This is a genomic window from Ancylobacter amanitiformis, from assembly GCF_030814815.1.
Classification (GTDB): domain Bacteria; phylum Pseudomonadota; class Alphaproteobacteria; order Rhizobiales; family Xanthobacteraceae; genus Ancylobacter; species Ancylobacter amanitiformis.
The window spans coordinates 1-53,297 of sequence record NZ_JAUSVR010000022.1 but is presented as its reverse complement, the minus strand read 5'-3'; the positions used below and the strand labels follow the sequence as shown (position 1 = coordinate 53,297).

Here is a 53,297-nt window from a genome sequence, read left to right as displayed (position 1 = left end):
ACGCTCGCTCAGCAGGAACAAATCACCCATGCCAGCCTCCTCAAGGGAGACTGTGAATCACAACTCAAGGCAGATTAATAGGTCCTGAGCCTAGGCGAGCAAGGTCGCGACCTCTGACCCATGCGCTGAACCGGTCAGAGGAAAGGCCTCAGGCAGCGGAAGCCTTGCGGATGCGGATCGAGCGGATCGTGCTGACGCCCGGCAATGAACGAGGCGAGATTTTCGCGGCATTGCACGGCGAACTGCGCACCATCCTCGAAGGAACCGAGCGCCAGGCAATCGGAAAGACCCTTAAAACAACAAAACCCGCAGCCGAGGCTGCGGGTTTGTCTGTATCAGTGGTTGCGGGGGCAGGATTTGAACCTGCGGCCTTCAGGTTATGAGCCTGACGAGCTACCGGGCTGCTCCACCCCGCGTCAGAGCCGGAAGGCGTTGGGCGCCGCCGACGACGGGTATCTAGCAATCCGGATGGCCAAAGGAAAGGGGCATGGGATAGTTTTTGTCATGGGAACGTCGCGCCGGACCGGCAATTCGCCTGCAAGTCGTTAAAATAACAAAGGAAATTCAGATGTCGGAACTTGTGCATGGCGGCTCTGCGTCACCGTCGCCCGAGGGCGCGGCCGGGCTTGAGGCGGCGATGTCGGCGCTGGCGCGGGCGCTGGGAGATGCCGCGGCGCAGGCGCGCGGGGCGCTCGACATCGCGGAGCCGGTCCAGGCGGTGCATGACGTGCGCAAGGCGTTCAAGCGGTTGCGGGCGCTGCTGCGCCTTGTCCGCCATGCCGGCGGGCGCGAGGAGCGTGCCGCCGCCCGCGTGCTCGGCCGGGCGCTCGGCACCGGCGCCGGCCGGCTGTCGGTGACGCGGGATGCCGCCGCCCGGCGCGCGGCGCTCGACGATCTGGTCGAGCAGGAACTCATCGCCCCGGCGGTGCGGGGGGCCGCCGGCCGCGCGCTGGCGCCGCGTGCCGCGGACGGACAGGAGGCGGGCCTCGGCCGGCATCGCGAGGAACTGTCCGCGCTGATCGAGGCCTGCGCTGCCGGCGCCCGGGATCTGGCCGGCGCGCTCGGCCCGCGGCGCGTGCTGGATGCGATGACGGTGGAATATGCCCGCGCCCGGCGGCTGGGCGGCAAGGTCGATGCCGCCGACCCGGAGAGCCTGCACGCGTTGCGCAAGGCTGTCGTTGCCCATCGCTACCAGATGGAACTGGCCGGCGAGGCCTGGCCGGCGCTGGGCGCATTCTGGGTGAACGAATTGCAGAAGCTGCGCGACCGGCTCGGCACGCATCACGATCACGCGGTTCTGCTGCACGACCTGCTGGCGCTGCCCCCGCGCCGCGCCTCCCGCGCCGAGATCCGCGAGACCCAGCCGGCGACCCAGCCGGCCTGGCGCGCCGCGCTCGCCGCTTCCATCGAGACCCGTCAGGCGAAGCTGGTGCGCACCGCGATGCGCCAGCATGCCCGGCTGTTCGCCGAAACGCCGAAAGCCTTCCGCCGGCGCCTCGCGGCCTATTTTGATCCTGTACAGGATCGGGAATAGATACGGCCGCCCGCGCCACCCGGCGCGCGTCACAGGAGGGGCGGATGTTCGTCCGGCAGATGCATTATCTGGTCGCGCTGGCCCGCGAGAAGCATTTCGGCCGGGCGGCGGAGGCCTGTCATGTCTCGCAGCCGACCCTTTCCACCGGCATCCGCAAGCTGGAGGAGGAACTCGGCCTGCCCATCGTGGTGCGCGGCCACCGTTTCCTCGGCTTTACCGCCGAGGGGGAGCGGGTGCTTGCCTGGGCACGGCAGATCGCGGCGGATTACGCGAGCCTGCGGCAGGAGCGGGCGGACCCCTCCGGCCGGCTGAGCGGCACGCTCCGGGTGGGCGCCATTCCCGCGGCGACCGCCGCCGCGCCGGCTTTGCTCGCGCCGTTCCGCGACCGGCACCCGGATGTGACGGTGCAGATGCTCACCCTGAGTTCGGCGGCGATCCAGCGCGGGCTCGATGAGCGCGATCTCGATGCCGGCATCACCTATCTGGACAACGAGCCGCTGAACCGTGTGCGCCGCGTGCCGCTCTATACCGAGCGCTATGTGTTCGTGACGCGGGCCGGCGATCCGCTGGCGCGCCGGCGCACGCTGCGCTGGGCGGAGGCGGCGGCGCAGCCGCTGTGCCTGCTCACCCCCGACATGCAGAACCGGCGCATCATCGATCAGGTGATGGCCGAGGCGGGGCTTGCCTCGCAGCCGGCGATCGAGACCAATTCCTTCATGGGCGTGTGGAGCTTCGTGCGGCGCGGGCCCTGGACCAGCATCGTGCCCGAGGCGAGCTTCAAGGGGCTCGGCAATGCCAGCGACCTCATCGCCATCGAGCTGGTCGAGCCGGTGCGCACCCAGCCCATCGGCCTTGTCCTGTCCGAGCGTGATCCGCTGAGCCCGGTGGCCGCCGCGTTGCTGAAACTGGTGCGGGCACTGACGCGGGACGCGACGGAGGGGCAAGGTTTGATTGATAATATCTTTTAACTGAGTGATTTTTGATTGGCTTTATCTATCAATCCTTTGTCCCTTTCAATTTGAGCACGGCGCGCTAACTCCTCATTGTACTGATGTCGACGGCGAAGCGGCAGGGATCACGCCGCACGCCGGCCGATGTGGAGGACGCCCGTCGCTCTGTGCGCGGGGCATCAGGCGGTGCGCCCCCAAGGGCGGCCGTACTGAAGGATCCGGCTTTGCAAGCTGAGCCATCTGCCGCTATCCGCGGCGGAAGCGTCCCCGCTCACCCTGACGAGAGGAGATGTTCCATGGCCAAGGTTGTCTGCGTTCTCTACGACGATCCGGTTGACGGCTACCCCACGACCTATGCCCGCGACGACCTGCCGAAGATCGATCATTATCCCGGCGGGCAGACCCTGCCGACGCCGAAGGCGATCGACTTCGTGCCCGGCACGCTGCTGGGCTCGGTCTCGGGCGAACTGGGCCTGCGCACCTATCTCGAAGCCAATGGCCACACGCTGGTGGTGACATCCGACAAGGACGGCCCGGACTCGGTGTTCGAGAAGGAGCTGGTCGATGCCGATGTGGTCATTTCCCAGCCGTTCTGGCCGGCCTATCTGACGCCCGAGCGTATCGCCAAGGCGAAGAACCTCAAGCTCGCGCTCACCGCCGGCATCGGCTCGGACCATGTCGATCTTCAGTCGGCGATCGACCGCAACATCACGGTGGCGGAAGTCACCTACTGCAACTCGATCAGCGTCGCCGAGCACGTGGTGATGATGATCCTCGGGCTGGTGCGCAACTATCTCCCCTCGCATGAATGGGCGCGCAAGGGCGGCTGGAACATTGCCGATTGCGTCGCGCATTCCTACGATCTCGAAGGGATGACCGTCGGTTCGGTCGCGGCCGGCCGCATCGGCCTCGCCGTGCTGCGCCGCCTCGCGCCCTTCGACGTGAAGCTGCACTACACCGACCGCCACCGCCTGCCGGAAGCGGTGGAAAAGGAACTGAACCTCGTCTGGCACGACACGCGCGAGGACATGTATCCCCATTGCGACGTGGTCACGCTCAACGTGCCGCTGCATCCCGAAACCGAGCACATGATCAATGACGAGACGCTGAAGCTGTTCAAGCGCGGCGCCTATATCGTCAACACGGCACGCGGCAAGCTGGCCGACCGCGACGCGATCGTGCGTGCGCTGGAAAGCGGGCAGCTCGCCGGCTATGCGGGCGACGTGTGGTTCCCCCAGCCCGCGCCGGCCGATCACCCCTGGCGCACCATGAAGTGGAACGGCATGACGCCGCATATTTCCGGCACCTCGCTCACCGCGCAGGCGCGCTATGCCGCCGGCACGCGCGAGATCCTGGAAGCCTTCTTCGAGGGGCAGCCGATCCGCGACGAATACCTGATCGTGCAGGGCGGCGCGCTCGCCGGCACCGGCGCGCATTCCTATTCCAAGGGCAATGCGACCGGCGGCTCGGAAGAGGCGGCCAAGTTCAAGAAGGCGGGCTGAGTTCAGGACGGCGGGCTGAGTTCAAGAAGGCGGGCTGACCGGCATTCCAGCGGTGCGCGTCCTTCGGACGGCGCGCACCGTGCCTTCCCGACGCGCGCGGCTGCCCGTCTGGCTGGCGAGCGTCTGGCCAACTGCGCGCCGGTCCCGCGAAGACCGGCGCGTTTCTTTTTGAGGGGCGGTATCCGACTTATTCTCTGCTTCCCTCACCCCAACCCTCTCCCCATTGGGGAGAGGGTGCGGTCGCTCAGTCTCTTCACACCGCCCGCAGATGGCGGATCGGCCGGCCGGGCGCGACGGCCTGCGCGGCGCGGGCGATGCCCTCGGCGTCGATGCCGTAATGGCGATAGAGATCCTGCAGCGTTCCGGTCTGGCCGAAATGCTCGACGCCGAGCGCGCGGGTACGGTGGCCCCACACCGAGCCGAGCCAGCCGAGCGTGGCCGGATGGCCATCGATCACGGTGATCAGCGCGCAATCGTGCGGCACCTCGGCGAGCAGCGTCTCGATATGGCTGCGCGCCGGCGGGTCGCCCTCCTCGCGTGCCCGCTGCGCGCCGGTCCAGCCGCCATGAAGACGATCGGCCGAGGTGACGGCGAGCAGGCCGACATCGCGCCGGTCCTCGGCGATCAGCCCGACCGCCGCGATGGCCTCGGGCGCCAGCGCTCCCGTATAGGCGACCACGACCTGCGCGTTCGGGCCGGGGGGGCGCATCCAGTAGCCGCCCTTGACGATGTCGCCGGCGAGGCCGGCATCGAGGCTCCGCTTGGGCTGCTCGATGGAGCGGGTGGACAGGCGCAGGTAGGTGGAGCCGCCGTCATCCTGCTGCATGTGCGCGAAGCCGAAGCGCAGGATCACGGCGAGTTCGTCGACGAAGGCCGGCTCGAAGCTGGCGAGCCCGTCCTGCGCCATGCCGATCAGCGGCGTGGCGATGGACTGGTGCGCTCCGCCTTCCGGCGCCAGCGTCACCCCCGAGGGCGTGGCGGCGAGGATGAAGCGGGCGTCCTGGTAGCAGGCATAGTTCAGCGCATCGAGCCCGCGCTCGATGAAGGGATCGTACAGCGTGCCGACGGGCAGCAGCCGCTCGCCGAACAGGAAATGCGACAGGCCGAGCGCCGAGAGCATGATGAACAGGTTCATCTCGGCAATGCCGAGTTCCAGGTGCTGGCCCTTGGGCGAGAATTCCCAGTTGAAGGTGGAGGGGATGCGTTCGCGCTTGAACGTGTCGGCCAGTTCCTCGCGCGCGAACAGGCCGCGCCGGTTCACGAAGGCGCCGAGATTGGTCGAGACCGTGACATCGGGCGAGGTGGTGACGATGCGGCTGGCGAACGGGCTGTCCTGCTTGGCGATCTCGTGCAGCAGCAGGCCGAAGCCCTGCTGGGTCGACATCGCGGGCTGAAGCGGCACGTGCAGCGTGGCTGGCACCGCGATGGCGGGCGCCTGGTAGCGCCGCGCGCCGCGCGCGTTGAACGGGGCGGCCTTGAGGAAGGCGTCCAGCGTCTCGGGTGGCGTCGAGAGGCCCTCGAAGCGGTCCCATTCATGACCGCTGCGCACATGATGCTCGGTGCGCAGCTTTTCCACCTGCGCCGCGGTCATCAGCCCGGCATGATTGTCCTTGTGCCCGGCGAGCGGCAGGCCGAAGCCCTTGATCGTGTAGGCGATGAAGCAGACCGGCCGGTCATGCGCGCGCGCTTCCTCGAAGGCGGCGAGCAGCGAGGGCAGGTCGTGGCCGCCGAGATTGGCCATGAGCGCCGCGAGTTCCTCGTCCGAGCGGGCCTCGATCAGCGCCGTGACCGCGCCCTGGTCGCCGATATCGTCCATCAGGCGCTTGCGCCACGCCTTGCCGCCCTGGAAGGTCAGCACCGAGTAGAGCTGGTTGGGGCAGGTATCGATCCAGTGGCGCAGCGCGTCGCCGCCCGGCTCGGCGAAGGCGGCCTGCTGCAACTGTCCGTATTTCAGAATGACGACGTCCCAGCCGAAATTGTGGAAGATGCTCTCGAACCGCTCCCACAACCCCTCGCGCACCACGGCATCGAGGCTCTGGCGGTTATAGTCGACGATCCACCAGGCGTTGCGCAGGCCGTGCTTCCAGCCTTCCAGCAGCGCCTCGAAGATGTTGCCCTCGTCCATCTCGGCATCGCCGACCAGCGCGATCATCTTGCCCTCGGGCAGGGCGGTGCCGAGGTCTTTCGCCCGCAGATAGTCCTGCACCAGCGCGGCAAACAACGTCTGCGCGACCCCTAGCCCCACCGAGCCGGTGGAGAAGTCGACATCGTCGACGTCCTTGGTGCGGGAGGGATAGGACTGCGCGCCCTTGTAGCCGCGGAAATTCTCCAGCTTGGCGCGGGTCTGGTTGCCGAACAGGTACTGGATGGCGTGGAACACCGGGCTGGCATGCGGCTTCACCGCCACCCGGTCCTCGGGCCGCAGCGCGGCGAAATAGAGCGCGGTCATGATCGTGGCGAGCGAGGCGGAGGAGGCCTGATGGCCGCCCACCTTCAGCCCGTCGGTGTTGGATCGCACATGGTTGGCGTTATGGATCGTCCAGGTCGCCAGCCAGCGGACCTTGCGTTCCAGTTCCTCGAGAATTTCCACCCGTCCCGCGGACATTCATGTCTCTCCCGCTTGCAGTCGAGTGAAAATACCCTGGCGGCTCGGGTGAAAGCAGCTGATATAGGCTGCGAGTGAGGCCATGATTGGCTGAAACCACCAATACAGGCAGCCGGGATGGCTCGACATGGCCGAACACACGCTTGACGCGATCGACCGCGGAATTCTCGCCGCGCTGCAGGAAAACGCGCACGCGACCATGGAGGAGATCAGCGCGCGGGTTGGCCTGTCGCCCTCGCCCTGCGCGCGGCGGGTGCGGCAGATGGAGGCGTCGGGCGTCATCAAGGGCTATGTCGCGGTGGTCGACCAGCAGAAGGTCGGTCTGCCGATCAGCGTGTTCGCCTCCATCCGGCTGGAGCGCCAGCGCGAGGACGAGCTGGACCGGTTCTCGCGGGCGATCCTGCGCTGGCCGGAGATCGTGGAATGCTACCTCATGACCGGCCAGCGCGACTATCTCCTGCGCATCGTGGTGAAAGACCTGCCGGCCTATGAGGCCTTCCTCAAGCGCACGCTCACCCGGCTGGAGGGCGTCGCCTCCATCGAATCGAGCTTCGCGCTGAGCCAGGTGAAGCACGCGCAGGCGCTGCCGATCGACTAGAGCTTTTCCGGTGAATTCCGGTTCACCGGAAAAGCTCTAGGTTATTGTTCTGACGCATTTTCTTCACACGAACCGGAATCCGCTTCGCTCGAAAATGCTCTAGGACGGATCGGGTTGCCGGCGCACGGGGGCGCTCCTATCCTGCCGGCCCTCACACCGGCGAGCGAGGCCGTCATGGCACAGCACGGGCAGGCAAGTCACGGGCAGGCACAGCACGGGCAGATCCGCATCGGCGTCGGCGGCTGGACCTTCGAGCCGTGGCGGGGCGCGTTCTACCCCGAGGGTCTCGCGCAGAAGCGCGAGCTGGAACATGCCGCCGGCAAGCTTACCGCCATCGAGATCAACGGCACCTATTACGGCTCGCAGAAGCCCGAGAGCTTCGCCCGATGGTTCGCGGAGACGCCGGACGACTTCGTCTTCACGCTGAAGGGGCCGCGCTTCACCACCAATCGGCGTGTGCTGAGCGAGGCAGGCGAATCCATCGGGCGGTTCGTCACCAGCGGTATCACCGAGCTGAAGCACAAGCTGGGGCCGATCAACTGGCAGTTCATGGCCACCAAGAAATTCGATCCGGCCGATTTCGAGGGCTTCCTCAAGCTGCTGCCGAAAAATGTGGACGGCATCGCGCTGCGCCACGCGGTGGAGGTGCGCCATGACAGCTTCGCCTCTCCCGATTTCGTGGCGCTGGCGCGGGAATATGGCGTCGCCATCATTTTCGCCGGCGACAGCGAGCATCCGTGCATCGCCGATGTCACGGCGCCCTTCGTCTATGCCCGCATCATGGGCACGCGCGAGGAGGAGGCGCTCGGCTATGCGCCGGAAGCGCTGGATGGCTGGGCCGACGCGGCAAGGGCGTGGGCCGCGGGCGGCACGCCGGCCGCGTTCGCCGATCGGCTCCTCGCGCCGCCGGCAGCGGTGACACCGCGCGATGTTTTCCTGTTCGTCATCAGCGGGCACAAGGTCCGCAATCCTGCCGCCGCCATGGCGCTCATCGAGCGGGTGTGAGCGGGTCGGCGGGCGGCAGGGCGATGCGCACGCGCGCGCCGTGTGGGGCATTGCCCGTCATCTCGACGCTGCCGCCGTGCAGACGGGCGATGCGGCGGACGATTTCCAGCCCGATGCCGAGCCCGCCGGCCCGCTTGTAATGTCCCGGCGCCTTGCCGCCGGCGGCCGCCTCGGCGGGCGTGAAGCCGATGCCGTCATCGCTGACGGAAAGGCCCGGCCCGGCATCGGTGGACACGACGATGGCGATGCCGGCCCCGGCCTTGCTTGGCCCGCCGGCTCCTGCCGCACCATGGCGCACCGCGTTCTCGATCAGGTTGCGCACGGCGTCCTTCAGCAGGGCCGGCTGGCCGAGCACGGGCGGGGCCGGCACGGCTTCCAGCGCGATGCTGGCGCCGTGGGCATAGACGAAGGGCGCCAGCGTTGAGACGGTCTCCTCCGCCAGCGTAGCGAGGTCGATGGACACGAAGCCGGAGCGGTCGGAGGCTTCCAGCCGCGCCAGCGTCACGAGTTGCTCCACGAAATGGGTGAGGTCGTCGAGTTCGGCCGTGGCGCGGCGGGCGGCCGGGTGGTCCAGCTTTTCCAGCTCCAGCCGGATCACCGCGAGCGGGGTGCGGATCTCGTGGGCGATGGCGGAGGTGAACAGCTTCTGCGCCGCCATCAATTCGCGCGTGCGGGCATAGGAGCGGTTCACCGCGCCGGCCAGCTGGGCGATCTCGCGCGGCATGCCCTCCGCGTCGAGGCGGGCATCGGTGCCGAGCGGGTCGAGCCGCTCCGCCTGCCGCGCGGCCTTGCCCACCGGGCGCAGCGCGGCGCGCAGCGACAGCAGCGTGGCGCCGAGCACGAAGAGCAGCGTCAGGCTCATCGGCACCAGCATGTGGTCGAGCACTTCCTCGGTCAGCACGCCCCACATGGCGCCCTGCGGGTCGCCCGTCACGGCGATCTCGATGAAGACGACATGGTCGCCGGGCTTGAAGGTGTGGCCACCGGCGAAGGTCAGCGGATAGCCCGGCACCAGCGTGCGGATCCAGAAGGTCGGCGGGTGGAGGTCGAGCGGCAGGAAGTGCTCGGCGCAGTCTTCGTCGCAATGGGAGAACAGCACCACGCCGTTGGCGGTGCGCACGCGCGCCATGTAGCCGGAATTCGCCGTGCGGTAGCGCGCCGCCAGCGCCTCCGGCAGCTGGAAGCCGAGGCGGGTGTCGTCATGCGTCAGCCCCTCCGCGAGTTCGGCGCTTTCGCGCTCCAGCACGAGGCGGGCGAGGTTCTCGGGATCCCGCGCATATTCCACCAGCACGGCGATAAGCTGGGCCAGCATGGCCAGTGCGGCGAAGGCGATGATGCGACCGGCCAGAATGCGGCCGAGCGGGCGTGCCCGCCGCTCGCTCCGGCTCGGCACGTCAGGCCTCCCCCGTATCGGCGCGGGTCTCGCGCAGCATGTAGCCGACGCCGCGCACGGTTTCGATCGCCGCCCGCGTCTCATAGGGCGCCAGCTTGCGCCGCAGCCGCGAGAGCACCAGTTCGATGGCGTTGGGGCTGGTCTCGCCGTCGAATTCCGACAGCATCGCCTCCAGCCCGCGCTTGGGCGTGACCCGGCCGGCATGGCGCAGGAGGATTTCCAGCGCCGCCCGCTCGCGCGGGGCAAGGGCGATGATCTCCCCGGCGCAGCTTGCCTCCTGGGTGGCGGGATCGAAGCGCAGCGCGCCCGTCTCCAGCACCGGATCGGCGACGAGCGGCGCGCGGCGCAGCAGGGCGCGGGCGCGGGCCAGCAATTCGCCATTGTTGAACGGCTTGCCGAGATAATCGTCGGCGCCCGCGTCGAGGCCGGCAATGCGCTCGTCCACCGCCGTGCGCGCGGTGAGCGCCAGCACGGGGGTGGGATCCCTGGCGCGGCGCAGGTCGCGGAGCACCGTCAGCCCGTCGCCGTCGGGCAGGCCGAGATCGAGCAGCACGAGGTCGTAGCGCGTGGTGGCCAGCGCTTCCTGCGCCTGCGCCACGCTGCCCACGGCATCGAGCCGCCAGCCGGCACCGCGAATGGTGTCGCCGACCAGTTCGCGCAGCCGCGCGCTGTCCTCAACGAGGAGAAGTCTCACGGACCCTCACATGCGCGTCGTTCCGGCCGCTTGCGGCCTGTGACCATGGACCATACGAGGTTCTCGCGGTGGCGCCAGCTTTCCACCAGCGCGGCGGCCGCGTGAACGAGGGCGAGCACGAGTAGGCCATTGGCGAGCGTGCCGTGCAGGTCCTCCAGCCACTCCTCGCCCCAGAAGGCGTCGAGCGTCATCATCCAGCCGGTGACGGCGATGCTGGCCAGCAGCGCCATGAGCGCCAGCATCATCACCGCTGCGGCCGGGTTGTGCCCGAGCATGCGCGGCTCCCGACCCTTGGCGAGCGCCGCCAGATAGGAGCGAAGGCGCGCGGGGGTGGGCACGAAATCCGAGAAGCGGGCATATCGCGTGCCGATGAAACCCCAGATCAGCCGAACGACGAGCGCGCCCGCCACGGCATAGCCGACATAGCGGTGCGCCAGCTTGCCCTCCGGCAGGATGAAAAGATTGAGGACGCAGCCGGTGACGACGGTCCAGTGGAACAGGCGCACGACCGGATCCCAGACCCGGACGTCCATGCCCGCGGCCGGGGCGGCAACCGCCCCGGCCTCAGCCGCGTTTCGCGTCATCAGTCGATTTCGGACTTCACGACCGCGCCGGTGACCGGGTTGAAATAGACCTCGGCCTTCTTGTCGTCCTTGGTGTAGCCGTAGATTTCGTAGCAGCTGCCCGAGACCTTGAAGGTCTTGATCTTCTGGTAGCCCATTTCGCTGATCTTGGCCTTCATGGCCTCCTCGGTCAGCCACTTGTCCTTGGCTTCGGTGGTGCAGACCGGGCCGGCGAACGCGGCGACGGGGGCGAGAACGGAGACGGCGACGAGGCCGGCGACGAGTTTGCGCATGAGTGGTTCCTTAGGTCCAGGCGATCGGCGGTGTGCATCGATCGACCGGAACCTAGAGGAGCCAAGCTGTCGCCCGCCTGTCCGCCGGCACAGACTGTGCCGGCGGACAGGCGGGTGTCGGGGAGGGGATCACTCCCCGCCCGGCCAGCGCCAGTCGCGCACCTCCGGCAGGTCGAGGCCATGGGCGCGGATATAGCGCGCGTGTTCGGTCAGCTTGTCGCGGATCGCCTGCCGCGCATGGACCTGGCCGGCGAGCTTGGGCACGCGGTCCAGCACGTCGGCGACGAGGTGGAAGCGGTCCAGCCGGTTGCGCACCACCATGTCGAAGGGCGTCGTGGTGGATCCCTCCTCGACATAGCCGCGCACATGCATGTTGTTGTGATTGTTGCGGCGGTAGGCGAGGCGGTGGATCAGCCAGGGATAGCCGTGATAGGCGAAGATCACCGGCTTGTCCTTGGTGAACAGCGCGTCGAAATCGGCGTCCGAGAGCCCGTGCGGGTGCTCGGATTTCGGCTGCAGCGTCATCAGGTCGACCACGTTGACGACGCGCACCTTGAGGTCGGGGAAGAATTCGCGCAGCAGGCTGGTGGCGGCCAGCGTCTCCAGCGTCGGCACGTCGCCGGCGCAGGCCAGCACCACGTCGGGCTCGCCGCCATGGTCGTTGCTGGCCCATTCCCACAGGCCGATGCCCTGCGTGCAGTGCTTGATGGCGGCGTCCATGTCGAGCCATTGCGGCGCCGGCTGCTTGCCCGCGACGATGACGTTCACCCGGTTCCATGAGCGCAGGCAGTGGTCGGTGACATAGAGCAGCGTGTTGGCATCCGGCGGCAGATAGACCCGCACGATGTCCGCCTTCTTGTTCACCACATGGTCGATGAAGCCGGGGTCCTGGTGGCTGAAGCCGTTATGGTCCTGCCGCCAGACATGCGAGGTGAGCAGGTAGTTGAGCGAGGCGATGGGCCGGCGCCACTCCACCTCGCCCGCGCTCTTCAGCCATTTCGCGTGCTGGTTGAACATCGAATCGATGATGTGGATGAACGCCTCGTAGCAGGAGAACAGGCCGTGCCGGCCGGTGAGGAGATAGCCCTCCAGCCAGCCCTGGCACATGTGCTCGGACAGCATCTCCGTCACCCGGCCGTTCAGCGCGAGGTGGTCGTCATAGGAGAAGGTCTGCGCATTCCACGCGCGGTCCGTCACTTCGAACAGCGCCTGCAGCCGGTTCGAGGCGGTCTCGTCGGGGCCGAACACGCGGAAGTTCCGGGAGGCCAGATTCTCCTTCATCACGTCGCGCAGGAAGATGCCCATGACATGGGTCGATTCCGCCTCCACCGCGCCGGGATGGGGGATGTCCAGCGCATAGGCGGTGAAGTCCGGCAGGCGCAGCGGCCGGCGCAGCGCGCCGCCATTGGCATGCGGGTTGGCGCCCATGCGCCGCTCGCCCATCGGCGCCAGCGAAGCGATCTCCGGCCGCAGCCGGCCGGCCTCGTCGAACAGTTCCTCCGGCCGGTAGCTCCGCATCCAGTCTTCGAGCAGGGTGAGATGCTCGGGCTTCGACATGTCGGAGAACGGCACCTGGTGCGAGCGCCAGAAGCCTTCCGTCTTCTTGCCGTCCACGGTCTTCGGGCCGGTCCAGCCCTTGGGGCTGCGCAGCACGATCATCGGCCAGCGCGGGCGCTCGGTCTCGCCCTGCTCGCGCGCGGCCTTCTGGATGGCGGCGATCCTGGCGAAGGCCGCGTCCAGCGCGCCCGCCATGGCCTGGTGCATGGGATAAGGTTCCTCGCCCTCGACGAAGATCGGGTCGTAGCCATAGCCCTGCAGCAGGCTCTTGAGTTCCTCGGGGCTGATGCGCGCCAGCACGGTGGGGTTGGCGATCTTGTAGCCGTTGAGGTGCAGGATCGGCAGCACCGCGCCGTCGGCGGCGGGGTTGAGGAACTTGTTGCCGTGCCAGGAGGTGGCGAGCGGCCCGGTCTCGGCCTCGCCATCGCCCACCACGCAGGCGACGATCAGGTCCGGATTATCCAGAACGGCGCCATAGGCGTGGCTGAGCGAATAGCCGAGTTCGCCGCCCTCATGGATCGAGCCGGGCGTTTCCGGCGCGGCATGGCTGGGAATGCCGCCGGGGAACGAGAACTGGCGGAACAGCCGGCGCAGCCCTTCCGCGTCCTGCGAAATGTCGGGGTAAAGCTCGCTATAGGTGCCCTCGAGATAGGTCGCGGCCACCACGCCCGGCGCGCCATGGCCGGGGCCGGCGATGAACAGCACCTTGGAATCGGTGTCGCGGATGACCCGGTTGAGATGGACATAGATGAAGTTCAGCCCCGGCGTCGTGCCCCAGTGGCCGAGCAGGCGCGGCTTGACGTGGTCGAGGGTCAGCTTCTCGCGCAGCAGCGGGTTGTCGAGCAGGTAGATCTGCCCGACCGAGAGATAGTTCGCCGCCCGCCACCAGGCGTGCATGCGGGTGAGCAGTTCGGGCGTCAGCGTGTCCGTCGTGGTCGGTTCGGCGGCCATCGGTCTCTCCTGTTACGGCTCAGTCGCAAAAGCGGGTTGAAGACTAGATAGGGCGCATGACGCTCAGGTCACGGTACGCGCACGTCACGGCACCAGCACCGCCGCGCCCTGGAATCGACCGGCGCGCAGGTCCGCCAGCGCCTCGTTGGCGCGTTCCAGCCTGTAGGTCGTGGTGGTGGCCCGGATGCCGGCCTGCGGCGCAAGGCTCAGGAATTCCCGTGCGTCCGCGCGGGTGAGGTTGGCGACCGAGACGATCTCCCGCTCTTCCCACAGGAGGGAATAGGGAAATTGCGGGATGTCGCTCATGTGGATGCCCCCGCACACCACGCGCCCACCCTTGGCGACGGCCGCCAGAGCCGTCGGCACCAGCGCGCCGACGGGCGCGAAGATCAAGGCGGCGTCGAGCTTTTCGGGCGGCGTGTCCTGCGAGGCGCCGGCCCAGCGCGCGCCGAGCGAGAGCGCCAGCTGCTGCGCCCTTCCGTCGCCGGCGCGAGTGAAGGCATAGACCTCGCGGCCCTGCCAGCGGCAGACCTGCGCGATGAGATGGGCGGCGGCGCCGAAGCCGTAAATGCCGATGCGGTGCGCGTCCCCGGCCATTTTCAGCGTGCGCCAGCCGATCAGTCCCGCGCACATCAGCGGCGCGGCCGCGACAGGGTCGTCGAACCCGTCCAGCGGGAAGCAATAGCCGGCATCGGCCACGACATGGGTGGCGAAGCCGCCGTCGCGCGTGTAGCCGGTAAAGAGTGGATTGTCGCACAGGTTCTCGCGCTGCCCCGCGCAATAGGGGCACACCCCGCAGGTGTGGCCGAGCCAGGGAATGCCGACCCTTGAGCCGACCGCCGGCGCGGCAACCCCTTCGCCGAGCGCCTCGACGATGCCGACGATCTCATGGCCGGGAATGACGGGCAGCTTGCCCGGCGGCAATTCGCCATCCACCACGTGCAGGTCCGTGCGGCAGACCGCGCAGGCCTCCACGCGCACGCGGATCTCCCCGGCGCCGGGCAGCGGCAGCGCGCGCTCCTCGAGCCGCAGCGCCTCGCCGCAGGCATGCAGGACCATGGCTCTCATCGTGACATCCTCGGCGGCAGCGTTGGCGACAGGCTGGGCACACACGACATCGGCTCATTATCCGGGCAAGTGCTGCGAAGACCAAACGCCGAGACGCTCAGGGGCGCGGCGTCGCGGGAAATCGCTAGCCGGCGAATGAAATCATGCGACGGCGGGGAACCTATCGCATGCTGCGGTGCGGCCGCCGTTGATCACGGTCAATGCCGGCCCCCGCCGACGACCTAGGATCGCGGCCCGATCCGAACAGCCAAGGTGGAGGGCGGCATGGCGCGGCCTTGGCCCGATTGCTGTCTGGCCATGCGCACCCGCGCATGGTTCAATCCTGTCGCGGCGAAGCTGGGGCGGGATCGGCTGTGAAGATGCGATGCGGTTCCGCATCGCAGGCTCTATCGTTCCTGGGAGGCCTGATGAGCGCGTGGCTCGGTCGAGGCGAAAAGACGTCTGCTGTCGCAGCGCGTGCTGCCGTCATTGTCATTCTGGGGCTCGGCCTCGCGCCTCCCGCATCGGCGCAGGAGACGGGAGGCCTGGGCGCCCGGCTGCAGGCGCTGGTGGACAAGCTGACCGGGCACAAGCTCCCGGCCGATATCTTCATGACCAACGGGCGCATCGAATCCGAGCAGGTTCTGGTGGCCTCCAAGCTCGCCGGCCGCGTGGCGCAGGTGCTGGTCGAGGAAGGCCAGACGGTCGACGAGGGCCAGACGGTCGCCCGCATGGACACGGTGGAACTCGCGGCCCAACTCGCCGGCACCGAGGCGCAGGTGCGCGCCGCCGAGAAATCGGTCGCCGAGGCCGAGGCGGCGATCGCCCAGCGCGAAAGTCAGCGCCTGCTCGCCCAGCAGGAATTCGAGCGCGCCTCCAAGCTGAGGGAGAGCGGCTACGGCACCATCCAGTCCGCCGACACGCGCCAGAGCGAGCTGAATGTCGCCGAGGCCGGGCTGAGGGCCTCGCAGGCCGCGCTCGAGGCGGCGCTGGCCACGGCCGATGCCGCCCGCGCCGATGTCGCGCGGATCCAGTCGCAGATCGACGATTCGACGCTGAAGGCGCCGCGCCGCGGCCGCGTCGAATATAAGTTGGTGCGCTCGGGCGAGGTGGTGGCGGCGGGCGCGCCGATCGTCACGCTGCTCGATCTGACCGATGTCTACATGACCGTCTTCGTGCCCGCCCGCGTCGCCGGCCGCCTCGCCATGGGCGACGAGGCGCGCATCGTGCTCGACCCCGCGCCGGAATATGTGATTCCCGCCGCGGTGAGCTTCGTCGCCTCCGGCGCGCAGTTCACGCCGAAATCGGTCGAGACCGATGACGAGCGCGAGAAGCTGATGTTCCGGGTGAAGCTGCGCATCGCCTCGGATCTGCTCAAGCAATATGAGGATCGGGTGAAGACCGGCGTGCGCGGTGTCGCCTATGTGCGCACCGCCAGCACGGCGACATGGCCGGAGGCTCTGGCGGTGAAGCTGCCGCAATGAGCGGGCCGGTCATCGCGCTCCGGGGTGTGGCCCATCGCTACGGCCGCACCATCGCGCTGGACGGTGTCGACCTTGCCGTCCCGGCCGGCTGCATGACCGGGCTGATCGGGCCCGATGGCGTGGGCAAGTCGACCCTGCTCGCGCTGGCGGCGGGGGTGACGCGCATCCAGGCCGGCACGGTGGAAGTGCTGGGCGGCGACATGGCGCGCTCCGGCTGGCGCCGCGCGGCCGGCGGGCGCATCGCCTATATGCCGCAGGGACTGGGGCGCAATCTCTACCCCACGCTCAGTGTCGCGGAGAATCTCGATTTCTTCGGGCGCCTGTTCGGCCAGGGCGCGGGCGAACGGGCGGAGCGCATTGCCGAGCTTGTCGCCGCCACCGGGCTCGCGCCCTTTGCCGACCGGCCGGCGGGCAAGCTCTCCGGCGGCATGAAGCAGAAGCTCGGCATCTGCGCTGCGCTGATCCACGATCCCGACCTCGTCATTCTCGACGAGCCGACCACCGGCGTCGATCCGCTGTCGCGCCGCCAGTTCTGGGAACTGATGGAGCGGCTGCGCGCGCGCCGCCCGAGCATGAGCGTCGTTGTCGCCACCGCCTATATGGAGGAGGCCGAGCGCTTCGACTGGCTGGCGGCGATGAATGCCGGGCGCATCCTCGCCACCGGCTCGCCCGACGATATTCGCCGGCAGTCCGGCGCGCCGACGCTGGAAGCGGCCTTCGTCGCGCTGCTGCCGCAGGCCGAGCGCGCCAGCGCCGCGCCTCTTCCCGATCTGCCGCGCATCCTGCATGACGGCGCGCCGGCCATCGAGGCCACCGGGCTCACCCGCCGCTTCGGCGATTTCGTCGCCGTCGACCATGTCGATTTCCGTATCGAGAAGGGCGAGATCTTCGGCTTCCTCGGCTCCAACGGCTCGGGCAAGTCGACGACCATGAAGATGCTCACCGGCCTGTTGCCGGCGAGCGAGGGCGAGGCGAGGCTGTTCGGCGCGCCGCTGCTGGGCGGCGACATGGCGACGCGCAAGCGTGTCGGCTACATGTCGCAGGCCTTCTCGCTCTATGGCGAACTCACCGTTCGGCAGAACCTCGTGCTGCATGCCCGGCTGTTCGAGATCGCCGACGTGGCCGGCCGGGTGGGCGAGATGCTGGCGCGTTTCGACCTCGCCGACGTGGCGGATATGCGCCCCGAGAGCCTGCCGCTCGGCATCCGCCAGCGCCTTCAGCTTGCCGTGGCGGTGATCCACAAGCCGGAGATCCTCATTCTCGACGAACCGACCTCGGGCGTCGACCCGGTGGCCCGCGACAATTTCTGGCGCATCCTCATCGAACTTTCGCGCCAGGACGGGGTGACGATCTTTCTCTCCACCCACTTCATGAACGAGGCCGAGCGCTGCGACCGCATCTCGCTGATGCATGCGGGCAAGGTGCTCGCCATCGGCACGCCCGATGAGCTGAAGGCCGCGCGCGGCATGGCGACGTTGGAAGAAGTGTTCATCGCCGCGCTGGAGGCGGCGGGCATGGGCCGCGCCGAGGGTGCTGCGGAGCTGCGCGCGCGGCCGGAGGCGGCGCCCGTGCCGGTGCGCCGCTTCGATGCCGGCCGGCTCTGGGCCTATGCGCGGCGGGAAACGCTGGAGATCCTGCGCGACCGGGCGCGGCTCGCCTTCGCCTTTCTCGGGCCGATCCTGCTCATGCTCACCTTCGGCTATGGCATTTCCTTCGATGTCGAGAACCTGCCCTATGCCGTGTTCGACCAGGACGGCAGCGCGCAGAGCCGGCAGTTGCTGGAGGCTTTCGAGGGCTCGCGCTATTTCCAGCTGCACGCGCCGATCACCTCGCCCGACGAACTGGACCGCCGCATGAAGGACGGCGAACTCACGCTCGCCATCGAGGTGCCGCCCGGTTTCGGCCGCGACCTCCTGCGCGGGCGCCAGCCCGAACTGGGCGTCTATGTCGACGGCGCCATGCCGTTCCGCGCCGAGACCACGCGCGGCTATGTGCAGGGCATCGCCCAGAGCTATCTGGCGGATGCGCAGCTGCGCACCACTGGCCGGGACACGCCCTTCTACCCCATCACCATCGAGCCGCGTTACCGCTACAATCAGGCGTTCAAGAGCGTGAACGCGATGGTGCCGAGCGTCATCGTGCTGATGCTGGTGCTGATCCCGGCGATCATGACCGCGCTGGGCGTGGTAAAGGAGAAGGAAAGCGGCTCCATCACCAATTTCCAGTCGACGCCGGTGACGCGGGTCGAATTCCTGCTCGGCAAGCAGCTGCCTTATGCCGTCATCGCCTTTGTCAGCTTCATCTCGCTGGTGCTGATGGCGCGGTTCGTGTTCGACGTGCCGGTGAAGGGCTCGCTGCCCACGCTGGCGCTTGGCTCGCTGGCCTATGTGCTGGCCACCACGGGCTTCGGCCTGTTCGTGTCGAGTTTCGTGCGGAGCCAGGTGGCGGCGATCTTCGCCACCGCCATCATCGCCATCATTCCCGCGGTGAACTTCTCCGGCCTCTTGGTGCCGGTCTCCTCGCTGTCCGGCGGGGCGCGGCTGATCGGCCTGTCCTTCCCGGCGGCGTGGTACCAGCCGGTCAGCGTCGGGGTGTTCGCCAAGGGCCTCGGCTTTGCCGACCTGTGGCTCGACATCGTGGTGATCTTCCTGTTCGCCCTCGGCTTCATCGGCGCGGCGATGCTCGCCCTGCGCAAGCGGAGCGCCTGACCATGTTCGCCCGCCTCGCCCGCATCTTCCGGCTCGGCATCAAGGAACTCTACAGCCTCAAGGCCGACCCGGTGCTGGCCGGACTGATCGTCTACACCTTCACCATCGCCATCTACACGGTGGCCTCGGGGGCCAAGTTCGAGGTCGAGAACGCCGCCGTCGCGGTGGTGGACGAGGACCAGACCGCGCTGTCCCGCCGGCTGCGCGACGCGCTGCTCGAACCCTTCTTCCAGCCGCCCGTGCGGATCGGCGCCGACGAGGTGGGCGCGGCGATGGATTCGGGCCGCTTCGTCTTCGTGGTGGCGATTCCGCCCAAGTTCGAGCATGACGTGATCGCGGAGCGCACACCGACCGTCCAGCTCGACATCGACGCCACCGCCATGTCGCAAGCGGGCAACGGCGCCTCCTATATCCAGAACATCCTCATCCAGGAGGTTCTGGCCGCCGTGCCGGGCGCGGCGACGGCGACCCCGATCAACGTGGTTGTGCACGCGCTGTTCAATCCCAACCTGCAATCAGCCTGGTTCACCGCTGTTATGCAGGTCATCAACAATGTCACCATGCTGGCGGTGATCCTCGCCGGCGCGGCGCTGATCCGCGAGCGCGAGCACGGCACCATCGAACATCTGCTGGTAATGCCGGTGACGCCCATCGAGATCATGCTGGCGAAGATCTGGGCCAACGGCATGGTGATCGTCCTTGCCGCGACGCTCTCGCTGGTCATCGTGGTGGAGCGGCTGCTCGGCGTGCCGGTGCAGGGCTCGGTGCCGCTCTTCGTCGGCGCCATGGTGGTCTACCAGTTCTCGGTGACGGCGCTCGGCATCCTCATCGCCACCGTCTCGACCTCGATGGCGCAGTTCGGCCTCATCGTCATGCCGGTCCTCATCGTGATGAACCTGCTGTCGGGCTCGACGACGCCGATGGAGAGCATGCCGGTCTGGCTGCAGAACGTGATGCAGTTCTCACCCTCCACCCATTTCGTCGCGCTGTCGCAGGCCATTCTCTATCGCGGCGCCGGGCTGGCGCTGATCTGGCCGCAGCTGCTGGCGCTCGGTGCCATCGGCGGGGCCTTCTTCATCCTTGCCGTATTGCGCTTCCGCAAGGCGCTGCAGGCGGCGCAGTAGTCGCCCGCGCGCCTTGGCTCGAACCCCGCCGCGTCACACGCCGAAGCAGGCGCGCAGCTGCAGGCGCACATTGTCGAGGATGGCGGCGGAGAGGGCGGGATCGGCCGTGGCGATGCCGCGCGCCATGGTGAGCGCGCCGACCATGGTGGCGAGGATGGTCGTCGCCTTGCGCCGACGGGCCTCGGGCTCGTTGTCGGTGAGGTGGTGCTCGATCACGCCGCGGAAGCGTTCGACCGCCTCGGCATAGTCGCTCTGCAGCTCCGGCCCCTGCCGGGCGATGTCGCCGGCGAACGCGCCGAGCGCGCAGCCGCGGGCCGGGTTGTCGCGATGGGCGATGGAGAGATAGCGGTCGAGAATGGTGGCGATGTCGCCGGAGTGCTTCCAGTTGTCCACGCCTTCGGCGCAGGCCTCGCGGCAGGCGGCTCCGGCAAGATCGGCCTTGGAGCGGAAATGGCCATAGAAGGCGCCGTGTGTCAGCCCGCTGGCCTGCATGATCTCGGCGACGCCGACATCGTTGAATCCGCGTTCGCGAAACAGCCGAGACGCCGATTCCAGGATGGCGCTGCGATGCTCCGCCACCTTCGCCTTCGAGACCCGCACCATGAACCTCCGCACCAGCCCCGCTGTAAGCTCCCCCCTCTTTCCTTATTCAACGGAAAGTCGCGCGAAAGCAAATGCGAAAGGATGCGGATGAATGCGGACCCGCCCCGTGCATTTGGGGGGGGCGGGTCCGGCGATGGCTCAGGCGGCGTCCCAGACGGGCGCGAGGCCGGCCGGGCTGACGATGCGCCCATCGGGCCGGGCGAGCGCGTGGATCGCGGCCATCTCGTCGCTCGACAGCTCGAAATCGAAGACGGCGAAATTCTCCGCCGCGCGCGCCTCGCCGGCGGTCTTGGACAGCGCGATGAGCCCGTCCTGCTGGATCACCCAGCGCAGCACCACCTGGGCGACGCTCTTGCCCCTGGCCCCCGCAATGTCCTTCAGCACCGGATCGGCGAAGACCTTGCCGTCGGCCATGGCGAAATAGGCGGTGACCGACAGGCCCGCCGCGCGGGCGGCACGGACGATCGGGCTCTGGTCGAGATAGGGGTGGTACTCGACCTGGTTGGTGACGAGCGGCGTGGCGCTGAGGCGAACCGCCTCCTGCATCTGCGCGACATTGAAGTTCGAAACGCCGATATGGCGCACCTTGCCGGCCTTCACCACGTCGTTGAGCGCGCCGACGGGTTCGGGCAGCGCATGGCCGGCCGGCCAGTGCAGCAGCAGCAGGTCGACATAGTCGGTCCGAAGCTTCTTCAGGCTCTCATCGACGGAAGCCACCAGCGCGTCATGGCCGTATTTGTCGACCCACACCTTGGTGGTGAGGAAGATGTCGGCGCGGTTGACGCCGGAGGTCTGGATGCCCTCGCCGACCTCGGCCTCGTTGCCATAGGCCTGCGCGGTGTCGATATGGCGGAAGCCGAGCTGGAGCACATGGGGCACCATGCGCAGCGTATCGGGGCCCGACAGGCGGAAGGTGCCGTAGCCGAGGGCGGGAATGCGGGCGCCGTTGGCGCTGACGTAGGGCTGCATCGGATTGTCTCCTTGGGGTCAGGCGGTGCGGGCGACGAGCGTCTCGCGACGGTCGAGCGCGCCACTCCAGAGGGTGAGGCCAAGCGCGCCGGCCACCAGTATGGCGCCGACCCAGGGCGTGGCACCGAGGCCGAGCGGGGAGGCGACGACGAGGCCGCCGACCCAGGCGCCGATGGCGATGCCGAGGTTGAACGCCGCGATGTTCAGCGCCGAGGCGACATCGACCGCGCCGGGACGATGCTTCTTGGCGAGTTCCACCACGTAGATCTGCAGGCCCGGCACATTGGCGAAGGACAGGAAGCCGAGTGCGGCCAGCGTCGGCAGGGTCAGCCAGGGCGACACGGCGGTGAAGGTGAACAGCGCCAGCACGATGGCCTGCGCGAGGAACAGGAAGGTCAGCGCCTTCACCGGGTCCCGGTCGGCGATGCGCCCGCCGGCAATGTTGCCCACCGCGATGGCGAGGCCGTAGACCACCAGGATGAGGCTGACGCTGGAGGCCGCAAAGCCGGTGACGTGTTCGAGGATGGAGGCGAGATAGGTGAAGGCGACGAAGGTGCCGCCATAGCCGAGCGCGGTCATGGCATAGACCAGCAGCAGCCGCCCGGAGCCGAGCACGCGCAGCTGGTCCATCAGCCGGGCCGGCTCGGCGCGGGCGAGGTTGGCGGGCAGCAGCGCGGCGATGCCGAGGAAGGCGAGGACGCCGAGCCCGGCCACCGCCCAGAACGTGGCGCGCCAGCCGAAGGTCTGGCCGATGAAGGTGCCGAGCGGCACGCCGGTGACGATGGCGACCGTCAGCCCCATGAACATCAGCGCGATGGCGGAGGCGCGGCGGTCGGCCGGCACCAGGTCGGCGGCGATGGTGGCTCCGACCGAGAAGAACACGCCATGCGCGAAGGCGGAAATCACCCGCGCCACCAGCAGGGTCTCGTAGCTCGGGCTCAGTGCGGCGGCGCTGTTGCCGAGGATGAACAGGCCCATCAGCGAGAGCAGCAGCGTCTTGCGCTCCATCCGCCCGGTGAGCGCGGTGAGGATCGGCGCGCCGAAGGTGACGCCGAGCGCGTAGACGCTGACGATGAGGCCGGCGAGCGGCAGGTTGATGTGAAGATCGGCCGCCACGGTCGGCAGCAGGCCGACAATGACGAACTCCGTGGTGCCGATCGCATAGGCGGCGATGGTGAGCGCGAACAGCGCCGGCGGCATTCGGGTGGGCGACATGGAACAGGTCTCCGCGCGCCGTCGGCCCGCAGGGAGCCCGGCGCCAGCTGGATATGGGTTGGGTTGGCCCGAATATGCGTGCCACCGGCGTGGGTGATAAGCCGCCATGATGGACCAGGAGCTGTGAATTTCTTTCACAAGCAAACGCCGCGGCACCGCGAATGACCATTCGCACGCGCGTGGCCGGGGGCGTGGCGGGGCGCTTGGCCGGGTATGGGGCGGGTGGCGTCTCGTGCCGCGCCTCGTGCCGCGTCTCGTCTTGCGCGCCGGCCCCAGCGGGCGCGCACGAAAATGCACAGCCGGCGCATCGTCACCGCTGCGCCGGCTGGTTGTCTGTTCTGGCGTCAGGCCGGCGGGCCCGCGCGCCGGGGGCCGAGGCCGCTCAGGCGAAGCGGGCGAGATAGGCTTGCGCGGTGGTGGACGGCCGTCCGGTCAGCGTCTCGACATCCGTCGAGGTCTGCGCATATTCGCCCGCGCCCAGCGCGGCATAGAAGCTGCCGACGCCGGTGACGACGAATTCGGGCAGCCCGTGGGCGCGGAACTGCGCCTCGAAGGCCGAGACCGGCACGTCGAGCGCCGTGATTTCCCTGCCGGTGACGGCTGACAGGATGGCGGCGAGTTCCACCGCCGAATAGGCCTCGCTGCCGGCGATCTCGTAAACCTTGTTGGCATGGCCGGTGCCGGTGACGGCGGAGATGATCGCGTCGACCACGTCCTCATGCGCGATATAAGCGACCTTGGCCTCGATGCCGGTAAAGGGCAGCACGCCGCTTTCCCGGGCATTGGCGAAGAGCGGGTCATTATTGGAGAAATAGGAATTGTCGCGCAGGATCGTGTAGGCGATGCCCGAGGCCTTCAGCTCGGCTTCGGTCGCCACATGCGCCTTGGCCCAGTCGAACAGGCTGGCGTCGGCCGGGTTGGTGGCGCTGGTGTAGACGATGCGCTGGATGCCGGCGGCCTTGGCGGCTTGAATGGCGTTGTGATGCTGGGCGATGCGAACCTCGTTCGGCCCCATGCTGGAAATGATGACGGCAACGTCCTCGCCGGCGAAGGCGGCCTGCAGGCTCGCCGGGTCGTCATAATCGGCGGCAACGACGGTGAAGCCCTGCGCCTGCTGCGCGGCGAGCTTATCCGGCGAGCGGGCGGCGAGCTTGACGCTGCCCGTGAGACCCTTGGCGGCGAAGGCGCTGGCAAGGGTCTGGCCGAGCTTGCCGCTGGCGGCGGTGATGACGGTCATGTCGGGTGCTTCCTGTTGGGCGGCCCCGCGGCTCGCCTCGGTTACCAAATGAGAGTAACATGCAGGTTGGAAGCGGGCCGACAAGAAGGGTTTTCAAAGTGCCTAGGTATGCGGGCAGTAACCGGCGGGTCGGCAACAGGGCGGGGGAGAGCGGATAAGTGCTTGTGAAAATTGATAAAGAAGCGCTTCAGCAGCTGTGCCCGACGCGCGACGTGCTGGACCGCATCGGCGATCGCTGGAGCGTTCTCATCCTGAGCGAACTGGAAGAGGGGTCGCGCCGCTTCACCGTCTTGAGACGGGCGATCCCGGATATTTCCCAGCGCATGCTGGCCCAGACCCTGCGCCATCTGGAGGCGGACGGGCTGGTGACGCGCACGGTCTATCCCACCATTCCGCCGCGCGTGGACTACGCGCTCACCGATCTCGGTCGCTCGCTGATGGCGCCGCTGCGCGCGCTGGTCGCCTGGGCGGAAACCAACCACCAGGCGGTGCGGGACGCTCGCCAGCGCTATGCGAGCACGGTGACGGACGGTTCGCCCTCCACCGCCCGGCCGATAATGGCGGCATCCGCATAGCCTGCCGCCCGGATCGTGCCCAGAAGCCGCTCGGCCGCGTCCGGCGCGACCGCGACCAGCAGCCCGCCCGAGGTCTGCGGGTCGGTCAACAGATGCCTTTGGTGGTCGGGCAATCCCACGGGAAGGCGCACGCTTTCGCCATAGCTCGCCCAGTTGCGATGCGAGGCGCCGGTGACAAAGCCCTGCCGCGCCAGTTCCTCGGCCTCGCTGAGCAGCGGCAGCGCGGCGGCCCTTATTTCAAGCGCGAGCGCCGCGCCGCGCGCCACCTCCAGCCCGTGGCCGAGAATGCCGAAACCGGTGACGTCGGTCACCGCATGCACCTCTGCCTCCTTGCCCAGTTCCGTGCCGATACGGTTGAGCCGCGTCATCGAGGCGATCATCTCGGCATAGGCGGGGGCGGAGAGCGCTTCCTTCTTGAAGGCGGCGGAATAGATGCCCACCCCGAGCGGCTTGGTGAGAATGAGCACGTCGCCGGCTCGCGCCGTGCTGTTCTTGCGGATCGCCGACGGGCTGGCGGTGCCGATCACCGCGAGCCCGTAGATCGGCTCGGGGCAATCGATGGAATGGCCGCCCGCCACCGGAATGCCGGCCTCGGCGGCGATGGAGGCGCCGCCCTTCAGGATCTCGCGCACCATGGCCGGCTCCAGCCTGCCCAGCGGCATGCCGAGAATGGCGAGCGCCAGCAGCGGCTTGCCGCCCATCGCGTAGACATCGGAAATCGCGTTGGTGGCGGCGATGCGGCCGAACTCATAGGGATCGTCCACCATCGGCATGAAGAAGTCGGTGGTGGCGATCAGGCAGGTATCGTCGTCGAGCTGCCACACCGCCGCGTCGTCTCCCGTCTCGGTGCCGACCAGCAGCCGCTCGAACGGGCCCGCGGCCGGCTGTTCCGACAGCAATTCGCGCAGCACCGACGGCGCGAGCTTGCAGCCGCAGCCCCCGCCATGGGCGAGGCTGGTGAGGCGGAACGGGGTGGTGTCGGCGGGCTTGTCGAGCATGGCTCACTCCTGGTGTTCCCTAATCTTTCCCCGACGGGGAAAGGTCGCCGCGTAGCGGTGGGTGAGGGGCTTTCGGCGGCTGGTCGGTCTTCCCCCTCACCCCAACCCTCTCCCCGCGGGGGAGAGGGAGCTTTCCGTGTCGCTCAGGTGGCGAGTTCGCTGGCGGTGATCGAATATTTGAAGGTGTCGGGATCCAGGCAATCGTGGCGCAGCGACGCCATTTCCGCCTGCGGGTACATCAGGAAGCCGAGCCGGGGGCCGTTCGAGCCGGGCAGGGCGATGTCATGGCCGTCATTATAGGCGAGCCAGTTGCCCTCCCACGCGCCGAACAGCGCCTTGCGGGCGGCGAGCACCTTGGCGTCGTCCATCGCGTTCTTGCCCGGCGGTTCCTCCAGCACGACCTTGCGCACGTCCGCCGGGTCCGTCGCCACCCAGCCGAAGCCGTCCAGCCACACCTCGGCGCGGCAGTGCTGGGCCTTGGAAATGGTCGGCGAATTGGCGCCCAGGCTCTTGTAGCCGAAAGCGGAGGGGGCGACGCGGATGCCGTAAATGTCGCGGGCGGGAATGCCGGCGGCGCGCACCAGCCCGACATAGAGCGCGTTGAGGTCGGCGCACTTGCCGCCGAGATTGCCGCTCTTGAGCAGCGAGGCGACATCGCCGGTGCCGCAGCCGCGGGTGGCGGCGTTGCGATAGGTGTTCTCGACCACCCACTCGTAAATCGCGCGCGCCTTCTCCAGGTCGCTCGCCTTGCCGGCGGTGATCGTGTCGGAGGTCTGCTTCACGATGCCGTCGAGCGGGATCAGTTCGGTCGGCGCGGTGAACAGCGCGCGATCGGCGCTTGAGAGCGGCGCGACGCTGCCGGGTTTGGCGAAGTCGGTGGCACGGTCGCGGGTGGCGAAGGAGGAGGTGATCTCCACGCGCGGTGCGCTCTCGCCCTCCGCCCAGGTGAGGTGCAGCAGCTCGGTGCCGTAATGGGGATCCTTCACCACCGTCGCGCTGGCGGCATTGGTTTTCCAGGTGCTCGTGCCGGGCTTGAACCAGTCGGCGGCGGTGTAGGAGGGCAGCGGCACCCACGCCTGGGCGGGACCGGGCTTGCCCGCGATCGGGGCGACCTCCAGTGTGGTCACCACGTCGAAGCTGCGCCATTTGCCGGGCTGCGGCGCGAATGTCGCGCCGGCGGCCGTGGCGGCCGTCTGGGCGAAGAGCTGGGACGGGGCCAGGGTGGCAGCGGCGAGGGCCGCGCCGGCCTTGAGGAGTTCTCGGCGACTGGTCATGTGGTTTTTCCCGCTTAGTCGTTGAGGGGTGGCAGCGTGCCGTCGAGGCGCGCGCTCGCCGGATTCTGGCTTTCGAGTTCGAGGCTTTCGAGCAGACGTGCGGCGACCGGATGGTCCCAGTCGACCGGGCCGCCGGCGTAGAGCCGCACCCGGTGCGAGGGGTCGAGAACGAAGCTGGTCGGCAGCACGGCGACCTGCCACGCCTTCATGGTCGCGCGGTCCTCGTCGAGGAGGATCGGGAAGGGGACGGGCGCCGTCTCGAAGAAACGCCGCACTCGCAGTTCCGGCTCGCCGATGTCGATCGCCAGCACGGCGAAGGGGCGATCCCGCATCCGCGCCGCCAGCCGGGCCAGACCGGCCATCTCTTCCCGGCACGGCTCGCACCAGGTCGCGAAAAAGTGAACGAGAATAATTTTGTCCCGCAGCGCATCCAGCCGCTGGAGCCCGTTTGCCAGCGTCGGCAGGGCGAGCGCCGGCGCATCGCTCCCCACAGGCAGGGGCGGCTCCAGGGCAATCGCCCGCGGTGGCCCAAGCGTTATTGACGCAAGGGCAAGAAAAGCGGCGACGAGGAGAGATCCGATGGTGCCCCGGCACGCGGGAGCCTGATGCAGAAACATCGGGCGCGACCATGCCCCCAGTGGGCGGCAGCGTCAATCCACCGCCGGCCTCGCCTGCCCGAGCGTGCGGCGCAGCATTTCCAAAACGCCCGTCACTGGAGCGAGTGGGTTGGAATTACACGGGTTTTTGTAGGTCCTTCACCCTTCGTCTGTTTGACATTGGAGCAGCTAAAAAATAGGCTTTCGATTGGATCCGCCTATCGTGCGATGGGCTTTGCAATGAGAGTTTCGGGAGGTCCTCGATGAACATGGAACTCTCGCGCCGGTCGTTTCTGAAAACGTCGGGTGCGGGGATCGCGGGCACGTCGCTGGGAGCCTTCGGGTTCGGCGAGGCGGAGGCGGCGGTGGCCTCCTTCATCAAGCCGTTCCATCTGGCCAACACGACGGAAGCGCGCAACACCTGCACCTATTGCTCGGTCGCCTGCGGCATCATCATCTATTCCAAGGGCGACCTGCGGAAGGGTGAGAAGGCCGATATCGTCCATATCGAGGGCGATGCCGACCACCCCACCAATCGCGGCACGCTCTGCCCCAAGGGCGCGGCGCTGCGCGACATCGTGAAGTCGGAGACGCGCCTCACCCAGCCGATGCTCCGCAAGGCCGGCTCCGACACGTTCGAGCCCGTCTCCTGGGATGCCGCGCTCGACAAGATCGCCCGGATGATGAAGGACGATCGCGACGCCAACTTCGTCGCCACCAACAAGGACGGCGTGACGGTCAACCGCTGGCTCACCACCGGCTTCCTCGCGGCTTCCGCGACCACCAACGAGACGGCGTTCGCGACCTACAAGGTCGTGCGCTCGACCGGCATATTGGCGTTCGATAACCAAGCGCGTGTCTGACACGGCCCGACGGTGGCGAGTCTCGCCCCAACATTTGGCCGTGGAGCAATGACCAACGCCTGGACGGACATCAAGAACACCGACCTCGTCGTCATCATGGGCGGCAATGCCGCCGAAGCGCATCCGTGCGGATTCAAATGGGTCACCGAGGCGAAAGCCAACCGTGGCGCCAAGCTCATCGTCGTCGACCCGCGCTTCAACCGCTCGGCGTCGGTGGCGGACTATTACGCGCCGATCCGCCAGGGCTCGGACATCGCCTTCCTGATGGGCCTCATCAATCACTGCATCAGCAATGACAAGGTGCAGTGGGAGTATGTGAAGGCCTTCACCAACGCCACCTTCGTGGTGAAGGAGGGCTATGGCTACCAGGACGGGCTGTTCACCGGCTATGACGAGGAAAAGCGCGACTACAACAAGGATACCTGGGACTACGAGATCGGCGCGGACGGCTATGCCGTGGTCGACGAGACGCTGCAGAACCCGCGCTGCGTCTGGAACCTGCTGAAGCAGCACGTCGCCATCTACACGCCCGAGATGGTGGAGCGCATCTGCGGCACGCCGAAGGACAAGTTCCTGAAGGTGGCCGAGATGATCGGCGAGTGCTCCACGCCGACCAAGACCATGACGTCGATGTATGCGCTCGGCTGGACCCAGCATTCCAAGGGCTCGCAGAACATTCGCGGCATGGCGATGCTCCAGCTCATCCTCGGCAATATCGGCGTGCGCGGCGGCGGGATGAACGCCCTGCGCGGCCATTCCAACATCCAGGGGCTGACCGATCTGGGGCTGATGAGCAACCTCATCCCCGGCTATCTCAACATCCCCACGGAGAAGGAAGCCGACTTCGCCACCTACATGTCGACGCGCGGCTTCAAGCCGCTGCGGCCGAACCAGATGAGCTACTGGCAGAACTATCGCAAGTTCTTCGTCAGTTTCATGAAGTCGATGTTCGGCCCGGCCGCGACAGCGGAGAACGACTGGGGCTACCAGTACCTGCCAAAGCTCGACGTGCCGGGCTACGACGTCCTGCGCATCTTCGAGATGATGAAGCAGGGCAAGGTGAACCTCTATTTCTGCCAGGGGTTCAACCCGCTGCAGGCCTTCCCCAACAAGGCCAAGCTGGCCGAGGCCCTCGCCAAGCTGAAGCTGCTGGTGATCATGGACCCGCTGCAGACCGAGACGGCGCGGTTCTGGGAGGATCACGGCACCTTCAACAAGGCGGACCCGGCAAAGATCCAGACCGAGGTGATCCAGCTCCCCACCACCTGCTTCGCCGAGGACGAGGGCTCGCTGGTCAATTCCGGCCGCTGGCTGCAATGGCACTGGCCGGGCGGCTCGCCTCCCGGCGAGGCCAAGACCGACACCTGGATCATGGCGCAGATCCATCTACGCCTGAAGGAGCTCTACAAGAAGGAAGGCGGCGCTTTCCCCGATCCGATCGTCAACCTGAACTGGTCCTACAAGGACCCCGGGGATCCGACGGCAGAGGAACTCGCCCGCGAGATGAACGGCTCGGTGCTGGCCGACGTCTATGATCCGGCCGATCCGACCAAGAAGATACTGGAGGCCGGCAAGCAGCTTTCCGGCTTCGGCCAGTTGCGCGACGACGGCACCACGGCGGGCGGCTGCTGGATTTTCTCCGGCTGCTGGACCGAGGCCGGCAACATGATGGCGCGGCGGGACAATTCCGATCCCGGCGACGCCGGCATGTTCCTCAAATGGTCGTTCGCCTGGCCGGCGAACCGGCGCATCCTCTATAACCGCGCCTCCTGCGACCTCGAGGGCAAGCCGTGGGATCCCTCACGCAAGCTGATCGAGTGGGACGGCGCCAAGTGGGCCGGCTACGACGTGCCGGACATCGCGCCCACCGCCAAGCCGGGGGATGTCGGTCCCTTCATCATGAACCCCGAAGGCACTTCGCGCCTGTGGGTGCGCAAGATGATGCGGGACGGGCCGTTCCCGGTGCATTACGAGCCGTTCGAGAGCCCGGTCGCCAATGTCATCGCGCCGAAGGTGCGGGGCAATCCGGCGGCGCGCGTCTTCGCCGACGACTGGAAGCAGTTCGCCGACATCGGCGATCCCGCCTTCCCCTATGCCGGCACCTCCTACCGGCTCACCGAGCATTTCCACTACTGGACCAAGAACAACCATGTGAACTCGGTCCTGCAGCCGGAACAGTTCGTGGAGATTTCCGAGGAACTGGCGAAGGAGAAGGGCATCGCGCTCGGCGGCTGGGTGCGGGTGTGGTCGAAGCGCGGCGAACTCTACGCCAAGGCGGTGGTCACCAAGCGCATCAAGCCGATGACCATCGACGGCAAGGTCGTGCACATCGTCGGCGTGCCGATCCACTGGGGCTTCGTCGGTGCCGCCCGCAAGGGCTTCCCGGCCAACACGCTCACCCCGTTCGTCGGCGACGCGAACATCGAGACGCCGGAGTTCAAGGCGTTCATGGTCAACATCGAGCCCTCGACCGGGCCGGTGGTGGCATAGGGAGGCGGCAACATGTTCCCACCCATCCCCAACCCGTCCGTCTCCCCCGACGCCGCCAAGCCGCGCTTCGGTGAGAAGGACATCATGCGCCGCTCCGCCTCCGAGGTGACGCCGCCCGCGCAGCGGCTCACCGAGGTGGCCAAGCTCATCGACGTGTCGAAATGCATCGGCTGCAAGGCCTGCCAGGCGGCCTGCCTTGAGTGGAACAACCTCACCGAGGAGATCGGCTTCAACCACGGGGTCTATGAGAACCCGATGGACCTGACGCCGAACACCTTCACGCTGATGCGCTTCACCGAATGGGAGAACCCCGAGACCGAGAATCTCGAATGGCTCATCCGCAAGGATGGCTGCATGCATTGCGAGGATCCGGGCTGCCTCAAGGCCTGCCCCGCGCCGGGCGCGATCGTGCAGTACTCGAACGGCATCGTCGATTTCCAGCACGAGAACTGCATCGGCTGCGGCTATTGCATCAAGGGCTGCCCGTTCAACATTCCGCGCATCTCCAAGGTCGATCACACTGCCTATAAATGCACGCTGTGCTCGGACCGCGTGGCGGTGGGCCAGGGCCCGGCCTGCCAGAAGGCCTGCCCGACCCAGGCCATCGTCTTCGGCACCAAGCAGGAGATGAAGGACTGGGCGGATTTCCGCATCAAGGACCTGAAGTCGCGTGGCTTCGAGAATGCGGGGCTCTATGATCCGCAGGGCGTCGGCGGCACGCATGTGATGTATGTGCTGCACCATGCCGACCAGCCGTCCATCTACGCCAACCTGCCGGATAATCCGCGCATCTCGCCGATCGTCGATGCGTGGAAGGGCGTGACCAAATATGTCGGTCTCGCCGCCATGGGCTTCGCCGCCGCCGCGGGTTTCCTCCACTATGTGGTGGCCGGTCCCAACCGGGTAACGGCGGAAGACGAGGAAAACGCCGAGAAGCTCACCGAGGGCAAGGGACCCGCGAAGGGGCCGCCATCCGCGCCCCCGCCGGCGCCGCCATCGGGTCCGGCCGGCCATGAGGGGAGGGCGACATGACCGCCGTGAACCTGCCGCCCGAGGTGCCCGCCGACATCCAGCCGGGCGACGCCGTCCGGCCGGGCCGTCCGGTGCATGTGTCGCGCTACACGCTGGCCGCGCGCATCAATCACTGGATCACCGCCATCAGCCTCGTGGCGCTGGCGCTGTCCGGCATGGCACTGTTCACCCCGCGTCTGTTCTTCCTCACCGGCCTGTTCGGCGGAGGGCAATGGACGCGCACGCTGCATCCGTGGATCGGCGTGGTGCTGTTCTGTTCCTTCGCCATTCTGTTCGTGCGGTTCTGGCGGGCCAATCTGCCGGCGCGGGTGGATGTGACCTGGCTGGCCCATGCCAATGACCTGCTGGCCGGGCGCGAGGAGAAGATGCCGGAGGTCGGCAAGTACAATGCCGGCCAGAAGGGCGTGTTCTGGGCGATGTCGGCGCTGATCATCGTGCTGATCGTCTCCGGCATCGTGATGTGGGACCAGTATTTCTATGATCTCACCACCATCCCGCAGAAGCGCGTCGCCATCCTCGTGCACGCGATGGCGGCGGTCGTGATCATCTGTGTCTGGATCGTCCACGTCTATGCGGCGATCTGGGTCAAGGGCACGATGGGTGCGATGACCCGGGGCGAGGTGACCGGCGGCTGGGCGTGGCGCCACCACCGCAAGTGGCTGCGCGAGCTGGTGAGCCGCAAGCCGCGTGCGCCGGCCGAATAGGCCGGTCCCGCGTCATATCCCGGGCGCCCCATCGCGCGGCTCGGGATGATGTGAACAAACGGCCCGTCGCAGGATCGGCGGGCCGTCCCATATCAGGCGTTCCCGGGTGGCGTGCGGCCATTGTCGGGAATGCGCAGGTAAGTGCGTGTCCACCGTTTGCGCGTCTTGTCCGTGCGTATCCACGTGGCCCGTGCGGTTCGTGAGGGAACATGTCCGCCAATCTGCAGCCCGATCCCACCGTGATCGGCAATCTCTCGACCCCGCCCTTCGCGGTTCTGCCCGACCCCGCCACGCTGTTCGCCGCCCGTGCGGCGCGGCTGCGCGCCTATGCGGCGGTGAGCCCGATGGCGGCCTATCTCTCCTTCGTCGCCGGGCTGGTCGACGCGCAGGCGGCTATCGTGCCGGCACTGCCGCCGGTCACCGGGCCGGATGCCGAGGCGGTCGAGCGCGCCAGCGGCTTCGGCATGCCCCCGCTCGATCGCGCCGGCCTCAAGCTGGACGACACGCTGGAGGCGACGCTCGACGCGCTGTTCGACGCCAGCGCGCGGCTGGCCATGCCGCAGGAGGCGGAAGCGGCGCTGACGCGGGTGCGGCTCGCCGATGGCACTGAACGCGCCCAGATGGTGCGCGACGTGCTCGCCCACGACCTGCCGGTCGAGACACTGGCCGAGCATGTCTATGTCGCGAGCGCGCTGCAGGTGCATTTCGCCCGCCTCGCCGCCGGCCTCGATGCGAAAAAACTGGTGCCGGTGGGCGATGGCGTCTGTCCCGCCTGTGGCGGCCCGCCGGTCGCCTCGCTGATCGTGGAATGGCCGAACGCGCATGGCAATCGCTTCTGCGCCTGCTCGCTGTGCTCCACCCTGTGGAACTATGTGCGCATCCGCTGCTGTTCCTGCGGCTCCACCAAGGGCATCGGCTATCAGGAGATCGAGGGCAGCCCCGGCACCATCAAGGCCGAGACCTGCGACGAGTGCCGCACCTATGTGAAGGTGATGTACCAGAACAAGGACGTCGCCATCGAGCCGATGGCGGACGATATCGGCTCGCTCGGCCTCGATCTGATGATGCGCGAGGGGCCTTACCGCCGCGCGGCATTCAACGCCTTCCTGCTGGGCTATTGAGGCGGCACGGCGATGGACGCTGATACTCCCCCCTCCGATATCGCCCTGCCGGAAAGGCTGGCGCCGGAAGCGCCGGCCTTCGAGCCGATCGCGCCCGAGCTGCGGCCCTCGCTGCGCGACCTGCCCTCGGTCGATCTGGTGCTGCGGACGCCGGGCGGGCAGCTTGCGGTGGACCGGTTCGGCCGGCTGCCGGCGACGCTCGCCATCCGCGTCGCGCTGGACGAGGTGCGCGCCTGCGTGCTCGCCGGCCATCTCGCCAGCCTGCCGACCCCCGACCATGTGGCGCTGGCGGCGGCCGACGCGCTGGAGCATGGCGCGCGCGCCAGCCTGCGCCCGGTCTTCAACCTCACCGGCACGGTGCTGCACACCAATCTGGGTCGCGCCCTGCTGGCGGAAGAGGCGGTGGAGGCGGCGGTCGCGGCGATGCGCTCGGCCGTGGCGCTGGAATACGACCTCGCGACCGGCCGGCGCGGCGAGCGCGACGACCATGTGCGCGAATTGCTGATCGACCTCACCGGTGCGCAGGACGCCACCGTCGTCAACAACAACGCCGCCGCCGTGCTGCTGGTGCTCAACACGCTGGGGGCTGGACGGGAGGCCGTCGTCTCGCGCGGCGAACTGATCGAGATCGGCGGCGCCTTCCGCATGCCGGACATCATGGCGCGGGCGGGGGCGCGGCTCGTCGAGGTGGGCACCACCAACCGCACCCATCCGAAGGATTATGCCGGCGCGCTCACCGAGGCGACCGGGCTGGTGCTCAAGGTGCACACGTCGAACTATCGGATCGAGGGCTTTACCCGCGAGGTACGGGCGGCCGAGCTTGCCGAGATTGCCCATGCGCGCGGCGTGCCGCTGGTCAACGATCTCGGCTCGGGCACGCTCTACGACCTCGCCCGCCTCGGCCTGGCGCATGAGCCGACCGTGCGCGAGGCGGTGGCGGAGGGGGCGGACATTGTCACCTTCTCCGGCGACAAGCTCTTGGGCGGGCCGCAGACCGGCTTCATCGTCGGTCGCGCCGACCTCATCGAGGCGATCAACCGCAACCCGATGAAGCGGGCGCTCCGCGTCGACAAGGTGCGCCTCGCCGCGCTGGAGGCGACGCTCAGGCTTTATCGCGACCCGGAACGGCTGGCCGCGCGGCTGCCGACGTTGCGGCTGCTGGCCCGTGGGCGGGAGGCGATCGCATCGCGCGCCGCGGAACTGGCGGGCCCGGTGGCCGAGATTCTGGGCGAGGATTTCACCGTGGACGTCGCCCTGTGCGCCAGCCAGATCGGCTCCGGCGCGCTGCCGCTGGAAACGCTGCCCAGCGCCGGCCTGGCCATTCGCCCGGCCGGGGCGGCCTCCGGCGGCCTCCTGAACGCGCTGGCGGCGTCGCTGCGCGACATTCCGGTGCCGGTGATCGGCCGCATCACGGAGGGCGCGCTGCTGCTCGACCTGCGCTGCCTGGAGGATGAGGCCGGCTTCCTCGACAGCCTGTCGCAGCTGGTCCTGCCGGCATGATCATTGGCACGGCGGGTCATATCGACCACGGCAAGACCGCGCTGGTCGGCGCGCTTACCGGTGTCGATACCGACCGGCTGAAGGAGGAGAAGGCGCGCGGCATCACCATCGACCTCGGCTTCGCCTATCTGCCCACGCCGGCCGGCACGCTCGGCTTCATCGACGTGCCGGGGCACGAGCGCCTCGTTCACACCATGCTGGCGGGAGCCAGCGGCATCGATTTGGCGCTGCTGGTTGTCGCCGCGGATGACGGGGTGATGCCGCAGACCCGTGAGCATCTCGCGCTGCTGGATCTGCTGGGTATCCGGCACGGCCTCGTCGCGCTGACCAAGGCGGACCTTGCCGATGAAGGCCGGCGCGCCGAGGTGGAGGGGCAGATCGAGGCGCTGCTGGCCGGCACCGCGCTGCAGGGGGCGGCGGTTGTTCCCGTCTCGGTGGTGAGCGGGGAGGGAATCGAGGATCTGCGGAGCCGGCTCGTTACGGCCGCGCAGGGCTTCTCGGTCCGGGCGAGCGAGGGTGGCTTTCGTCTCGCCGTCGATCGCAGCTTCACCCTGTCCGGCGCCGGCACGGTGGTGACGGGAACCGTGCTCTCCGGGCGGGTGCGGGTGGGCGACACGCTCAAGGTCAGCCCCTCCGGCCTGTCGGCGCGCGTGCGCTCCATCCATGCGCAGAACCGCAAGGCGGAGGAGGCCCGGGCAGGCGACCGCTGCGCCCTGAACCTCGCCGGCGAGGGCGTGACGCATGACGCGATCACGCGCGGCGACATGGTGCTCGATCCCGCCCTCCACGCGCCGAGCGAGCGCATCGATGCCAGCCTGCGCGTGCTGCCGGGCGAGCCGAAGCCGCTCGGTGCCTGGTTTCCGGTGCGGCTGCACCACGCCTCGGTCGAGGTGGGCGCCCGACTCGTGCCGCTCGCGGGGGATGGCGTGGCGCCCGGCAGCGAGGGGCCGGTGCAACTGGTGCTGGAGCGCCCGATCGCGGCCGCGAGCGGCGATCGCTATGTGATCCGCGATACGTCTTCCCAGCGCACGGTGGGCGGCGGCCGGTTTCTCGACCTGCGCGCGCCGGCCCGCAAGCGCCGCACGCCCGAGCGCCTCGCCCAGCTGGATGCGCTGATGGACGCTGATCCGGCCAGGTCGCTGGCGCGGCTGCTCGCCATCGATCCCTGGCATGTCGACCTCGCCGCCTTCGCGCGCGACCATGCGCTGGGCGAGGGGGCGGCCGGGCGGCTGGCGGCGGAACTCGGCCTCGTCACCTTTTCCACCCCCGGCGCGCGGATCGGCCTGTCGCCCGCGCGCTGGGAAATGATCCGCGCCGCGATCCTCGCCGAGCTGACGCGCTTTCACGATGCCAATCCCGACCTGCCCGGCATGGGCGCGGAGCGGCTGCGCCTCGCGCTCGCGCCGCGTCTCGCCCGGCCGGTCTTCACGGAGGCGGTGAAGCGGCTGGCGGGCGAGGGCCGGCTGGCGCTGGAAGGCGCCTGGGTGCGGCTGGCCGGGCACGAAGTGCGGCTGACGCGGCAGGACGAGCTGTTGTGGGAGATGTTCGAGCCGCGGCTTGCCGCCGTGGAGCGCTTCCGTCCACCGCGCGTGCGCGACCTCGCGGGCCTCACCGGCGTGGCCGAGCCGGAAATCCGCCGGCTGATGAAGCTGCTCGGCCGCATGGGGCGGGTCGACGAGGTGGCGCAGGATCATTTCTTCCTGCGCGCCACGGTGGCGCAGATGGTCGCCATGGTGCGGCAACTGGCTCAGGCCGCGCCGGACCGGCAATTCGCCGCCGCCCGCTTCCGCGACCGCATCGAGCAGGACGACCACGCGGTCGGCCGCAAGGTGGCGATCCAGATCCTCGAATTCTTCGACCGCCACGGCGTGACACTGCGCCGTGGAGATCTCCGGCGCATCAACCCGCATCGGCTGGACCTGTTCGGCGCGATCGGAGAAGATGAAGTCAATTCTGGCGCGCGTTCGAGCCAGGCGGAAACCGGTTCGCCGGATGAGGGCGCGTCGCGACAGGTGCTCTAGTTCTGGAAGGGAAACATCACTGGTGTGATGTCCGGGCTTCAAACCCGGGAGGGGCCGCGAGACGGTCTCTGGTGGGTTCGACTCCCACTCTCTTCCGCCACCCCGCATGAAAAAGGCCGGCCCCACGGGAGCCGGCCTTTTTCATGCGGGGTGGCGGCGGCGCTCAGTAATTGTCGCGCATCTGGCGGGTGGCCCCCAGAATGGTCATCACGCCGTTGGTCGCTTCCTTGTTGCCCTGCGCGGCGAGCGCCTTGAAGATGCGGTTCGCCGACTGGAAGTCGCGGATGTGGTAGTAGCACCACGCGCGCATCAGCATCAGGTCCTGCTGCTCGGGACCGAGGCGGGCGCGCTCGTCCAGCGCGACCAGCGCCTCGACATAGCGCCCGTCCTTGTAGAATTCGAAGGCCCGCTGGGTCAGCAGGTCGGCATTGAGCTGGAGCGCCCGGCGCGGGCTCTGCGGCGCTTCAAGGGCGGCCACGCTGGCGGCATTGGTCATGCCCTTGCGCATATAGGCGAGCGACTTGCCATAGGCGGCGTCCTCGGCGGTGCGCCCCGTGCCGTACTGGATGGCATAGTCGAAAGCCGTCACTGCCTCGATCGGCCGGTTCAGATCCATCAGCTTCCAGCCGCGCGCCAGCGCCGCCGCGGCGCTGCCGCCGCGCGGCGATTCCGCCACCGCACCGGCGGCGCGGGGCGTCGAGCGGGCGGCGCTGCGCCGCGGCGCGGGCGCGGCCTCATAGCGCGCCGCCGGCGCGGCGGCATAGGCGCGGTCGGCCGCGACCTGCGGCGTGACCGCCTGCGGCATCGCTGCCTGCGGGCTGACGGACTGAGGCGTCGCTTGCATCGCCGCCGTCGGGATCGGGGCGAAGCCGGTCGCCGGGGCGGATGCCGGCGTATAGGCCAGCGCGCCCGCCGTGGGGATGGGCTGGAACCCGGCGCCCGCCCCGCCGACGCCGCGGACGGCGCTGGTGGTGGGCACGCCCAAGGGCGGGGGCTGCAGCGTCGGGGTCGGCGTCAGCCGGGCGGCGGCGGCGATCAGCGGATTGGTGGTGCGCACCGGCGCCTGTCCGTTGCGCGCCTCCAGCCGCGCCCGCACATTGGGGTCGACCAGCGCCAGAATGCGCTCGGAGCGCGAGCCCCAGCTCTGCACCATGGCGGCGAGGCGGGCCCGGTCGCCGAGGCGCCAATAGGCGAGGGACAGGCCATAGGCCGAGGGCTCGTCATTGGGATCCCAGTTCAGCGCGGTCTCGAACCACGACTGGGCGGTGACGATCTGCCCGGTATTGTAGGCATACCAGCCGAGCGCCTGCGCGCCGGGAACGTATTTGTCGCGGATCACGACCGGGCTGAACCGCGTCAGCACCAGCGCGTCGAGCACCGGCGCGGGATCGGCGGTGAGCAGGCTGATGACGACGTCGAGATAGGCCTTGTTGTTCTCGGGTGCCGAGTCGCGCCATTCATAGGCGATCGGCTCCGCTTCCAGCGCGCGCCCGAGCGCGTTGAGCGCCAGAACATAGCCTTCCGCCGCCTTCGAGCCGCCCTTGCGGTCGAGCGCGAGCTTGAACCATTCGAGCGCGCGCCGGGCGTCGTCGTGGCGGAACAGGTACCAGCCGAGCAGGAGCGGGTCGCCCGCGCTGCTGCCCTGCCGCGCCAGCTCCTCCATCCGCTTGATGTCGGCGTCGGGAACGGAATATTCCGGGTTCTCGGCGGCGCGGCCCATGCGGCGGCGGATGAGGTCGTCGCGCAACAGGGCGAATTCCGGCTTGCCCTCGGCGTCCTTGCGCTCGAACTTCATCAGATTGGCGATCTGGTCGTCGCTCAGCAGCGGGATCGCCTTCTGCATGGTGGCAAGGCGCTCGCCCGCGTCATTGCAGTTGGTCAGCACATAGGTATAGGCGTCGAGCGCGCGCGGGATCTGGTTGGTCTTGGCGAACGCCTCGGCGACGCGCCACAGGATGTCGACATTGGTGCAGGTCAGCACGCCCGGCGTCTCGGTGGCGAGGCGCAGCACGGTGGACCATTGCTGGGCGTCGGAGGCGTTGACGAGCCGCTGGCGAGTTTCCGCCTCGTTCAGCCGGGCGATCAGGTCGGCCGGCGGGTCCCACGACGAATCCGCCGCCTGCCGCGTGGCGATGGCGCCGCGCACGTCGCTATACTTGCCCTCGGCATAGAGCTTCCACAGCCGTTCCAGCTCGATGTCGGTCTGCGGGCCGAACAGGTCGGCGGGCGGCGACCATTCGGGATAGAGGGCGCGCAGGCGGGCGATTTCCGCATCCAGGCGGCGCGTGTCGCCCTGCGAGGCGAAATAGCGCAGCGCCGTCTCGTCGACCTTCTGGCGCGAGCCGCCATTGTCCGAGGCGCTGCGGCTGCCGGAGCCGCCCGGGAGCTCGACCTGCTGCGCGATGGCGGGGAGGACGGCGCCCCCCAGCACGATCAGCAGGGCGGCTCTCTTCAAAGACATCTCGGATATCGCTCCGCGACCAAAGCCCAAGCCAGCAAGTACAACGTCGAGGGGTAGTAGAGCGTGGGCTCGAACCGACGCAGATCGTCAGGAATGCGTGTCGCGTCGAGAGCACAGGCCAGCACGGCGCCGAGCATCCGGTAGCCGGGCTCCGTCAGCCGCGTCAGCACGCGTCCCGTGGCGATCTCGACGACGGATGGCGCCCCCCCATTCTCGACCAGCCAGCTTTGCCGGAACGAATCCTGCAGTTCCGCGTCGGCGATACCGGCCCGTAACAGGTAAAGCGATATCCTTAATGAATTGTAACCGAAGACCGGGGGGAACCCGTCCGCCACCGTCACCGGCCCCTTGCTGGGCGCGGCGATCCAGTCCGGCGGCAGCCGCGCCGGGCCCAGCTGCGCGATGCGGAGCAATTCCAGCCCCGTCTTCGCGACGCCGTCCCAGTCGCTCTCCGGCGCCAGCTGCTTCATGACCGGAAAGGTCTCGAAGATCCAGTAGGACAGGTTCAGGATCGGGCCGTCCGGCCGGTCCGCCGCGCTGAAGCCCGAAGCGCCGGGCAGCAGGAGCAACCGGTCGCCGCTGCGCAGCACCAGCTTGGCTCCGATGGCCCGCGCGATCTTCTGCGCGCTGTCCACATAGCTGGCAATGCCCCATGATCTTCCTGCCCTCGCCAGTGAATAGGCGATGAGCAGATCGCCGTCGCTCGCCGCATTTATATCGGTGACGTGGGGTTTCGAGTTCGGGTCCCAGCGCCATGCAGCAAGTCCATCGTCGCGAATCAGCAACTCCGTCCGCGTGAAGCTCCATATGCGTTCAAAATTGCTTCTGTCACCAGCCAAATAGGCCAGAAGCATGCCGTAACCTTGCCCCTCGCTATGGCTGATCCCGCCATTGGCCGTGTCGACGACGCGTCCGTTGTCGTCGATGAAATGCGCCATATAGGCGCGCCATGCCTCGGCGGGCAGCGTGGTGGCTGTCTGCGCTCTCAATGGAAGCACCCCGCATGCGAGCACAACGATGCCGGCTACGAGGAGCTTGATCATGTGGGGCGCCCAAGTCGTCGCAGCAGGAAGGCGGTGGCGATGCCGAGCACGGTCCCGGCAACCAGCAGCATCAGCGCATAGGGCACGATGTTGGTCGAGAGCCAGTTCGCGGCGATCATGCGGAAATTGGCGAAGGAGAGCGGTTCCGTCACGATGAAGCGGAAGCCGCCGACATCGTGGCGCTCAAGCTCGCCGGTGGAGTTCTGGAAGGCCACGGCCTGGCCGCCGATGCGGTTCCACGCGCTGTCCGCGGTGAAGCGGACCATGGAGGCGGCCAGCGTTTCCGGCGTGCGCCCCGTCACCAGGGTCCAGGCCTGGGCGCCGTTGGTGCTGTTGCCCTGCGCCATGACCAGCGAGGTGCGCGGCGGCGGCTCATACAGCGCACGGCGGCCTTCCTGGATACGCAGCGAGTCGAAGCTGATGGAGAAGGTGCTCTTCAGCCACGCCTCGAAATTGTCGACCACCGCGTAGATGCCGCCGCGCCCCTGCACGCTGTCGCGCCAGCGCTCATAGATCTGCGGCGTGTTCTGCGGATTGGCCTGCTCGCTGGCCATGGGCGATCCCTCGCCCTGCTGCCGGTTGCGGAAGCGCTCCAGCACGTTGTCGTAATTCTCGCCCGCCGGGGATTCCGACAGGCGCCCGTCATCGCCCGCCGAGACCACCCAGTTGGCGCGGGTGGAGCCGGCAATGCCCACCTGCTCCAGAACGCTGCCGGCAATGTGGTCGATGCCGCCCACGAAGATGGCGTTGCGCTCGCCGAGCGTGACCGAGGCCGGGGAAGCGTCGATCGGCAGCGGCGCGCCATTGGAAAGCGCCAGCCGACTCATCAGCGTCGAGGCCGCCGACAGGGTGGAGGAATCCTGCCGGGCCAGCACGACCGCGATCGGGCTGCCATCGAGATTATAGGGGAAGGCGGTGGCGCTGAAAGCGGCGAGGTCGGGCATGCGTCCGATACGGGCGAAATTCGCCATGGCGAATTCCGATGAATCAAACAGGACGAAGCGGTTGTCGGCCGGCAGCGTGGCGCCGGGCAGGCAGCGCGCATCCGCCTCGGTGTCCAGCACCACTTCCAGCCACAGCCGATTGATGCCGGGCCGGAAATTGCGCAGCGGGATGAATATCGGGTCGTGCTGGAACAGCCCGCCCCCGCGCGTGGTGATCGGCAGGGTGGAGGCGATCTGCTGGTTCACATAGACGTCGACATGGCTGCCGGGCCGCACCGCGGCGGTGAAGGCCGCATCGAGGAACAGCGTGGCATTGCCATAGGCCTCGGCATAGAAGTCCGGCGGCAGCGCGATCTGGAACTCGGAACGGAAGCGGCGGCCGGAGAATTCCTGCGTGCTGACGCCCAGCTCGGAGAGGCGCAGGCTGCGCTCGCCGTTGAAGAGCGGCGTGTTGGGCGCGAAGCGCGTCTGGGTGCTGAGGGCATCGGTCTGGGGAATGTTGATGCTGTTCAGCCGGTCGATCGCCCGGTCGACATCGGCCGGCGTCGGGCCGGAAATGACCAGCACCGGGGCACCCAGGCGGTCATCTTCCAGGAAGGTGGTGACAGGCCGCTGGCGCGCGTCGGGCGGCACCGTTGCCATGAGGCGGGGCAGTTCGGAGGCTGTGCCGATGACGACCGTGAGCGCGCCCGGCGGGGTGGGGCCCTGCGCGCCCTCGGCCGCCACTACCGCCGGATTGGGATATTGCCCGCGCACCGACAGGCCCTGCACGACGCGCAGCACCCGCGCCGTGCCGCCGCCCTCGATGGGCCCGGGGGTAAGGACGCGGATCGTGGTGACGCCCTTGTCGTCGAAGCCGACCGACGGCAAATCGTCGAGCCCGCCGGTGAGGGGCGGTCGGCCACCGGCGAAGGCGAGCCCGGTGCCGGCATTGTTGAGCTCGGTCCACAATTCGTAGGTGGCGCTCACGGCGCAGTCGGTGCGGTGGCGCTGCACCACGTCGATGCGGATCATGTTGGCGCCGGCCCGCAGCGTGCCACGCTGGATCGGCACGGCGATATGCGCGGGGGTCTGCGAGGAGGCGATGGGCGTCTCGATGAGGGTCTGGCCATTGAGCGCGACGCGGATGCGCGAGGTCTCCGGCATCACCACCACGGCGTTGAGATAGCTCAGCAGGAACGTCACCTGCCGCGCCGCCTCTTCCTCCGTCACATTGACGACCCAGGCGCGCGAGGCGACTTCGCCGGCGAAGATCATGCGGGGCTGGGGCACGATGAAGCGATCGGGCCGCTGCGGCAGTGCCGGCGCGCTCGCGGCGGGGGTGGGCGCGACGCGCGGGGCGGGCTGGCCGGGCACCATCTGGAACGGCGCGGCGCTCGGCGCCGGGGCACCGGCCTCGCCGGGCACGCCAAGGCCGGTGGCGGGCAGGCTCTCGCCGCTGCGGGCGGAGGCTGGCGGGGCGGAGGCCGGCGGGGGAAAGGCCGGGCCGGCCGCCGATCCCGGCGCCTGGCCACCGGGCACGGCAGGGCCGCCGCCCCCGCCAGCGCCCGTGGAGGGCTGCGGCAGTGTCATCGGCACCGAGGTGGGCGGCGCGGCCGGCGCCTTGCCGCCATAGCCGGGCAGGGGCGGCGTCATGGAAAAGCCGGTGCCCTGGCCGGCCGAGCCGCCCTGCTGGGCGGAGGCGGCGCCGGCGAGGGCGGCGAGCAGGCCGATCGCGGCGAGCGAGGAGATGGCGCGCAACGTCTTCATCCGCGTTTGGCCGGTTCGAGAAGCGCCCGCCGGTGGCGCTCGCGCCACAGCTTGTGCAACTGCACCAGATAGGACAGGCCGCGTCCGGTCTGGAAGAGCGACACGCGAATGAAAAAGACCGTGCCGCGCAGAACGCCCGGATTCTTGCGGCGCGATTCCTGGAATTTCTTCCACTGGTCGGAATTGGCGAAGATGAGGTCGGAAATCAGCCGGTAGTGCAACGGCTGGTCGGGCGCGAATTCGCCGCCGATCAGCAGGCCGTCGGCGTCGCGGTCGGCGTTGCGGATGGTGAAGGGCAGCGTGTCGATCGGGATGTTGGCGGCGAGCGGCTTGAAGCGCAGCAGTGCCGGCTGGCCGCGGTCCAGTTCCGGCATGGTCACGTTGGCATTGGGCCGCACCCGCGCCCCACCGAGCGAGCCGTCATCGATGGTGGCGGGATAGGACACATCGTTGATGATGAGATCGCAACGGCGCATCAGGTCGACGCGGTGGGCGCGCCGGCGGTTGCGCCGCTCGGACACCACGCCGAGCGCGCAGCCGGCAATGAGAATGTTGAGCAGGTTCCACGCGCCGACCACGATGATGACGTCGGCATTGAACGGCTCGGTGAGCAGCCGCCAGATTGTTACCAGCAGGGCGACGATCAGCACGGCGAAGATGATGAAGAACGGCCGGCCGATTTCCGACACATGCCCTTCGTCCAGCGTCTCGCCCTTCGCCGTCACGTTGAAGGTCGGCTTCTTCGGGTTGATCAGCACGGAAATGAGCGCCGGCAACAGGTAGATCGCCTGGATATATTCGTAGAGTTCGGAAATCCACGGCCAGCGGTAGCGGCCATAGAGGTAGTTCTGCATCAGCAGGTTCACCAGCATGTAGGTGGTGGTATAGGCGAAGAACTCGGCGCCGGAGGCGTTGAAAATTTCCAGCGAGAAGAACAGGTAGAACAGCGGCGAGATGAGGAACATCAGCCGCGGATAGGGGAACAGCCAGAACAGCGTGCTCGACATGTAGCATAGACGCTGCTGCAGGGTGAGGCCGCGCTTGAGCGGGGGTACGTGGAAGCGCAGGATCTGCATCATGCCCTGCGCCCAGCGCGAACGCTGGCCGATGAAGCTGGCAAAGGTTTCCGGCTGCAGGCCCGCCACGAGCGGCCGGTCGACATAGATCGAGTGCCAGCCGCGCGAATGCAGTTCGAGCGCGGTCTCCGCGTCCTCCGTGATGGTGATGCCCTGGAAGCCGTTGGTCTCGGCCAGCGCCTTGCGGTTCACCAGCGCCGCCGAGCCGCAGAAGAAGGCGGAGTCCCACTTGTCGAGGCCACGCTGGATGATGCCGTAGAACATCTCGTTCTCGGACGGCATGAAATCGAACGTGTTGAGGTTTCGCTCCAGCGGGTCCGGATTGATGAAGAAATGCGGCGTCTGCACCAGGAACAGGTTCTCCTGCTCCAGGAAATAGCCGACCGTCTGCTTGAGGAAATCGCGCGTCGGGGCGTGGTCGGCGTCGAATACCGCGACCAGGTCGCCATCCGAATGTTTCAGGCCGTTATTGAGATTGCCCGCCTTGGCGTGCTCGTTGCGCGCGCGCGTGAGGTAGCGGCAGCCCAGCCCGTCGCAGATGCGCTGCAATTCGACCCGGCGTTGCTGGGCTTCCAGCGCCTTGACGCTGTCATCCTGCTCGCATTTCTGGTCGGTGCCGCCGTCATCCAGCAGCCACACGGTGAAGCGGTCGACGGGATAGTCGATGCTCAGCGCCGCCGACAGGGTGGAGGCCAGCAGATCCGGATCCTCGTTATAGGAGGGCACGAAGATGTCGACCTTGGGAACCTCGCCTTCCGGAATCGGCGGCGCCTTGCGCTCGGGCATCGGCGAGGACACCACGAACAGGCTGAGGAACAGCATGAACACGCTGTACATCTCGCCGATATACAGCATGAAGCCGATGGTGAAATTGCCCAGTTCGGAGATCGGGGGCAGGGTGCTGGTGGTGCGCCAGTAGACATAGCGCAGCACGATGGCGGTGCCGAGCGCCAGCGCGATCATGCGGAAAATGCCCACCGGCGGGCCGAACGTCTTCAGCGCGATCATCGCCAGCACGACGATGCAGCCCGCTATGAGATGCGCCTGAAGGCTGATCGGCAGCGTGATGAGGAAGACCACGATCAAGGAGGCGATCGCCCACAAGCCGGCAACCCATGCCTTGCGCATACTTTCTCCGCCTCGGTTGCGGGCACTGGCCGCGCTCTGACATGGTTCCTGAGGTGTCTTAACCCTTAGAGGTTGAGGAAATCTATCCCTCCCGTGCGTGCGTCGCACATTGATCGATTCCACCGTGGTTAGCGTCAGGCTAAGGTCCGGTCGCGTAAGTGATTCGCTGCGATTCACGCGACGTTTTCTTGAATTGAAGGCGGGGAGGTCGTCGGCTCGGCCACGGCACCGGCGCTTGAAGGGCTCATGACTAGGCGGAACACGCGAATACCTCTGCTCGGGTGTCTTGCCGTCTCCGTCGGATTACTGGCGGCGGGTTGTGCGCCCATGGCGTGGCGAGGCAGTCCGCAGGTCGCGACGGCCACGGTGCAGGTGCCGGTCACGGAGGCGCTCGTGCTGCCGGAGCCGGGCGCCGCGCCGCGCGTGCTCGCCGTGCTGGAGACCGATTATCTCAACGCGGTGCAGCAGGAGATCGTCTTCGAGACCCATTCCCGCACCGTCGGGCAGAACGCCATCTATGCGGTGTTCTTCGGCCCGGTGAAGGGGCGTACCGGTTCGGAAAACCTGCGCAGGGACGACTGGCTCAACGACGAAGTGCTTGATGAGGAGATGCTTGAGCGCATGCCCGGCGTCGCCATGCATGTCTCGAACTACTTCGTGCAGAACCGCTACGGGCCGTTCAACTACGCCATCGGCAATGCCGGCAACGGCGAGTTGTGCATCTATGGCTGGCAGCGCATCAATTCGCAGACGCCCATGTACGCGTTCATACGCTCGGGCGCGGTGCTCGCGCTGCGCCTGCGCATGTGCCAGATCGGCGCCAGCGAGCAGGACCTGCTGCGGCTCATGTATCGCTTCTCGATCAATGGTTATTTCCTGCCGCAGTCCTGGCAGCCCTATGGCCGGCCGGTCGGGGAGCCCGAGGGCCTGGGGCAGGTCGGCGGTCCGCTGGCCTATCCCTCTGGCCTGACGGGCGATGGCACGGTGCTCGATGGCTGGCTCGGCCCCGACCGCTCGCAGGCCGCGCCCGCCCGCGCCCGGCCGGCCCGCCGCTACGGCAGTTCCGTTCCGCCGGCGGAACCGGTTTATTCGGGGGGGGAGCCCATGGGTTATCCCCAGGGCAATCTCGTCGACCCGGCGGATGGCTATCCGCAGGTGCCGGGCCCGGCGGCATCGGGCCAGATGGCCCCGAGTTCGCGCGCCACGGTGACACCCGGCGTGGTGCAGCCCGGCGCTGTGGTTACTCCGGCGCCCTCGCGCGCGGTGCAGTCGGAGAGCGAGGCCTCGCCCTTCAGCCGGCCGCCGGTACTGCCGGGCACCACCAATTACGCGCCGGTCGCGACCGGTGGCGCGGTGGGCGACCCCATCCGGCTGGTGCCGGGCGCTTCCGCCTATCCGGTGCCGGGCCAGTAACCTCTCACGATGCGGCGAGACGGCTGCGCGCCCGCCGGCGCAGCGCCTTCAGCCCGGCCAGCACCGGCCGCTCCACCGCCATGAGGAAGACGACCGCCAGCGCCAGCGCCGCCGCGCAGGTGCCGGCGAACAGCGCGGCAAGGCCGAGCGGCGACAGCGGGCTCAGCGCCACGAAGATCGCCGAGGCCGGCGCCACGATCAGCGGCACGTGCACGAGATAGATCGGGAAGGACAGTTCGCCGATCTTCTGCAGCGGCGCGCTCTCGAACAGGGCGCGCAGCGGCGGCGTCATCAGCACCGCGGCGACGAGGAACATGGCGCCGATCTCGCGGACGCCGTCCGCGCCAAGCCGGGCGAGGATCTGCGCGGCAAGGTCGGGCCCGGCCGCGGGAGCGGGAAAAGTGGCGCCGAGCACGAGGCCGGCCACGGCGAGCAGGGCGCCGGCGCGGCGCCGCTCGCCCAGTTGCCCGCGCAACTCGTAGATCAGCGCGCCGCCGCAGAAGGCCATGAGAAAATAGAGTTCGGCCATGCCGAAGCCGGCAAGCCCGGCCGCCATCGCCCAGGGCCGCACCCGGCCCCGAAGCAGCGCGTAGGAGCCGTAGATCAGCAGCGAGCCGAAGAATTCGGCCTGCATGGTCCAGAGCGGGTTGTTGAAGCGCGTGGTGCCGTTGACGAAGACGCCGATGCCGCCCTCCCACATCGCCTGCGACAACGGAGGGATCGGCGGCTGGTAGGTCCAGCGGAACCAGCGGCTGCCGCTGATCGCCTGTGCCCCGCTTGCCGCATCGGGAAAGCCGGTGAGCCAGGCCCAGGCGAGCATGGACGAGATCAGCGCCGGCACGCCGAGCCGCAGGTAGCGCAGGCCAATCATGACCGGGGCCTCGGCGAGGCTGCGCGGGGCCGAGGCCGCCAGCACGAAGCCGGACAGCACGAAGAACACCGCCACCGCGAAATCGCCGTTCCAGAAAAAGGCGAGCGGCGTGCGGAACAGGCCGAAAGGCGGGCGCTCGGCATAGAGGAAGGGCGCGGGCGCGAAGGCATAGAAGAAGTGGAACGCCACCACCGCGCAGGCGGCAACGCCGCGCAGCCCGTCCAGCGAGGTGACGCGCGCATGAGGGGGCAGGGCGGCGGGAGCGGGCATGGCGCGGGTGTTCCGGTGAGGGCGGGGCAGCGGGCGGGGCAGGGATGAGAGCCGGGCTAGCGGGGGAAGAAGCTAATACCCCTGCGCGGGTGGCAGCAATGGCCTCGCGCGTGCCTGCCGCGGGCCCTGGGGGTGGCGGACACCCGAGCCTTCGTGAATTGACGGCTGGTTTTCCCTGGGGCACGTCCCCACCGGCGCGGATGACGCCGCGTCGGGCGCCATGATCGGCGCGGGAGGAAGAGTGTGAAACGGCTGCGTTGGATCCTGTGGGGGCTGGTTCTGGTTGCCGGCGCCGCTTTCGCCGCGCTGCTGGTCGAGCGCGACCGGCCGCGTCCGCCGGCGGCCATGCAGCCGGTGGGCGATGTCGCCGAACTGGGTGGGCCCTTCGCGCTGACCGATCAGGACGGGCGTGCGGTGAGCGAGCGGGATCTCGCGGGCCGGCCTTATGCGGTGTTCTTCGGCTTCACCCATTGCCCGGATGTCTGCCCCACCACGCTTTACGGGCTTACCCAGATGATGGCGGCGCTCGGTCCCGACGCCGACCGTCTGCGCGTGCTGTTCGTCACGGTCGATCCCGCGCGCGACACGGTCGGGCAGCTCAAGCTCTACCTCTCGTCCTTCGACCCGCGCATCACCGCGCTGACCGGCCCGCCGGATGCGGTGGCGGGGATGCTCGGCAATTTCCGCGCCTATGCCCGCAAGGTCCCGACCGGCGACAGCTACACGATGGATCACACCGCCCTGGTCTATCTCATGGGTGGCGACGGCCGCTTCGTCTCGACGCTCGACATGCACGAGCCGCCGGACATCCAGCTCGGCAAGCTGCAGCGCCTGGTGGCGCGCTAGACGTGTTCACGGTCGCGTGATCGAGCGTCCCGGCATGATGCCGCCCTTGGTCGCAGGACCGGCGATTCGGCGCGGCTCGCCGTGATGGCGTCACTTTCTTCATAAATTCAGGGGCATCATCACGCGCGGTGCCGGTCCGGGGAGCGGGCCGGTGGCGTGTCCGGGTCCTCGCCCGGTCTTGTGACGATCTGTCGGGAGCGCGGCATTGGTAGTGAAGCTGCTGGCCAGATGGGGTCTGCTTGCCGCCCTTGTGCTGTCCGCCGGTCTGGCGGGCTGCGTGGGCGATCGCGGCGACGATCGCGGCTCGGTGCCGCTCAACGACAAGATCGTGTCGGAGATGACCGCCAGGGGCATGACACCGGCCGATCCGATCCTGATCCGCATCTACAAGCAGGAGAGCGAGCTGGAGGTGTGGAAGCGCACCAGTCGCGGCACCTATGCGCTCCTGAAGACCTATCCGATGTGCCGCTGGTCGGGAAAGCTCGGGCCGAAGACGCGGGAGGGCGACCGGCAGGCGCCGGAAGGCTTCTACACGATCACCCCCGCGCAGCTGAACCCGCGCTCGCAATTCTACCTCTCCTTCAATCTCGGCTATCCCAACCAGCTGGAAAGCGCGCTCGGCTACACCGGCAGCGCGCTGATGGTGCACGGCGCCTGCACCTCGGCCGGCTGCTACGCCATGACCAATAACGGCGTCGCCGAGATTTACGCGCTGGGGCGCGAGGCGTTGAAGGGTGGCCAGCAGAGCTTCCCGGTGCAGGCGCTGCCCTTCCGCATGACGCCGGCCAATTTCGCCGCGCACCGCAACGACCCCAATGTGGCGTTCTGGCGCAACCTCAAGGAGGGGGTGGATTACTTCAATCTCACCCGCCAGCCGCCCGTCGTGTCGGCCTGCGGCGGGCGCTATCGCTTCACCCCCGCCGGCAGCCCGGCCGAGCCGGGGCTCGATCCGCTGGGGCCATGCCCGGCCGAGCCGGCGGTGGAACCCACCAGCGTGGAGATCGTCCAGCGCGTCCAGCAGCGCGAGGTCGCCGATTTCGCAGAAGCCGCCGCCATCGCTTCCGTCAATCCCGAACTGGCCGGTCCCTATGTGGACGGCGGCATGCACCCGATGTTCCGCGACGTGCTGCGTCGGGGAGGCCCGGAAAAGCTGGCCTCGCTGACCTCGGGCAAGGTGCCGGTCAGCCAGCCCGACGCGGCGCTGGCCGACCCCTATCGCGGCGCGGAGGCCACCCCGGTGGCGCAGTAGGCGCCGCGCGTCGAGAGGTCCGCCGCGCGACACGCTGCGGCCGCGCGCGACAGGTCGAGCCGGCATACGGCGCCGCATGCCCTCCCAACACGGTCCCCCCGCCCATGACTGTCCTTCCCATGACTGTCCCCGCCGACCATGCCGCCGCCCCCCGCCTCCATCTGCGCGATGCGTGCGCGGCGGATATGGCGGCCGTGGCGGCGATCTACGCCCACCATGTGCTGACGGGCCTCGCCTCCTTCGAGGAAGTGCCGCCTGCCGCCGACGAAATGGAGGCGCGGCGCGCGGCGGTGCTGGCGGCCGGGCTGCCCTATCTCGTGGCGGCGATCGACGGGGAGGTGGTCGGCTATGCCTATGCCACCGCCTACCGGCCTCGGCCCGCCTATCGCTTCACGCTGGAGGATTCGGTCTATGTCGCACCGGGGCGCGGCGGGCAGGGCATTGGCAGTGGGCTGCTGGGCGGCCTCATCGCCCGCTGCGAGGCCGGCCCCTGGCGGCAGATGATCGCGGTGATCGGCAATAGCGGCAATGCCGGCTCGATCGCGCTGCACCGCCGCCACGGCTTCACGGAGGCGGGCCTGCTGCGCGATGTCGGCTTCAAGTTCGGGCGATGGGTGGATTCGGTGCTGATGCAGCGCCCGCTCGGGGCTGGCGCGGCGAACCTGCCGGAGCGCCAGCCCCGCACATGAAAAAGCCCTCCCGTGGGGAGGGCCTTTCCGTTTCAAGCGGCAGAGCGCTCATTCCGCCGTGGTCTTCACCGGCTTGGAGCGCACCGCCCCGCCGCTGCGGGCCTTGCTGGCGGCGGCGCGCGGGGTCGGCGCATCGGCCTTGCTGGCGCCCGGCGGCTTGCGCGACAGCATCGCCTTGTCGATGGTCACGAGCCGCATGACATTGGTGGTGCCCGGCGTCGCGAAGGGCACGCCCGCGGTGATGGCGATGAGGTCGCCCTTCTTGGCAAAACCGTGCTCGACCGTGGTGTGGGTCGCCTTGGTCGCCATCTCGCCGAACGTGTGGATTTCCTCCGGCGCATGCACCACATGCACGCCATAGGACAGGACCAGCCGCCGGGCGGTGGTGAGCTGGCTGGCAATGCCGATGATCGGGATGCGCGGACGCTCGCGCGCGGCGTGCAGCGTGGTGGTGCCCGACAGCGTGTAGGTGACGATGGCGGCGGCATCAACCGAAAGCGCCGCCTGATAGGCCGCCTGCGTCACCGCATCCGCCACCGAATGGCCGCCCGAGGGGCGCTGCGATTCCATGATGGCGCGGTAGCCCGGATCGCGCTCCACCTGCTTGATGATCTGGTCCATCATCGCCACCGCCTCGACCGGGTACTGGCCGGCGGCGCTCTCGGCGGAGAGCATCACCGCGTCGGCGCCGTCATAGACGGCGGTGGCGACGTCGGAGACTTCGGCGCGGGTCGGCACGGGCGCGCTGATCATCGATTCCAGCATCTGCGTGGCGACGATGACCGGCTTGCCGAGACGGCGGGATTCGCGGATCACCCGCTTCTGCAGGGCCGGGATCTCGGGCAGGGAGAGTTCGACGCCGAGATCGCCGCGCGCCACCATGATGCTGTCCGACAGCTCGGTGAGGCGGGTGAGATGCTCCACCGCCTTGGGCTTTTCCAGCTTCAGGTTGATCTGCGCGCGGCCCTGGATGAGCTCCTTGGCCTCCAGCACATCCTCGGGGCGCTGCACGAAGGAGAGCGCGATCCACTCGACGCCGAGGTCGAGCGCGAAGAACAGGTCGGAACGGTCCTTGTCGGTCAGCGCCGAGACCGGCAGCAGCACGTCGGGGACGTTGAAGCCCTTGTTGTTGGAGAGCCGGTTGCCGGCCACCACCTCGGCGTCGATATAGCCGGGGCCGGTCTTGACCACGCGCACGCGCACCTTGCCGTCGTCGAGCAGCACGGTGGAGCCCTCGTGCAGCGCCTCGAGAATTTCCGGGTGCGGGATCGACACGCGCCGCTCGTTGCCCGGGGCCGGGTCGGCGTCGAAGCGGATGGTGGTGCCGGCGGTCAGGTTGATGAAGCCGTCGACAAACTTGCCGAGGCGCAGCTTCGGGCCCTGCAGGTCGGCGAGAACGCCGATCGGCCGGCCGACCTCGCTCTCCAGCGCCCGCACGATGCCGAGCACGCGGCCATGGTTTTCCTGCGTTCCGTGGCTGAAATTGAGCCGGAACACGTCGACACCGGCCTCGTACAGGGCCTTGATCTTGTCCGGGCTCGAAGATGCCGGACCGAGAGTCGCCACGATCTTCGTCGCGCGTTCCCGCCTGCTAACCATGGTTTCCTCCGTGATGACGCGCGCCGGCGCACCGGTCAGCGTGTTCTCATATGAACCGAAAACCCCGTTTCTGTCTCATGCGAGATATACTGCACCGCAGCGTCAGGATCTGGCGGCGCAGCGTATTCACGTCAACGCGGAGCGAGGTCTCGAATATGTTGTTATCTTGTGCAACTCTTGCGCGGCGAGCTTAGCCCACGCGCATGGCTGCATGTTGACAGCCGGCGACGACGTGAGCGCCATCCGGTGGCTGTTTCATATAGCTTCCGGCCGCGGAATCAACTTGCTGGCATTCGGAATTCTGTATACCAATAGATCCAGACTGCGGAAGCTCTCTGTACTCGGGTCTGGACGGTCGGCGTCGGCGACGCGCGGATGGCATGGATCTGTGGCGGGAGCGCGCATGCGGGCGCCTTCCGGGCGGGCCGATGAGCCGCGAAATTGAAGAACAGCCGGCTAACGGCCTTTGATGGGAGGAAGCTTATGCGTCTGTCCGTGTTGCGGGAGACGGCTGCCGTCGAGCCACGGGTGTCTGCGTCTGCGGACACGGTTAAGCGTTATGTGGGTCTTGGCGCGGAGGTTGTTGTCGCGTCGGGGGCTGGGGTTGCGTCGGGGATTGGCGACGGGGAGTATGAGGGGGCGGGGGCGGTTGTAGTCGCCGATAACGCGGCCGCGGTGGCGGGGGCGGATATCGTGCTCGGCGTTCGCCGTCCGGAGGCGGGTCTTGTGGCGGGGGCCCGGCGCGGGGCTCTG

Annotated in this window: 39 protein-coding genes, 2 tRNA genes and 1 pseudogene; 21 read left to right on the top strand and 21 right to left on the bottom strand. The window is 68.3% G+C overall.

The window, feature by feature from the left end; all coding sequences use genetic code 11:
• Nucleotides 1–339 precede the first annotated feature (339 nt).
• Nucleotides 340–416 (bottom strand) — tRNA-Met (locus tag QOZ99_RS20160).
• A gap of 152 nt (nucleotides 417–568) precedes the next feature.
• Between QOZ99_RS20160 and QOZ99_RS20155 the strand changes: the two genes are divergently transcribed.
• The 3 genes from QOZ99_RS20155 to QOZ99_RS20145 all read left to right on the top strand — a co-directional run bounded on the left by QOZ99_RS20155 (nucleotide 569) and on the right by QOZ99_RS20145 (nucleotide 3,986).
• Entirely contained in the window at nucleotides 569–1,534 is a 966-nt protein-coding gene (locus QOZ99_RS20155) for a CHAD domain-containing protein (protein WP_306891787.1), read from the top strand.
• A 44-nt stretch (nucleotides 1,535–1,578) separates the two neighbouring features.
• On the top strand, nucleotides 1,579–2,502 hold the full coding sequence (locus QOZ99_RS20150; protein WP_306891786.1) for a LysR family transcriptional regulator: 924 nt from the start codon (nucleotides 1,579–1,581) through the stop codon (nucleotides 2,500–2,502).
• Nucleotides 2,503–2,780: 278 nt separating this feature from the next.
• Nucleotides 2,781–3,986, top strand: coding sequence for an NAD-dependent formate dehydrogenase (locus QOZ99_RS20145; protein WP_306891785.1), 1,206 nt, complete (start codon nucleotides 2,781–2,783; stop codon nucleotides 3,984–3,986).
• A gap of 253 nt (nucleotides 3,987–4,239) precedes the next feature.
• Here QOZ99_RS20145 and QOZ99_RS20140 read toward each other — a convergent pair whose 3' ends face one another.
• Complete coding sequence (locus tag QOZ99_RS20140) at nucleotides 4,240–6,591, bottom strand: thiamine pyrophosphate-binding protein (RefSeq protein WP_306891783.1); 2,352 nt, start codon at nucleotides 6,589–6,591, stop codon at nucleotides 4,240–4,242.
• 127 nt (nucleotides 6,592–6,718) lie between these two features.
• On the opposite strand from QOZ99_RS20140, the gene QOZ99_RS20135 reads away from it, so the two are divergent.
• Together QOZ99_RS20135 and QOZ99_RS20130 are read left to right on the top strand one after the other, a co-directional pair.
• Nucleotides 6,719–7,189: an Lrp/AsnC family transcriptional regulator gene (locus tag QOZ99_RS20135; RefSeq protein WP_306891782.1), complete on the top strand. Its 471-nt coding sequence runs from the start codon at nucleotides 6,719–6,721 to the stop codon at nucleotides 7,187–7,189.
• Between the two features lie 174 nt (nucleotides 7,190–7,363).
• Entirely contained in the window at nucleotides 7,364–8,194 is an 831-nt protein-coding gene (locus QOZ99_RS20130) for a DUF72 domain-containing protein (RefSeq protein ID WP_306891781.1), read from the top strand.
• Here the strand turns inward: QOZ99_RS20130 and QOZ99_RS20125 are convergent.
• From QOZ99_RS20125 to QOZ99_RS20100, 6 genes are all read right to left on the bottom strand, one after another.
• A complete protein-coding gene (locus QOZ99_RS20125) occupies nucleotides 8,178–9,587 on the bottom strand; it encodes an ATP-binding protein (RefSeq protein WP_306891780.1) in 1,410 nt (469 codons plus the stop codon). The two genes, QOZ99_RS20130 and QOZ99_RS20125, sit on opposite strands and share 17 nt — an antisense overlap.
• A gap of 1 nt (nucleotide 9,588) precedes the next feature.
• Nucleotides 9,589–10,281: a response regulator gene (locus QOZ99_RS20120; RefSeq protein ID WP_306891779.1), complete on the bottom strand. Its 693-nt coding sequence runs from the start codon at nucleotides 10,279–10,281 to the stop codon at nucleotides 9,589–9,591.
• Complete coding sequence (locus tag QOZ99_RS20115) at nucleotides 10,278–10,865, bottom strand: cytochrome b/b6 domain-containing protein (protein ID WP_306891778.1); 588 nt, start codon at nucleotides 10,863–10,865, stop codon at nucleotides 10,278–10,280. The genes QOZ99_RS20120 and QOZ99_RS20115 overlap by 4 nt, the downstream gene beginning before the upstream one ends.
• Nucleotides 10,865–11,137: a PepSY domain-containing protein gene (locus QOZ99_RS20110; RefSeq protein WP_183191515.1), complete on the bottom strand. Its 273-nt coding sequence runs from the start codon at nucleotides 11,135–11,137 to the stop codon at nucleotides 10,865–10,867. The genes QOZ99_RS20115 and QOZ99_RS20110 overlap by 1 nt, the downstream gene beginning before the upstream one ends.
• A gap of 129 nt (nucleotides 11,138–11,266) precedes the next feature.
• Nucleotides 11,267–13,645 (bottom strand): phosphoketolase family protein, encoded by a 2,379-nt coding sequence (locus tag QOZ99_RS20105; RefSeq protein WP_306891777.1) that lies wholly within the window; start codon nucleotides 13,643–13,645, stop codon nucleotides 11,267–11,269.
• Nucleotides 13,646–13,729: 84 nt separating this feature from the next.
• Nucleotides 13,730–14,713, bottom strand: coding sequence for a zinc-dependent alcohol dehydrogenase family protein (locus QOZ99_RS20100; RefSeq protein WP_306891776.1), 984 nt, complete (start codon nucleotides 14,711–14,713; stop codon nucleotides 13,730–13,732).
• A gap of 407 nt (nucleotides 14,714–15,120) precedes the next feature.
• On the opposite strand from QOZ99_RS20100, the gene QOZ99_RS20095 reads away from it, so the two are divergent.
• From QOZ99_RS20095 to QOZ99_RS20085, 3 genes are read left to right on the top strand one after another with little or no spacing between them, the layout of a single operon-like run.
• Nucleotides 15,121–16,176 carry an HlyD family secretion protein gene (locus QOZ99_RS20095; RefSeq protein ID WP_306891775.1) on the top strand — a complete coding sequence of 352 codons (1,056 nt, stop codon included), beginning with the start codon at nucleotides 15,121–15,123 and terminating at the stop codon, nucleotides 16,174–16,176.
• Nucleotides 16,173–18,884, top strand: a complete 2,712-nt coding sequence (gene rbbA / locus QOZ99_RS20090) for a ribosome-associated ATPase/putative transporter RbbA (RefSeq protein WP_306891774.1) — start codon at nucleotides 16,173–16,175, stop codon at nucleotides 18,882–18,884. The genes QOZ99_RS20095 and rbbA overlap by 4 nt, the downstream gene beginning before the upstream one ends.
• Nucleotides 18,885–18,886: 2 nt before the next feature.
• A complete protein-coding gene (locus QOZ99_RS20085) occupies nucleotides 18,887–20,008 on the top strand; it encodes an ABC transporter permease (protein WP_306891773.1) in 1,122 nt (373 codons plus the stop codon).
• Between the two features lie 33 nt (nucleotides 20,009–20,041).
• On the opposite strand, the gene QOZ99_RS20080 is transcribed toward QOZ99_RS20085, so the two are convergent.
• From QOZ99_RS20080 to QOZ99_RS20065, 4 genes are all read right to left on the bottom strand, one after another.
• On the bottom strand, nucleotides 20,042–20,611 hold the full coding sequence (locus QOZ99_RS20080; RefSeq protein ID WP_306891772.1) for a TetR/AcrR family transcriptional regulator: 570 nt from the start codon (nucleotides 20,609–20,611) through the stop codon (nucleotides 20,042–20,044).
• Between the two features lie 138 nt (nucleotides 20,612–20,749).
• On the bottom strand, nucleotides 20,750–21,580 hold the full coding sequence (locus QOZ99_RS20075; RefSeq protein WP_306891771.1) for an aldo/keto reductase: 831 nt from the start codon (nucleotides 21,578–21,580) through the stop codon (nucleotides 20,750–20,752).
• An 18-nt stretch (nucleotides 21,581–21,598) separates the two neighbouring features.
• Nucleotides 21,599–22,780 (bottom strand): MFS transporter, encoded by a 1,182-nt coding sequence (locus QOZ99_RS20070; protein ID WP_306891789.1) that lies wholly within the window; start codon nucleotides 22,778–22,780, stop codon nucleotides 21,599–21,601.
• Between the two features lie 397 nt (nucleotides 22,781–23,177).
• Nucleotides 23,178–24,032: an SDR family oxidoreductase gene (locus QOZ99_RS20065; RefSeq protein WP_306891770.1), complete on the bottom strand. Its 855-nt coding sequence runs from the start codon at nucleotides 24,030–24,032 to the stop codon at nucleotides 23,178–23,180.
• A gap of 164 nt (nucleotides 24,033–24,196) precedes the next feature.
• Between QOZ99_RS20065 and QOZ99_RS20060 the strand changes: the two genes are divergently transcribed.
• Nucleotides 24,197–24,607, top strand: a complete 411-nt coding sequence (locus QOZ99_RS20060; RefSeq protein ID WP_306891769.1) for a winged helix-turn-helix transcriptional regulator — start codon at nucleotides 24,197–24,199, stop codon at nucleotides 24,605–24,607.
• Here the strand turns inward: QOZ99_RS20060 and selD are convergent.
• From selD to QOZ99_RS20045, 3 genes are all read right to left on the bottom strand, one after another.
• Entirely contained in the window at nucleotides 24,541–25,605 is a 1,065-nt protein-coding gene (gene selD / locus QOZ99_RS20055) for a selenide, water dikinase SelD (protein WP_306891768.1), read from the bottom strand. The two genes, QOZ99_RS20060 and selD, sit on opposite strands and share 67 nt — an antisense overlap.
• Before the next feature lie 143 nt (nucleotides 25,606–25,748).
• The gene (locus QOZ99_RS20050; protein ID WP_306891767.1) at nucleotides 25,749–26,879 is read right to left on the bottom strand and encodes a transglutaminase-like domain-containing protein; all 1,131 of its coding nucleotides are present in this window, start codon (nucleotides 26,877–26,879) and stop codon (nucleotides 25,749–25,751) included.
• A 14-nt stretch (nucleotides 26,880–26,893) separates the two neighbouring features.
• Nucleotides 26,894–27,496: a TlpA disulfide reductase family protein gene (locus QOZ99_RS20045; RefSeq protein WP_306891766.1), complete on the bottom strand. Its 603-nt coding sequence runs from the start codon at nucleotides 27,494–27,496 to the stop codon at nucleotides 26,894–26,896.
• Nucleotides 27,497–27,738: 242 nt separating this feature from the next.
• Between QOZ99_RS20045 and fdnG the strand changes: the two genes are divergently transcribed.
• The 7 genes from fdnG (at nucleotide 27,739) to QOZ99_RS20010 (ending at nucleotide 37,306) form a co-directional block, all read left to right on the top strand.
• Nucleotides 27,739–30,828, top strand: coding sequence for a formate dehydrogenase-N subunit alpha (gene fdnG / locus QOZ99_RS20040; protein ID WP_306891765.1), 3,090 nt, complete (start codon nucleotides 27,739–27,741; stop codon nucleotides 30,826–30,828).
• A 12-nt stretch (nucleotides 30,829–30,840) separates the two neighbouring features.
• Complete coding sequence (fdxH, locus tag QOZ99_RS20035; RefSeq protein WP_306891764.1) at nucleotides 30,841–31,860, top strand: formate dehydrogenase subunit beta; 1,020 nt, start codon at nucleotides 30,841–30,843, stop codon at nucleotides 31,858–31,860.
• On the top strand, nucleotides 31,857–32,564 hold the full coding sequence (locus QOZ99_RS20030) for a formate dehydrogenase subunit gamma (protein WP_306891763.1): 708 nt from the start codon (nucleotides 31,857–31,859) through the stop codon (nucleotides 32,562–32,564). The genes fdxH and QOZ99_RS20030 overlap by 4 nt, the downstream gene beginning before the upstream one ends.
• Before the next feature lie 209 nt (nucleotides 32,565–32,773).
• Nucleotides 32,774–33,685 (top strand): formate dehydrogenase accessory protein FdhE, encoded by a 912-nt coding sequence (gene fdhE, locus QOZ99_RS20025; RefSeq protein ID WP_306891762.1) that lies wholly within the window; start codon nucleotides 32,774–32,776, stop codon nucleotides 33,683–33,685.
• A 12-nt stretch (nucleotides 33,686–33,697) separates the two neighbouring features.
• On the top strand, nucleotides 33,698–35,185 hold the full coding sequence (gene selA, locus QOZ99_RS20020) for an L-seryl-tRNA(Sec) selenium transferase (RefSeq protein ID WP_306891761.1): 1,488 nt from the start codon (nucleotides 33,698–33,700) through the stop codon (nucleotides 35,183–35,185).
• On the top strand, nucleotides 35,182–37,206 hold the full coding sequence (gene selB, locus QOZ99_RS20015) for a selenocysteine-specific translation elongation factor (protein WP_306891760.1): 2,025 nt from the start codon (nucleotides 35,182–35,184) through the stop codon (nucleotides 37,204–37,206). The genes selA and selB overlap by 4 nt, the downstream gene beginning before the upstream one ends.
• Before the next feature lie 4 nt (nucleotides 37,207–37,210).
• A tRNA-Sec gene (locus QOZ99_RS20010) sits at nucleotides 37,211–37,306 on the top strand.
• 63 nt (nucleotides 37,307–37,369) lie between these two features.
• Here the strand turns inward: QOZ99_RS20010 and QOZ99_RS20005 are convergent.
• Genes QOZ99_RS20005 through bcsA form a run of 4 tightly spaced genes read right to left on the bottom strand, consistent with a single transcriptional unit; the run spans nucleotide 37,370 to nucleotide 45,607 of the window.
• Complete coding sequence (locus tag QOZ99_RS20005; RefSeq protein ID WP_306891759.1) at nucleotides 37,370–39,667, bottom strand: tetratricopeptide repeat protein; 2,298 nt, start codon at nucleotides 39,665–39,667, stop codon at nucleotides 37,370–37,372.
• On the bottom strand, nucleotides 39,658–40,710 hold the full coding sequence (locus QOZ99_RS20000) for a family 8 glycosyl hydrolase (protein ID WP_306891758.1): 1,053 nt from the start codon (nucleotides 40,708–40,710) through the stop codon (nucleotides 39,658–39,660). The genes QOZ99_RS20005 and QOZ99_RS20000 overlap by 10 nt, the downstream gene beginning before the upstream one ends.
• The gene (locus tag QOZ99_RS19995; RefSeq protein ID WP_306891757.1) at nucleotides 40,707–43,403 is read right to left on the bottom strand and encodes a cellulose biosynthesis cyclic di-GMP-binding regulatory protein BcsB; all 2,697 of its coding nucleotides are present in this window, start codon (nucleotides 43,401–43,403) and stop codon (nucleotides 40,707–40,709) included. The genes QOZ99_RS20000 and QOZ99_RS19995 overlap by 4 nt, the downstream gene beginning before the upstream one ends.
• A complete protein-coding gene (gene bcsA, locus QOZ99_RS19990) occupies nucleotides 43,400–45,607 on the bottom strand; it encodes a UDP-forming cellulose synthase catalytic subunit (RefSeq protein WP_306891756.1) in 2,208 nt (735 codons plus the stop codon). The genes QOZ99_RS19995 and bcsA overlap by 4 nt, the downstream gene beginning before the upstream one ends.
• Nucleotides 45,608–45,934: 327 nt before the next feature.
• Here bcsA and bcsN point away from each other — a divergent pair, with 327 nt between their 5' ends.
• Entirely contained in the window at nucleotides 45,935–47,020 is a 1,086-nt protein-coding gene (gene bcsN / locus QOZ99_RS19985; protein WP_306891755.1) for a cellulose biosynthesis protein BcsN, read from the top strand.
• 4 nt (nucleotides 47,021–47,024) lie between these two features.
• Here the strand turns inward: bcsN and QOZ99_RS19980 are convergent, their stop codons facing one another.
• Nucleotides 47,025–48,161: an acyltransferase family protein gene (locus QOZ99_RS19980; RefSeq protein ID WP_306891754.1), complete on the bottom strand. Its 1,137-nt coding sequence runs from the start codon at nucleotides 48,159–48,161 to the stop codon at nucleotides 47,025–47,027.
• 243 nt (nucleotides 48,162–48,404) lie between these two features.
• Between QOZ99_RS19980 and QOZ99_RS19975 the strand changes: the two genes are divergently transcribed.
• From QOZ99_RS19975 to QOZ99_RS19965, 3 genes are all read left to right on the top strand, one after another.
• Nucleotides 48,405–49,007, top strand: a complete 603-nt coding sequence (locus QOZ99_RS19975) for an SCO family protein (RefSeq protein ID WP_370876899.1) — start codon at nucleotides 48,405–48,407, stop codon at nucleotides 49,005–49,007.
• Between the two features lie 205 nt (nucleotides 49,008–49,212).
• Complete coding sequence (locus QOZ99_RS19970; RefSeq protein WP_306891753.1) at nucleotides 49,213–50,256, top strand: L,D-transpeptidase family protein; 1,044 nt, start codon at nucleotides 49,213–49,215, stop codon at nucleotides 50,254–50,256.
• Nucleotides 50,257–50,375: 119 nt separating this feature from the next.
• Nucleotides 50,376–50,945 (top strand): GNAT family N-acetyltransferase, encoded by a 570-nt coding sequence (locus QOZ99_RS19965; protein WP_306891752.1) that lies wholly within the window; start codon nucleotides 50,376–50,378, stop codon nucleotides 50,943–50,945.
• Between the two features lie 48 nt (nucleotides 50,946–50,993).
• On the opposite strand, the gene pyk is transcribed toward QOZ99_RS19965, so the two are convergent.
• Nucleotides 50,994–52,544 (bottom strand): pyruvate kinase, encoded by a 1,551-nt coding sequence (pyk, locus tag QOZ99_RS19960; protein ID WP_306891751.1) that lies wholly within the window; start codon nucleotides 52,542–52,544, stop codon nucleotides 50,994–50,996.
• 483 nt (nucleotides 52,545–53,027) lie between these two features.
• On the opposite strand from pyk, the pseudogene QOZ99_RS19955 reads away from it, so the two are divergent.
• A pseudogene (locus QOZ99_RS19955) lies at nucleotides 53,028–53,297 on the top strand (NAD(P)(+) transhydrogenase (Re/Si-specific) subunit alpha); the annotation flags it as partial.

Bases quoted from the DNA above. Each gene is read 5' to 3' on its own strand.
- QOZ99_RS20155 (WP_306891787.1), top strand. From the start codon at position 569: ATGTCGGAACTTGTGCATGGCGGCTCTGCGTCACCGTCGCCCGAGGGC.
- QOZ99_RS20070 (WP_306891789.1), bottom strand. From the start codon at position 22,780: ATGCCGCCGGCGCTGTTCGCGCTCACCATCGCCGCCTATGCGATCGGC.
- bcsA (WP_306891756.1), bottom strand. From the start codon at position 45,607: ATGCGCAAGGCATGGGTTGCCGGCTTGTGGGCGATCGCCTCCTTGATC.
- QOZ99_RS20115 (WP_306891778.1), bottom strand. From the start codon at position 10,865: ATGACGCGAAACGCGGCTGAGGCCGGGGCGGTTGCCGCCCCGGCCGCG.
- QOZ99_RS20130 (WP_306891781.1), top strand. From the start codon at position 7,364: ATGGCACAGCACGGGCAGGCAAGTCACGGGCAGGCACAGCACGGGCAG.
- QOZ99_RS20150 (WP_306891786.1), top strand. From the start codon at position 1,579: ATGTTCGTCCGGCAGATGCATTATCTGGTCGCGCTGGCCCGCGAGAAG.
- QOZ99_RS20050 (WP_306891767.1), bottom strand. From the start codon at position 26,879: ATGACCAGTCGCCGAGAACTCCTCAAGGCCGGCGCGGCCCTCGCCGCT.
- selA (WP_306891761.1), top strand. From the start codon at position 33,698: ATGGACGCTGATACTCCCCCCTCCGATATCGCCCTGCCGGAAAGGCTG.
- bcsN (WP_306891755.1), top strand. From the start codon at position 45,935: ATGGCGTGGCGAGGCAGTCCGCAGGTCGCGACGGCCACGGTGCAGGTG.
- QOZ99_RS20030 (WP_306891763.1), top strand. From the start codon at position 31,857: ATGACCGCCGTGAACCTGCCGCCCGAGGTGCCCGCCGACATCCAGCCG.
- fdxH (WP_306891764.1), top strand. From the start codon at position 30,841: ATGTTCCCACCCATCCCCAACCCGTCCGTCTCCCCCGACGCCGCCAAG.
- QOZ99_RS20105 (WP_306891777.1), bottom strand. From the start codon at position 13,645: ATGGCCGCCGAACCGACCACGACGGACACGCTGACGCCCGAACTGCTC.
- QOZ99_RS20000 (WP_306891758.1), bottom strand. From the start codon at position 40,710: ATGATCAAGCTCCTCGTAGCCGGCATCGTTGTGCTCGCATGCGGGGTG.
- QOZ99_RS19965 (WP_306891752.1), top strand. From the start codon at position 50,376: ATGACTGTCCCCGCCGACCATGCCGCCGCCCCCCGCCTCCATCTGCGC.
- QOZ99_RS20005 (WP_306891759.1), bottom strand. From the start codon at position 39,667: ATGTCTTTGAAGAGAGCCGCCCTGCTGATCGTGCTGGGGGGCGCCGTC.
- QOZ99_RS20110 (WP_183191515.1), bottom strand. From the start codon at position 11,137: ATGCGCAAACTCGTCGCCGGCCTCGTCGCCGTCTCCGTTCTCGCCCCC.
- QOZ99_RS20085 (WP_306891773.1), top strand. From the start codon at position 18,887: ATGTTCGCCCGCCTCGCCCGCATCTTCCGGCTCGGCATCAAGGAACTC.
- pyk (WP_306891751.1), bottom strand. From the start codon at position 52,544: ATGGTTAGCAGGCGGGAACGCGCGACGAAGATCGTGGCGACTCTCGGT.
- QOZ99_RS20095 (WP_306891775.1), top strand. From the start codon at position 15,121: ATGAGCGCGTGGCTCGGTCGAGGCGAAAAGACGTCTGCTGTCGCAGCG.
- rbbA (WP_306891774.1), top strand. From the start codon at position 16,173: ATGAGCGGGCCGGTCATCGCGCTCCGGGGTGTGGCCCATCGCTACGGC.
- QOZ99_RS20075 (WP_306891771.1), bottom strand. From the start codon at position 21,580: ATGCAGCCCTACGTCAGCGCCAACGGCGCCCGCATTCCCGCCCTCGGC.
- selD (WP_306891768.1), bottom strand. From the start codon at position 25,605: ATGCTCGACAAGCCCGCCGACACCACCCCGTTCCGCCTCACCAGCCTC.
- QOZ99_RS20135 (WP_306891782.1), top strand. From the start codon at position 6,719: ATGGCCGAACACACGCTTGACGCGATCGACCGCGGAATTCTCGCCGCG.
- QOZ99_RS19995 (WP_306891757.1), bottom strand. From the start codon at position 43,403: ATGAAGACGTTGCGCGCCATCTCCTCGCTCGCCGCGATCGGCCTGCTC.
- QOZ99_RS20100 (WP_306891776.1), bottom strand. From the start codon at position 14,713: ATGAGAGCCATGGTCCTGCATGCCTGCGGCGAGGCGCTGCGGCTCGAG.
- QOZ99_RS19980 (WP_306891754.1), bottom strand. From the start codon at position 48,161: ATGCCCGCTCCCGCCGCCCTGCCCCCTCATGCGCGCGTCACCTCGCTG.
- fdhE (WP_306891762.1), top strand. From the start codon at position 32,774: ATGTCCGCCAATCTGCAGCCCGATCCCACCGTGATCGGCAATCTCTCG.
- QOZ99_RS20045 (WP_306891766.1), bottom strand. From the start codon at position 27,496: ATGTTTCTGCATCAGGCTCCCGCGTGCCGGGGCACCATCGGATCTCTC.
- QOZ99_RS20140 (WP_306891783.1), bottom strand. From the start codon at position 6,591: ATGTCCGCGGGACGGGTGGAAATTCTCGAGGAACTGGAACGCAAGGTC.
- QOZ99_RS20080 (WP_306891772.1), bottom strand. From the start codon at position 20,611: ATGGTGCGGGTCTCGAAGGCGAAGGTGGCGGAGCATCGCAGCGCCATC.
- selB (WP_306891760.1), top strand. From the start codon at position 35,182: ATGATCATTGGCACGGCGGGTCATATCGACCACGGCAAGACCGCGCTG.
- QOZ99_RS20145 (WP_306891785.1), top strand. From the start codon at position 2,781: ATGGCCAAGGTTGTCTGCGTTCTCTACGACGATCCGGTTGACGGCTAC.
- QOZ99_RS20065 (WP_306891770.1), bottom strand. From the start codon at position 24,032: ATGACCGTCATCACCGCCGCCAGCGGCAAGCTCGGCCAGACCCTTGCC.